55 protein-coding genes and 1 pseudogene (2 of these 56 only partly in view) are annotated in these 55848 nt (G+C 61.9%); 19 read left to right on the forward strand and 37 right to left on the reverse strand.

The features are described 5' to 3' along the window. The 4 genes from NLY33_RS21075 to dusB form a co-directional block, all read right to left on the reverse strand. Positions 1 to 269, reverse strand: partial view of a sensor histidine kinase NtrY-like gene (locus tag NLY33_RS21075; protein ID WP_023706551.1) — the start only. It extends 2020 nt beyond the left edge of the window; the window shows 269 of its 2289 coding nt (coding positions 1-269); its start codon is at positions 267 to 269; its stop codon lies off the left edge, out of view. Positions 270 to 413: 144 nt separating this feature from the next. Then, complete coding sequence (gene ntrC, locus NLY33_RS21080) at positions 414 to 1871, reverse strand: nitrogen regulation protein NR(I) (protein WP_023706550.1); 1458 nt, start codon at positions 1869 to 1871, stop codon at positions 414 to 416. Next, entirely contained in the window at positions 1868 to 3013 is a 1146-nt protein-coding gene (locus NLY33_RS21085) for a two-component system sensor histidine kinase NtrB (protein WP_023706549.1), read from the reverse strand. The genes ntrC and NLY33_RS21085 overlap by 4 nt, the downstream gene beginning before the upstream one ends. Further along, the gene (dusB, locus tag NLY33_RS21090; protein WP_023706548.1) at positions 3010 to 4032 is read right to left on the reverse strand and encodes a tRNA dihydrouridine synthase DusB; all 1023 of its coding nucleotides are present in this window, start codon (positions 4030 to 4032) and stop codon (positions 3010 to 3012) included. The genes NLY33_RS21085 and dusB overlap by 4 nt, the downstream gene beginning before the upstream one ends. Before the next feature lie 139 nt (positions 4033 to 4171). Here dusB and NLY33_RS21095 point away from each other — a divergent pair, with 139 nt between their 5' ends. Beyond that, positions 4172 to 5395 carry a bifunctional 2-C-methyl-D-erythritol 4-phosphate cytidylyltransferase/2-C-methyl-D-erythritol 2,4-cyclodiphosphate synthase gene (locus NLY33_RS21095; protein WP_023706547.1) on the forward strand — a complete coding sequence of 408 codons (1224 nt, stop codon included), beginning with the start codon at positions 4172 to 4174 and terminating at the stop codon, positions 5393 to 5395. Further along, positions 5392 to 5901 (forward strand): CinA family protein, encoded by a 510-nt coding sequence (locus NLY33_RS21100; protein WP_023706546.1) that lies wholly within the window; start codon positions 5392 to 5394, stop codon positions 5899 to 5901. The genes NLY33_RS21095 and NLY33_RS21100 overlap by 4 nt, the downstream gene beginning before the upstream one ends. Here the strand turns inward: NLY33_RS21100 and NLY33_RS21105 are convergent. The 12 genes from NLY33_RS21105 to eno all read right to left on the reverse strand — a co-directional run bounded on the left by NLY33_RS21105 (position 5877) and on the right by eno (position 16515). Then, on the reverse strand, positions 5877 to 6338 hold the full coding sequence (locus NLY33_RS21105; RefSeq protein WP_023682552.1) for a type II toxin-antitoxin system RatA family toxin: 462 nt from the start codon (positions 6336 to 6338) through the stop codon (positions 5877 to 5879). The genes NLY33_RS21100 and NLY33_RS21105 overlap by 25 nt on opposite strands. An 11-nt stretch (positions 6339 to 6349) precedes the next feature. Next, positions 6350 to 7315 (reverse strand): lipoyl synthase, encoded by a 966-nt coding sequence (gene lipA / locus NLY33_RS21110; protein ID WP_023688453.1) that lies wholly within the window; start codon positions 7313 to 7315, stop codon positions 6350 to 6352. Between the two features lie 127 nt (positions 7316 to 7442). Next, entirely contained in the window at positions 7443 to 7700 is a 258-nt protein-coding gene (locus NLY33_RS21115; RefSeq protein WP_023668920.1) for a GlsB/YeaQ/YmgE family stress response membrane protein, read from the reverse strand. 102 nt (positions 7701 to 7802) lie between these two features. Beyond that, a complete protein-coding gene (gene lpdA, locus NLY33_RS21120; protein ID WP_023668919.1) occupies positions 7803 to 9251 on the reverse strand; it encodes a dihydrolipoyl dehydrogenase in 1449 nt (482 codons plus the stop codon). 21 nt (positions 9252 to 9272) lie between these two features. After that, positions 9273 to 9914 (reverse strand): SGNH/GDSL hydrolase family protein, encoded by a 642-nt coding sequence (locus NLY33_RS21125; protein WP_023682555.1) that lies wholly within the window; start codon positions 9912 to 9914, stop codon positions 9273 to 9275. Next, positions 9911 to 10330, reverse strand: a complete 420-nt coding sequence (locus tag NLY33_RS21130) for a hypothetical protein (RefSeq protein ID WP_023706545.1) — start codon at positions 10328 to 10330, stop codon at positions 9911 to 9913. The genes NLY33_RS21125 and NLY33_RS21130 overlap by 4 nt, the downstream gene beginning before the upstream one ends. A 13-nt stretch (positions 10331 to 10343) precedes the next feature. After that, positions 10344 to 11765 (reverse strand): pyruvate dehydrogenase complex dihydrolipoamide acetyltransferase, encoded by a 1422-nt coding sequence (locus NLY33_RS21135; protein WP_023706544.1) that lies wholly within the window; start codon positions 11763 to 11765, stop codon positions 10344 to 10346. Between the two features lie 2 nt (positions 11766 to 11767). Next, positions 11768 to 12073 (reverse strand): hypothetical protein, encoded by a 306-nt coding sequence (locus NLY33_RS21140; protein ID WP_023714177.1) that lies wholly within the window; start codon positions 12071 to 12073, stop codon positions 11768 to 11770. Between the two features lie 26 nt (positions 12074 to 12099). Then, positions 12100 to 13521, reverse strand: a complete 1422-nt coding sequence (locus NLY33_RS21145) for a pyruvate dehydrogenase complex E1 component subunit beta (RefSeq protein ID WP_023682558.1) — start codon at positions 13519 to 13521, stop codon at positions 12100 to 12102. Between the two features lie 15 nt (positions 13522 to 13536). Further along, positions 13537 to 14583, reverse strand: a complete 1047-nt coding sequence (gene pdhA, locus NLY33_RS21150) for a pyruvate dehydrogenase (acetyl-transferring) E1 component subunit alpha (RefSeq protein ID WP_023682559.1) — start codon at positions 14581 to 14583, stop codon at positions 13537 to 13539. Between the two features lie 195 nt (positions 14584 to 14778). After that, complete coding sequence (locus NLY33_RS21155; protein WP_023706543.1) at positions 14779 to 15102, reverse strand: FtsB family cell division protein; 324 nt, start codon at positions 15100 to 15102, stop codon at positions 14779 to 14781. Positions 15103 to 15240: 138 nt separating this feature from the next. After that, positions 15241 to 16515 (reverse strand): phosphopyruvate hydratase, encoded by a 1275-nt coding sequence (eno, locus tag NLY33_RS21160; RefSeq protein ID WP_023706542.1) that lies wholly within the window; start codon positions 16513 to 16515, stop codon positions 15241 to 15243. Between the two features lie 309 nt (positions 16516 to 16824). Here eno and NLY33_RS21165 point away from each other — a divergent pair, with 309 nt between their 5' ends. Beyond that, entirely contained in the window at positions 16825 to 18192 is a 1368-nt protein-coding gene (locus tag NLY33_RS21165; RefSeq protein WP_198020369.1) for a glycoside hydrolase family 19 protein, read from the forward strand. Between the two features lie 109 nt (positions 18193 to 18301). After that, positions 18302 to 18424 carry a hypothetical protein gene (locus tag NLY33_RS21170; RefSeq protein ID WP_023668910.1) on the forward strand — a complete coding sequence of 41 codons (123 nt, stop codon included), beginning with the start codon at positions 18302 to 18304 and terminating at the stop codon, positions 18422 to 18424. A gap of 82 nt (positions 18425 to 18506) precedes the next feature. Here the strand turns inward: NLY33_RS21170 and NLY33_RS21175 are convergent, their stop codons facing one another. From NLY33_RS21175 to NLY33_RS21200, 6 genes are all read right to left on the reverse strand, one after another. After that, a complete protein-coding gene (locus tag NLY33_RS21175; protein WP_023668909.1) occupies positions 18507 to 18872 on the reverse strand; it encodes a PRC-barrel domain-containing protein in 366 nt (121 codons plus the stop codon). 84 nt (positions 18873 to 18956) lie between these two features. Beyond that, on the reverse strand, positions 18957 to 19160 hold the full coding sequence (locus NLY33_RS21180; RefSeq protein WP_023668908.1) for a dodecin family protein: 204 nt from the start codon (positions 19158 to 19160) through the stop codon (positions 18957 to 18959). A gap of 97 nt (positions 19161 to 19257) precedes the next feature. Then, positions 19258 to 20136: a 3-deoxy-8-phosphooctulonate synthase gene (kdsA, locus tag NLY33_RS21185; protein ID WP_023706540.1), complete on the reverse strand. Its 879-nt coding sequence runs from the start codon at positions 20134 to 20136 to the stop codon at positions 19258 to 19260. Then, positions 20133 to 21005, reverse strand: a complete 873-nt coding sequence (locus tag NLY33_RS21190) for a VOC family protein (protein ID WP_023706539.1) — start codon at positions 21003 to 21005, stop codon at positions 20133 to 20135. The genes kdsA and NLY33_RS21190 overlap by 4 nt, the downstream gene beginning before the upstream one ends. Positions 21006 to 21060: 55 nt before the next feature. Further along, positions 21061 to 21351, reverse strand: a complete 291-nt coding sequence (locus NLY33_RS21195) for a Dabb family protein (protein ID WP_023691273.1) — start codon at positions 21349 to 21351, stop codon at positions 21061 to 21063. A 114-nt stretch (positions 21352 to 21465) separates the two neighbouring features. Further along, positions 21466 to 21600, reverse strand: coding sequence for a hypothetical protein (locus tag NLY33_RS21200; protein WP_023688440.1), 135 nt, complete (start codon positions 21598 to 21600; stop codon positions 21466 to 21468). A 259-nt stretch (positions 21601 to 21859) separates the two neighbouring features. Here NLY33_RS21200 and NLY33_RS21205 point away from each other — a divergent pair, with 259 nt between their 5' ends. Further along, positions 21860 to 23110 carry an SAM-dependent methyltransferase gene (locus NLY33_RS21205; RefSeq protein WP_023668904.1) on the forward strand — a complete coding sequence of 417 codons (1251 nt, stop codon included), beginning with the start codon at positions 21860 to 21862 and terminating at the stop codon, positions 23108 to 23110. Positions 23111 to 23170: 60 nt separating this feature from the next. Here NLY33_RS21205 and NLY33_RS21210 read toward each other — a convergent pair whose 3' ends face one another. Next, complete coding sequence (locus NLY33_RS21210; RefSeq protein ID WP_023691272.1) at positions 23171 to 25150, reverse strand: bifunctional 2',3'-cyclic-nucleotide 2'-phosphodiesterase/3'-nucleotidase; 1980 nt, start codon at positions 25148 to 25150, stop codon at positions 23171 to 23173. 141 nt (positions 25151 to 25291) lie between these two features. Then, positions 25292 to 26557, reverse strand: coding sequence for an NAD(P)/FAD-dependent oxidoreductase (locus NLY33_RS21215; protein ID WP_023691271.1), 1266 nt, complete (start codon positions 26555 to 26557; stop codon positions 25292 to 25294). Between the two features lie 181 nt (positions 26558 to 26738). Here NLY33_RS21215 and NLY33_RS21220 point away from each other — a divergent pair, with 181 nt between their 5' ends. Continuing rightward, positions 26739 to 27404: a 5-formyltetrahydrofolate cyclo-ligase gene (locus NLY33_RS21220; RefSeq protein ID WP_023706536.1), complete on the forward strand. Its 666-nt coding sequence runs from the start codon at positions 26739 to 26741 to the stop codon at positions 27402 to 27404. Here the strand turns inward: NLY33_RS21220 and NLY33_RS21225 are convergent. Continuing rightward, positions 27401 to 27874, reverse strand: coding sequence for an Lrp/AsnC family transcriptional regulator (locus NLY33_RS21225; RefSeq protein WP_023668897.1), 474 nt, complete (start codon positions 27872 to 27874; stop codon positions 27401 to 27403). The two genes, NLY33_RS21220 and NLY33_RS21225, sit on opposite strands and share 4 nt — an antisense overlap. A gap of 155 nt (positions 27875 to 28029) precedes the next feature. Here NLY33_RS21225 and ald point away from each other — a divergent pair, with 155 nt between their 5' ends. After that, positions 28030 to 29145 carry an alanine dehydrogenase gene (gene ald, locus NLY33_RS21230; RefSeq protein WP_023709343.1) on the forward strand — a complete coding sequence of 372 codons (1116 nt, stop codon included), beginning with the start codon at positions 28030 to 28032 and terminating at the stop codon, positions 29143 to 29145. Between the two features lie 389 nt (positions 29146 to 29534). Here ald and NLY33_RS21235 read toward each other — a convergent pair whose 3' ends face one another. The 3 genes from NLY33_RS21235 to sseA all read right to left on the reverse strand — a co-directional run bounded on the left by NLY33_RS21235 (position 29535) and on the right by sseA (position 31595). Further along, positions 29535 to 30002 carry a DUF1203 domain-containing protein gene (locus NLY33_RS21235; RefSeq protein ID WP_023706533.1) on the reverse strand — a complete coding sequence of 156 codons (468 nt, stop codon included), beginning with the start codon at positions 30000 to 30002 and terminating at the stop codon, positions 29535 to 29537. 172 nt (positions 30003 to 30174) lie between these two features. Beyond that, entirely contained in the window at positions 30175 to 30738 is a 564-nt protein-coding gene (locus tag NLY33_RS21240) for a GNAT family N-acetyltransferase (RefSeq protein WP_023708492.1), read from the reverse strand. 5 nt (positions 30739 to 30743) lie between these two features. Next, entirely contained in the window at positions 30744 to 31595 is an 852-nt protein-coding gene (gene sseA, locus NLY33_RS21245; RefSeq protein ID WP_023706531.1) for a 3-mercaptopyruvate sulfurtransferase, read from the reverse strand. A 207-nt stretch (positions 31596 to 31802) separates the two neighbouring features. On the opposite strand from sseA, the gene NLY33_RS21250 reads away from it, so the two are divergent. Genes NLY33_RS21250 through NLY33_RS21260 form a run of 3 tightly spaced genes read left to right on the forward strand, consistent with a single transcriptional unit; the run spans position 31803 to position 33921 of the window. Further along, complete coding sequence (locus NLY33_RS21250) at positions 31803 to 32234, forward strand: hypothetical protein (protein WP_023672793.1); 432 nt, start codon at positions 31803 to 31805, stop codon at positions 32232 to 32234. Beyond that, entirely contained in the window at positions 32234 to 33100 is an 867-nt protein-coding gene (locus tag NLY33_RS21255) for an alpha/beta hydrolase (RefSeq protein ID WP_023706530.1), read from the forward strand. The genes NLY33_RS21250 and NLY33_RS21255 overlap by 1 nt, the downstream gene beginning before the upstream one ends. 32 nt (positions 33101 to 33132) lie before the next feature. Further along, positions 33133 to 33921 carry a Stf0 family sulfotransferase gene (locus NLY33_RS21260; RefSeq protein WP_023706529.1) on the forward strand — a complete coding sequence of 263 codons (789 nt, stop codon included), beginning with the start codon at positions 33133 to 33135 and terminating at the stop codon, positions 33919 to 33921. Between the two features lie 9 nt (positions 33922 to 33930). Here the strand turns inward: NLY33_RS21260 and NLY33_RS21265 are convergent, their stop codons facing one another. After that, complete coding sequence (locus NLY33_RS21265) at positions 33931 to 35133, reverse strand: cytochrome P450 (protein ID WP_023706528.1); 1203 nt, start codon at positions 35131 to 35133, stop codon at positions 33931 to 33933. Positions 35134 to 35352: 219 nt separating this feature from the next. Between NLY33_RS21265 and NLY33_RS21270 the strand changes: the two genes are divergently transcribed. Both NLY33_RS21270 and NLY33_RS21275 read left to right on the forward strand, forming a co-directional pair. After that, entirely contained in the window at positions 35353 to 36279 is a 927-nt protein-coding gene (locus tag NLY33_RS21270; protein WP_156932460.1) for an Lpg1974 family pore-forming outer membrane protein, read from the forward strand. Positions 36280 to 36330: 51 nt separating this feature from the next. Continuing rightward, positions 36331 to 37188 carry an alpha/beta fold hydrolase gene (locus NLY33_RS21275; RefSeq protein WP_023708490.1) on the forward strand — a complete coding sequence of 286 codons (858 nt, stop codon included), beginning with the start codon at positions 36331 to 36333 and terminating at the stop codon, positions 37186 to 37188. Positions 37189 to 37241: 53 nt separating this feature from the next. On the opposite strand, the gene NLY33_RS21280 is transcribed toward NLY33_RS21275, so the two are convergent. After that, positions 37242 to 37985: an alanyl-tRNA editing protein gene (locus NLY33_RS21280; RefSeq protein WP_023708489.1), complete on the reverse strand. Its 744-nt coding sequence runs from the start codon at positions 37983 to 37985 to the stop codon at positions 37242 to 37244. After that, positions 37985 to 39019, reverse strand: a complete 1035-nt coding sequence (locus NLY33_RS21285; protein WP_023706524.1) for a cysteine synthase A — start codon at positions 39017 to 39019, stop codon at positions 37985 to 37987. The genes NLY33_RS21280 and NLY33_RS21285 overlap by 1 nt, the downstream gene beginning before the upstream one ends. Before the next feature lie 324 nt (positions 39020 to 39343). Here NLY33_RS21285 and NLY33_RS21290 point away from each other — a divergent pair, with 324 nt between their 5' ends. Continuing rightward, positions 39344 to 40165, forward strand: a complete 822-nt coding sequence (locus tag NLY33_RS21290) for an SDR family oxidoreductase (RefSeq protein ID WP_023698793.1) — start codon at positions 39344 to 39346, stop codon at positions 40163 to 40165. Positions 40166 to 40235: 70 nt separating this feature from the next. Then, on the forward strand, positions 40236 to 41216 hold the full coding sequence (locus NLY33_RS21295; protein WP_023698794.1) for an alpha/beta hydrolase: 981 nt from the start codon (positions 40236 to 40238) through the stop codon (positions 41214 to 41216). Between the two features lie 93 nt (positions 41217 to 41309). Here the strand turns inward: NLY33_RS21295 and NLY33_RS21300 are convergent, their stop codons facing one another. Then, positions 41310 to 42746 (reverse strand): DEAD/DEAH box helicase, encoded by a 1437-nt coding sequence (locus NLY33_RS21300; protein WP_023698795.1) that lies wholly within the window; start codon positions 42744 to 42746, stop codon positions 41310 to 41312. Positions 42747 to 43153: 407 nt separating this feature from the next. Between NLY33_RS21300 and NLY33_RS21305 the strand changes: the two genes are divergently transcribed. Continuing rightward, the gene (locus NLY33_RS21305; RefSeq protein WP_023698796.1) at positions 43154 to 44686 is read left to right on the forward strand and encodes an acyl-CoA carboxylase subunit beta; all 1533 of its coding nucleotides are present in this window, start codon (positions 43154 to 43156) and stop codon (positions 44684 to 44686) included. Between the two features lie 6 nt (positions 44687 to 44692). Beyond that, positions 44693 to 45763, forward strand: coding sequence for a M48 family metallopeptidase (locus NLY33_RS21310; RefSeq protein WP_023708487.1), 1071 nt, complete (start codon positions 44693 to 44695; stop codon positions 45761 to 45763). 25 nt (positions 45764 to 45788) lie between these two features. Here the strand turns inward: NLY33_RS21310 and NLY33_RS21315 are convergent, their stop codons facing one another. Together NLY33_RS21315 and NLY33_RS21320 are read right to left on the reverse strand one after the other, a co-directional pair. Continuing rightward, positions 45789 to 47789 (reverse strand): hypothetical protein, encoded by a 2001-nt coding sequence (locus tag NLY33_RS21315; RefSeq protein WP_023706520.1) that lies wholly within the window; start codon positions 47787 to 47789, stop codon positions 45789 to 45791. Next, the gene (locus tag NLY33_RS21320) at positions 47786 to 49339 is read right to left on the reverse strand and encodes a bifunctional ADP-dependent NAD(P)H-hydrate dehydratase/NAD(P)H-hydrate epimerase (protein ID WP_023706519.1); all 1554 of its coding nucleotides are present in this window, start codon (positions 49337 to 49339) and stop codon (positions 47786 to 47788) included. Before NLY33_RS21320 ends, NLY33_RS21315 begins: the two co-directional genes overlap by 4 nt. A gap of 385 nt (positions 49340 to 49724) precedes the next feature. Between NLY33_RS21320 and NLY33_RS21325 the strand changes: the two genes are divergently transcribed. Together NLY33_RS21325 and glnA are read left to right on the forward strand one after the other, a co-directional pair. Further along, positions 49725 to 50063, forward strand: coding sequence for a P-II family nitrogen regulator (locus NLY33_RS21325; protein ID WP_006205430.1), 339 nt, complete (start codon positions 49725 to 49727; stop codon positions 50061 to 50063). A 58-nt stretch (positions 50064 to 50121) separates the two neighbouring features. Further along, positions 50122 to 51530, forward strand: a pseudogene (gene glnA / locus NLY33_RS21330) (type I glutamate--ammonia ligase). A gap of 136 nt (positions 51531 to 51666) precedes the next feature. Here the strand turns inward: glnA and NLY33_RS21335 are convergent. Beyond that, positions 51667 to 52707 carry a glutamine synthetase beta-grasp domain-containing protein gene (locus NLY33_RS21335; RefSeq protein WP_023691256.1) on the reverse strand — a complete coding sequence of 347 codons (1041 nt, stop codon included), beginning with the start codon at positions 52705 to 52707 and terminating at the stop codon, positions 51667 to 51669. Between the two features lie 316 nt (positions 52708 to 53023). Here NLY33_RS21335 and NLY33_RS21340 point away from each other — a divergent pair, with 316 nt between their 5' ends. Next, a complete protein-coding gene (locus NLY33_RS21340; protein WP_023706518.1) occupies positions 53024 to 53221 on the forward strand; it encodes a DUF2735 domain-containing protein in 198 nt (65 codons plus the stop codon). A 94-nt stretch (positions 53222 to 53315) separates the two neighbouring features. Here NLY33_RS21340 and NLY33_RS21345 read toward each other — a convergent pair whose 3' ends face one another. Next, complete coding sequence (locus NLY33_RS21345) at positions 53316 to 55202, reverse strand: MFS transporter (RefSeq protein ID WP_023682590.1); 1887 nt, start codon at positions 55200 to 55202, stop codon at positions 53316 to 53318. A gap of 181 nt (positions 55203 to 55383) precedes the next feature. Further along, on the reverse strand, positions 55384 to 55848 hold the 3' portion of the coding sequence (locus NLY33_RS21350) for an ATP12 family chaperone protein (protein WP_023688421.1). Its footprint extends 327 nt past the window's final position; the window shows 465 of its 792 coding nt (coding positions 328-792); the start codon falls outside the window, past its right edge; the stop codon is at positions 55384 to 55386.

A 55848-nucleotide genomic window follows, 5' to 3' on the forward strand; every position in this document is an offset into this window, starting at 1 on the left:
CGGCGCGCCATGGTGATGCGATGCACCTCGCGGCCGACGAGGGCAATCAGCGCCAGCACAAATAAGGCATTGGCCGCAATCAGCGTCAGCGTTGTGTTTGCGTCTGGCGTGATCGGCGTGGCGCCGACAAGAATCGCAAACGAGATTGCCGCCGTAACCAGCGCGCCGGCAATTGCCACAACGCCAGGCAACGCAAGCAGCCGCCGTCCATCCCTCTGGCCGGATCTGCTGAAAAGCGGTTCGTTTGATGTCAGAGCTTGCGAAGCCATGTCGCCGTCTAAGAGCCAGTGATTGCGTTGGATGTATGCAACGCATTGTGGCGATTATGCAACAAGTGTGGCCGTGACGGAAATCTTTCGGCCGCCGATCCCCTGAAAAGGGGATGACCTCGCGTCACTTCGGGCAGCAGGCGCTCATGGTCTCGACGATTTGTAGACGTTGACGCCCAGCTCGCGAATCTTCTTGCGCAACGTGTTGCGATTCAAGCCGAGCAATTCGGCCGCCTTGATCTGGTTGCCGCGCGTTGCCGTCATGGAAGCGAGCACCAGCGGATATTCGACCTCCGACAAGATGCGTTGATAGAGACCTGCCGGCGGCAAATCACCGGCGAAAGAGGCGAAATAGCGCTGCAGGAAGTGCTCCACCGCCTGGCCGATGGACAGATCGTCCGGGATCAAATTGCCGCCGCCGGGAACGACCGGCCTTTCGCCTGTCTTCAGTTCGGCTTCGATGATTTCGGCTGATATTTCGTCCTGCGAATAGAGCGCCGCAAGCCGGCGCACCAGGTTTTCCAGCTCGCGCACGTTTCCCGGCCACGGATAGCGCTTCATCAATTCGATACCGCCGGTCGAAATGCGCTTGGTCTGCAAGCCTTCGCTGGCGCCGATCTTGAAGAAATGCCGCACCAGATCGGGAATGTCTTCCGACCTCTCACGCAAACCCGGCAGCCGAAGCGGCACGACGTTCAGGCGATAGAACAGATCCTCGCGGAAAAGCCCCTGGTTGATCAGCGTGCGCAGATCCTTGTTGGTGGCGGCGACGATGCGCACATCGGTCTTGATCGGCGTGCGCCCGCCGACCGTGGTGTATTCGCCCTGCTGCAGCACGCGCAGCAGCCGCGTCTGCGCCTCCATCGGCATGTCGCCGATCTCGTCGAGGAACAGCGTGCCGCCCTCGGCCTGCTCGAAGCGGCCTGTCGAGCGGTTCTGTGCGCCGGTGAAGGCGCCCTTCTCGTGGCCGAACAGCTCCGATTCGATCAAATCGCGCGGGATCGCCGCCATGTTGATGGCAACGAACGGACCGCCGCGGCGACGGCCATATTCGTGCAACGCGCGCGCCACCAATTCCTTGCCGGTGCCGGACTCGCCCGAGATCATCACCGTCAAGTCGGTCTGCATCATGCGCGCCAGCATCCGGTAGATGTCCTGCATGGCGGCCGAGCGGCCAACCAGCGGCATCGAGTCAGGCTGCTCTTCCGGCCGCGTATCGATCTTCGGCCGCCGCGGCTCGGACAGCGCCCGGTTGACGATATTGAGCAGCTCGGTCAGGTCGAACGGCTTCGGCAGATACTCGTAAGCACCTGTTTCGGAAGCCCGAATCGCGGTCATGAAAGTGTTTTGCGCGCTCATCACGATGACCGGCAGCTCCGGCCGCGCCTTCTTGATGCGCGGCAGCATGTCGAAGGCATTTTCATCAGGCATCACCACGTCGGTGATGACGAGATCGCCCTCGCCCGCCGCCACCCAGCGCCACAGCGTCGAGGCGTTGGAGGTCACGCGCACCTCATGGCCGACGCGCGACAGCGCCTGATTGAGCACGGTGCGGATGGCCGCATCGTCGTCGGCGACGAGAATATTGCCGCGAACCGTCATTTGCGGTCTCCTTCGCCTTCATCATCGGCAGTGTCGATGGGTGTTTCTTTCCAGGCCGGCATCAGGATTCGGAAGGTGGTGCCGCGCGGCGTCGAATCGCATTCGATGATGCCGCCATGCTCGCCGACGATTTTCGCCACCAGCGCCAGGCCGAGCCCCGAGCCGTTCGGCTTGGTGGTGATGAACGGATCGAACAGGATCGGCAGAATGTCTTCCGAGACGCCCGACCCATTGTCGCGCACGCAGAATTCCAGCGGCAGCGAGACGCGGTCCTGGGTTCCGGGAACGGAAACGCGGATGCCCGGCCTGAACGCCGTCGACAGCACGATCTCGCCCTGCGGATCGCCGCCGATCGCCTCGGCGGCATTCTTGACCAGGTTGAGGAACACCTGGATCAGTTGGTCGCGGTTGGCGAAAACCGGAGGCAATGATGGATCATAGTCCTCCAATATCCTGATTCGCTTGGCAAAACCGTTCTTCGCGATTGCCTTCACATGGTCCAGAACGACATGGATGTTGACAGGATAGCGGTCAATCGGCCGCTCGTCGGAAAACACTTCCATGCGGTCGACCAGGGAGACGATACGATCGGTCTCGTCGGTGATGAGGCGGGTCAGCGCGCGATCCTCGTCGGACGCCGAGAGTTCGAGCAGCTGTGCGGCGCCACGTATGCCGGACAGCGGGTTCTTGATCTCATGTGCCAGCATGGCGGCAAGGCCGGTGACCGAACGCGCGGCACCCCTGTGTGTCATCTGGCGGTCGATCTTGTCGGCCATCGAGCGTTCCTGGAACATCACCACGATCGAGCCTGGGAATTCCGGCACCGGCGCGACATAGAGATCAACGACCTTCTCGATGCCGAGACGCGGCGACGACACGTCGACACGGTATTCGTTGACCGGCGCACGGCGCTCGCGCACCTGGTCGACCAGCTGCAACAGCGGGCTGCCGAACGGGATCAGCTTGGAGAGTGTGTTGCGGGCAAGCATGTTGGCACTTGAGCGGAAGAAGTCTTCCGCATCGGCATTGGCGTAGGTGATGAACCCGTCCGGATCGACCATGATGACGGGACGGCGGATGGTGTTCAGCACTATACTGGCGGCATCCGCCATGTCGGAGCTCGGTGTGACGGTGGCGTTCATGCGGCGCTCCGCAAGGGCGTGGCTTCGCCGGAAAACACCTCATGCAGCAAGGCAATGACGCGGGCGGGTTCGAAAGAGGTGAGGATGGCTTTCCGCCGCTCATCGGAAACGCCAGCAGCGTGGCGGTCGAGATACCAGCCGAGATGCTTGCGCGCCTGGCGCAAGCCGCTTTCGACGCCGTAAAGCGTCAGCATGTCCTCGTAGTGGGAAACGATGTAGTCGGCCATGGCTTGCGGGCTTTCCGGCACGCCGGAGAGCGCGTCGCCCGCAGCCTTCGCCGCAATGCGGCCCGCCGTCCATGGCGCGCCATAATGGGCACGACCGATCATCACCGCGTCGGCGCCCGACTGTTCAAGGATTTCGGCGGCCTCCGCGGGCGAGCCCACATCGCCGTTGGCGACCACCGGGATCGAGACGGCGTCCTTGATGCGGGCGATGGCGCCCCAATCGGCCTTGCCTTGATAAAACTGGCAGCGCGTGCGCCCATGCACGGTCACCATTTTAACACCGGCCTCTTCGGCGCGGCGCGCCAAAACGGGTGCATTGAGCGCATTGTCGTCCCAGCCGAGCCGCATCTTGACCGTGACCGGCACCTGGACCGCGCCGATCACCGCTTCGATCAGCGACAGCGCGTGGTCGAGATCGCGCATCAGCGCCGAGCCGGCATAGCCGCCGGTCACCTTCTTGGCCGGGCAGCCCATATTGATGTCGATGATGTCGGCGCCCTCGCCGGCAGCGATGCGCGCGCCCTCGGCCATGTGCTCGGCCTCGCGGCCGGCAAGCTGAACCATATGGACGGGCAGCCCGGAATGACGGATGCGCAGGTCGCATCCGACCCTGCCCTTGGCAAGCTCGCCGCTCGCCACCATTTCCGACACGACCAGGCCCGCGCCATGCGCGTAGGCGCGCTGCCGGAACGGCTCGTCCGTTATTCCCGACATGGGCGCGAGGAAGACGCGGTTGCGGATCGTCACGCCGCCAACGTCGAGCGGCGAAGCCAATTTTGTCACTTCAGGCATGCACAAAAACCAAGCATATCGGATTGCTGCACATTCTCTAGCCATAAGAAAGGCATTGTGCAACGCGCAATGACGTCACATTGCGGCGCATTTGGGAAAATGCTGGCCTTCGCCATAAGCCGCGACTAAGCCTCTCGGCATGACAGACGCAAGCGAAAAACCGGCCGAAGCGACGACCGACAAGGTCGGCTTGGTCATCGTTGCCGCCGGTCGCGGCGCGCGTGCCGGAAAGGCCGACGGGCCGAAGCAATATCAGCGCATCGGTGGCCGTGCCGTCATCGCGCGCACGCTGGAGACTTTCCTGGCGCATCCCGAAATTGGCCCCGTCGTCGTCGCCATCCATGCCGATGACCGCGCGCTTTTCGACAAGGCAGCCGGCGCGTATGCCGAGCGGGTTACCGCCGTGGTCGGTGGCGAGTCGCGCCAGGCCTCGGTCCGGCTCGGCCTGCTGGCGCTGAGGGAACGTACGCCCGGCCGTGTCCTTGTCCATGACGCGGTGCGGCCGTTTGTCGACACGGCCCTGATCGACCGTATCATCGCCGCCATTGGCGAGCGCCAGGGCGCGCTGCCCGCTTTGCCCGTCGCCGATACGCTGAAGCGCGAGTCGACGACCGGCATGATCGAAGAGACGGTGCCAAGGGCCGGCCTTCATGCCGCCCAGACGCCGCAAGGCTTTCCGTTCTGGCCGTTGCTCGCCGCGCATGAAAAGGCCCATCATCTCGGCAAGACGGATTTCACCGACGATGCCGCGATCGCCGAATGGGCGCATATTCCGGTGAAAATCGTTCAGGGTTCGCCGGACAATGTCAAATTGACCTGGGCAAGGGATATTGCGATGGCCGATCAACGCCTTACTGGCGAGCGTTTTCCAGACATTCGCACCGGCAATGGCTATGACGTGCACGCCTTCGAGGCAGGCGACCATGTCACTCTGTGCGGCGTCGCCATTCCGCACGGCAAGAAGCTTTCCGGCCATTCGGATGCCGATGTCGGCCTGCACGCGCTGACCGATGCGCTGCTCGCCACTTGCGGCGCCGGCGACATCGGCACGCATTTCCCGCCTTCCGATCCGCAATGGAAGGGCGCGGCGTCAAAGATCTTCGTCCAGCATGCGGCCAGGTTGGTGCGCGAACGCGGCGGCCGCATCGCCAATGCCGACATCACGCTGATCTGCGAGGCGCCGCGCGTCGGCCCGCATCGCGAGGCCATGACCAACGCGCTGTCGGCGATGCTGGGCATTTCCGGCGATCGCATCTCCATCAAGGCGACGACCAACGAAAAACTCGGCTTTGTCGGCCGCGAGGAAGGCATCGCCGCCATCGCCACCGCCAGTGTCGTCTTCCCCGGGGAGGTTCCCGCATGAACAACGGCGATCTCGCCAACGCCCTGCTCCAGATCTGCCAGCAGCGCGGCATCATGCTGGCAACGGCCGAGAGCTGCACCGGCGGCATGATCATCTCGGCACTGACCGACATTGCCGGCTCGTCCGCTGTCGTCGATCGCGGCCTCATCACCTATTCCGATGAAGCAAAGATGGAGATGCTCGGCGTCTCGCCCGCCACACTCGAGGCGCATGGCGCCGTCTCGCGCGAAACGGTTCTGGAGATGGCGGAGGGCGCTCTGGCCCGCTCGCGCGCCGGGCTTGCGCTTGCCGTCACCGGCATTGCCGGCCCAAGCGGCGGCTCGCCGGAAAAACCGGTCGGCCTCGTCTGGTTCGGAGTTGCCCTAAGAGGTGGGCCGGTGGCTGCCGAGCTCAATATGTTTGCCGACAATGGCCGCGACTTCATCCGCCGCGAGACGGTCAAGCATGCGCTGGAGATCGGGCTGCGCGCGCTCGGCGACACTCATGAGATGGGCGTCGTTCCGTAGATGACGTCCGCACGTTTTTCGAAGGCTTCGGAAAACATGCGGAAGGCACGATCGAACATGGTGCCCATCACCACGCCGAGGATGCGGCTCTTGAACTCGTAGTCGATGAAGAAGCGGACGTTGCAGCCGCCGCCGTCGGCCGGCTCGAAGCGCCAGATATTGCTGAGATATTTGAACGGTCCATCGATGTATTTGACATCGATTGTGTTTTCGTCCGGCTTCAGCAGCACTTGCGTCGTAAAGGTCTCGCGGATCGCCTTGTAGCCGATGCTCATATCGGCGAGGAGAATGGTGCGGCCATCACGCTCCTTGCGAGAGCGCACCGTCAGCGCCTCGCAAAGCGGCAGAAATTGCGGATAGGTCTCGATATCGGCGACCAGAGCAAACATCTGCTCCGGCGTGTGGGCAACGCGGCGTGTGGCTTCGAATTTCGGCATTGAAGCAGGATTTAACTGGCTTTTTTGAGCTGCGCCTCACGCGCCGCCCGCAGCCTGGCGAAATCGTCACCGGCATGATGCGAGGAGCGCGTCAGCGGGCTCGACGCCACCAGCAGGAAACCCTTGGTCTTGCCGATCGTCGCGAAGGAGTTGAACTCCTCCGGCGTGACGAAGCGGATCACCGGGTGGTGTTTCTTCGACGGCTGCAGATACTGGCCAATGGTCATGAAGTCGACATTGGCCGAGCGCAGGTCATCCATCAGTTGCAGGATCTCGTTCCGCTCTTCGCCGAGGCCGACCATGATGCCGGACTTCGTGAAGATCGACGGGTCGAGCTCCTTGACCCGCTGCAACAGCCGGATCGAGTGGAAATAGCGAGCACCCGGCCGCACCGTCAGGTAGTTCGACGGCACGGTTTCGAGATTGTGGTTGAAGACATCGGGCTTGGCCGCCACGACGATCTCCAGCGCGCCTTCCTTGCGCAGGAAATCGGGCGTCAGGATTTCGATTGTGGTCAGAGGTGTCGCTGCCCGGATCGCCCGGATGACTTCCGCAAAATGCTGCGCGCCGCCATCGGCGAGATCGTCGCGGTCGACCGAGGTGATGACGACATGGGTCAGCCCCATCTGCTTGACGGCATGCGCGACACGCGCCGGCTCATCGGCATCGAGCGCGGTCGGAATGCCGGTGGCGACATTGCAGAAGGCGCAAGCGCGCGTGCAGATCTCGCCCATGATCATGAAGGTGGCGTGCTTCTTTTCCCAGCACTCGCCGATATTGGGGCAGCCGGCCTCTTCGCACACCGTGACCAGCTTGTGCGACTTCACGATCTCGCGGGTTTCGGCATAGCCCTTCGACATCGGCGCCTTGACGCGGATCCAGTCGGGTTTGCGCAGCACGTCCTGATCAGGCTTGTGTGCCTTCTCGGGGTGCCGCAGGCGCGGCGCGTTGGCGATCGTGTCGAGGACGGTGACCATCTCAAACCTGACTTGTTGGCGTCTGCCCGTCGGCATTCGCCCTTCTGACGTCATCTAGGACTTTTCGGTGCAAAGAAAAAGGCCGCGGCGGCGCATGCCGCCACAGCCTTTTTCGCATAGCGGTAGTCTAGCGGCGTATCAGCCGCCCGGCAAAGATCAGCAGGCAGGCGCCGATGAAGCCGGTGATCAGGTAGGCGAGCCAGCCGACACCGAAGGGTTCGATGTTGAGCGCCCTGAGAATTGCGTTCAGCACCACCGCGCCGACAATGCCCATAATGATGTTCATCAAGACGCCGGTATTGCTCTTCATGACCATCTCGGCCAGCCACCCGGCCAAACCGCCGATGATGATGGCCGCAATCCAGCCCACGCCATTCACGTCCATATGCCAACTCCTCCAGTGTCAGGTGAAAATGCATCCGGAAACGAACTGTCTTGCCGTAAGGTTCCTCCGGCGCATGCGTCTGAGTCTCGCGGCAGCAATTTATCACGCGTTGAGCGCACGGCCATAGGCATCAAGGACGCTTTCCTTCATCATCTCCGACAGCGTCGGATGCGGGAAGATGGTGTGCATCAGTTCTTCCTCGGTGGTCTCCAGGTTCATCGCCACGACAAAGCCCTGGATCAGCTCCGTCACCTCGGCGCCAACCATATGCGCGCCGAGCAGCTGGCCGGTCTTCTTGTCGAAGATGGTCTTGATGAAGCCCTGGTCCTCGCCAAGCGCGATCGCCTTGCCGTTGGCGCCGAACTGGAAACGGCCGACGCGGATGTCCTTGCCTTCGGCCTTGGCCTTGGCTTCGGTGAGCCCGACCGAGGCGACCTGCGGGTTGCAATAGGTGCAGCCCGGGATCTTCAGCTTGTCTGTCGCATGCACGCCGGGGAAATTGGCGATCTTCTCGATGCAGACCACGCCTTCATGCTCGGCCTTGTGGGCGAGCATCGGCGGTCCGGCGACATCGCCGATAGCGTAGATGCCGGGAACGTTGGTCTTGCCATAGCCGTCAATGACGACGCAGCCGCGATCGGTCTTCACGCCGAGCGTCTCGAGGCCGAGATTATCGATGTTGCCCTGCACGCCGACGGCCGAGATCATGCGGTCGGCGGTGATCTTCTCGACCTTGCCGTCCTTCATCTCGACATGGGCGGTGATCGAGTTGGCACCCTTCTCGACCTTGGTCACCTTGGCCTCGAGGATGATTTTCATGCCCTGCTTCTCGAACTGCTTCTGCGCGAATTTCGAGACCTCGGCATCCTCGACCGGCATCACCGCCGGCAAAAGCTCGACCACCGTCACCTCGGCGCCCATGGTGCGGTAGAAGGAGGCGAACTCGATGCCGATGGCGCCCGAACCCATGACCAGCAGCGACTTCGGCATCTCCTTCGGCACCATCGCCTCGAAATAGGTCCAGATCAGCTTGCCGTCCGGCTCGATGCCGGGCAGCGCGCGCGGCCGGGCGCCGGTGGCGAGAATGATGTGCTTGGCGGTATAGGTGCCCTCGCCCTTGACGCCCTTGGGCACCGGCGGCTGCGGCTCCATCGGCTTCTTCGCCGTCTTGGAGACGACGATTTCACCCGGCTTGGAGAGCTTGGCCTCGCCCCAGATAACGTCGACCTTGTTCTTCTTCATCAGGAAGGCGACGCCGCCATTGAGCCTCAACGACACTTTGCGCGAGCGGTCGACGACAGCGGCCGTGTCGGCGCTGACCTTGCCGCCTTCGAGCTTCAGGCCGTAGTCCTTCAGATGATCGGAATAGTGCATGATCTCGGCCGAGCGCAGCAGCGCCTTGGTCGGGATGCAGCCCCAGTTGAGGCAGATGCCGCCGAGATGCTCGCGCTCGACGATCGCCGTCTTGAAGCCGAGCTGGGCGGAGCGCACCGCCGTGACATAGCCGCCGGGGCCTGAGCCGATGATTATGACGTCGTAGGATTCAGCCACGGGGTTTCTCCCTGATTTTCTCTAGAGTTCCAGCATCACACGCACCAATGGCGCCAATGCGTCACCTATATTGCGCGTGTTTTCGGCATCGAGATGGACCCCGTCGATCGGTGTGGTCTCGGCCACCGTGCCGGCATCGAAAAAGCCGCAGCCGGCCTCGTCGGCGAGCGCGGAATATTGCGGCGCCAGCCGCTTCGAGGCCTCGTCGCCGCCGGCAAACATTTCCTTGAATTCGGCATTGTCGGTGCGGCTGACCGCTGGTGGCGCGACGATCAGGATTTGCGGCGCGGCCCAGTCGAACGGATAATCGTGGCCGCGCACGATGTCGATCAGCCGCTGCACCCCCTGCTTGGCCGCGACCGGATTGCCGTGGATCCAGGGCTTCATGTCGTTGGCGCCGAGCATGATGATGATCAGGTCGAGCGGCGCATGGCTGGTCAGGATCGTCGGCAGCACCTTGGCGCCATTGCGGTCGGCACCAGCCAGGTGATCGTCGAAAGCCGTGGTGCGGCCGTTCAGACCTTCGGCAATGACTTCGATATCATCGTCGCCCAACGCCGCCTTGAGCACGCTCGGCCAGCGATCTTCCAGCGCATGACGCCCGAGGCTCGCCGCGTCATAGCCCCAGGTCAGGGAATCGCCGTAGCAGAGGATCGTCTTCATGCACCCGCACCCGCCTCCGCCCTAAGCCCGCGCCGCACGCGCCATCCCACGAGCAGCCACTGCACGATAACCGTGGCGATGCTTGGCAAAAACAGACCGGCGACAACGGGGAGATCGCCCGACCACTGGGCTTTGCCAGGCGGCTGCGAGAAGGTCCAGGCAATCAGCCCGATTCCGGCCAGCACGAACAACGAAACCCCAACAAGCCCCGTCAGGTTTATCGCCCTTTGCGGGTTTGGCACGAACTGCGCGATGAAAAACGCCACGGTCGCAACGATGGTGACCAGCGCCGAAACCATGAAGACCAGGATGTATTCGGAATTCGCATTGGTGACGATTGCCAGCCACAGCGCCACCAGCCCGCCGGCCAGGCCGGAAAGGATCAGGGCGAAAAGGCTGGTGACGAATTTCCGCACAGCCTTTTCCTTCCTAGACCAGCATGCCCATCGGATTTTCGATCATGCGCTTGAAGGCGACCAGAAGTTCGGCGCCGAGCGCACCGTCGACGGCGCGGTGATCGGTCGACAGCGTCACCGACATGATATTGGCGATTCTGATCTCGCCATTCTTGACCACCGGCCGCTGCTCGCCGGCACCCACCGCCAGGATCGTCGCATGCGGCGGGTTGATGACGGCGGCAAAGTCCTTGATGCCGAACATGCCGAGATTGGAGACAGCCGTCGTGCCGCCCTGATATTCCTCAGGCTTCAGCTTGCGGCTGCGGGCACGGCTCGCCAGATCCTTCATCTCGTTGGAGATAGTGGACAGTGTCTTTTCGTCGGCGTGGCGGATGATCGGCGTGATCAGGCCGCCGGGGATCGACACGGCAACGCCGACATCGGCGTGCTTGTGCTTGACCATGGCGCTTTCGGTCCACGACGCATTGGCATCCGGCACCGCCATCAGCGCCATCGCCATCGCCTTGATCACCATGTCGTTGACCGACAGCTTGTAGACGGGCACTTCGCCCTTGTCGGTCTTCTTCATCGGAGCCGCCGCATTGATCTGTGTGCGCAGCGCCAGCAGCGCATCGAGCTCGCAGTCGAGCGTCAGGTAGAAATGCGGGATGGTTGTCTTGGCCTCGACCAGGCGGCGCGCAATGGTCTTGCGCATATTGTCGTGCGGGACGAGCTCATAGGACCCTTCGGCAAACAGCTTCAGCACCTGTTCGTCCGACATCGCCTTGGGTGCCGCAGCCGGAGCCGCAGGTGCCGGAGCGCCGGCAGGTGCGGCTTTCGCGGCCGGTGCAGCCTTGGCGCCACCGCCGGCAATCGCCGCCTCGACATCGGCCTTGACGACACGGCCATGCGGGCCGGTGCCACTCACAGCGGACACATCGACGCCGGCGTCCTTGGCTATGCGCCGCGCCAGCGGCGAGGCGAAAGTGCGCTCGCCTGACGATTGGCTGATCTCCCCCCTTGTGGGGGAGATGGCCGGCAGGCCAGAGGGGGGCGCGACAGACTGAGAGGTCGGCGGGACAGCGCCCCCCTCTGTCGACTTCGTCGACATCTCCCCCACGGGTGGGGAGATTGACGCCTTATCCTGCTTGGCATCGGCTTTCGCGGGCGCGGCATCGCCACCACCCTTTGCCGCCGCCCCTGCATCCTCGCCTTCGCCGGCGAGAATGGCGATCAGCGCATTGACCTTGACGCCTTCGGTGCCGGCCGGAACGACCAGCTTGGCGACCGTGCCCTCATCGACGGCCTCGACTTCCATCGTCGCCTTGTCGGTCTCGATCTCGGCGATCACGTCGCCCGGCGAAACCTTGTCGCCCTCCTTGACCAGCCACTTGGAAAGATTGCCCTCTTCCATCGTGGGCGAGAGTGCCGGCATGGTGATGTTGATTGGCATAGTTACTCTCCCTGCAAGCCAGCCGGGCTAACCACGGCAAGTTCTAGACGTTTGCCTTTGAATTCCTTGCCAATCGATCGGGCCAAGAAGAAATTCAAACAAAGGAATGATGCTACAAGCCCAAGGCATGCTCCCCCAACAGAGCTCAGTACCTGAATTGCCTCATGGCGAAGTCCAAAAAAACCGCCAATGAACCCAATGACGAACCCAACAATCGCGCCAGCAACAAATCCACAAGCGATACTAGACAGGAAGCTCCGCCAAAATAGAGACCAAGCTATTCTCCTCACATCTGCCATCGTCGCCATTTCTGCCTCCCCCGCAAGAAAGACCGTCAGCGATACGTGACGGCTTTGACCGCCTCTATGACCTCGCCGACATTGGGCAAAGCCAGCTTTTCGAGGTTCGCCGCATAAGGCATCGGCACGTCCTTGCCGGCGATGGTGATGACCGGCGCGTCGAGGAAATCGAAGGCGCGCTGCGAAACCTGGTTGGCGATGTGGTCGCCGACCGAGTTCTGCGGGAAACCTTCTTCCACCACGATCAGGCGGTTGGTCTTTTTCACGGAGGCAATGACGGTGTCGAGGTCGAGCGGGCGGATGGTCCGGAGATCGATGATCTCGGCATCGATGCCCATGCCGCGCAGTTCGGCTTCCGCCTTGATGGCATAGGTCATGCCGATGCCGAACGAGACGATGGTGACGTCCTTGCCCTGCTTGTGAATGCGCGCCTTGCCGATCGGCAGCACGAAATCATCGAGCTTCGGCACGTCGAAGGACTGGCCGTAGAGGATTTCGTTTTCAAGGAAGATGACCGGGTTCGGATCGCGGATCGCCGCCTTGAGCAGGCCCTTGGCGTCGGCAGCCGTGTACGGCATCACCACCTTCAGGCCGGGAATATGGCTGTACCAGGCGGCATAGCACTGCGAATGCTGGGCGCCGACGCGGGCGGCCGCACCGTTCGGTCCGCGGAACACGATCGGTGCGCCCATCTGGCCGCCCGACATATAGAGCGTCTTGGCCGCGGAGTTGATGATCTGGTCGATCGCCTGCATGGCGAAGTTGAAGGTCATGAACTCGACGATCGGCTTCAGGCCGGCCATCGCCGCACCGACGCCGACGCCGGCAAAGCCGTGCTCGGTGATCGGCGTGTCGACGACGCGGCGCGGCCCGAATTCCTGCAGCAGCCCTTGCGTGATCTTGTAGGCGCCCTGGTATTCCGCGACCTCCTCGCCCATGACGAAGACATCGCCGTCGCGGCGCATTTCTTCAGCCATGGCATCTCGGAGCGCTTCGCGCACCGTGGTCGAGACCATCTCGGTGCCGGCGGGAATATCCGGATCGGCGGCAGGTTTGGCCGCCGGAGCGGCGGGAACTGCCTTCGGAGCCTCGCCGGCATCCTGGGGAGCCGCTTTTGTACCTTCCTCGGCTGCATCGGTCCGCTGACCGCCAGCGGAAACGGCATCCTGGGTGGAGGCAGGCTTGCCGCTCTTTTCGACATCGCCTGCACTTTCACCGTCCTGCAGCAACACGGCGATCACCGCGTTGACCTTGACGCCTTCGGTGCCGGCGGGAACCACGATCTTGCCGATCGTGCCTTCATCGACGGCTTCGACTTCCATCGTCGCCTTGTCGGTTTCGATCTCGGCGATGACATCGCCGGCGACGACCTTGTCGCCCTCGTTCTTCAACCATTTGGAAAGATTGCCCTCTTCCATGGTCGGCGAGAGAGCGGGCATGAGAATTTCGATCGGCATGTCCTTGCCCTCCCGTTACAATACGATGTCGGTCCAGAGCTCGGACGGATCCGGCTCTGCGTCGTGCTGGGCAAATTCGGCGGCGTCGGCGACGATGTCGCGGACTTCCTTGTCGATGTTCTTGAGTTCGTCCTCGGTCGCCCACTTCTTGGCCGTCAGCCGCGCCTTGACCTGCTCGATCGGATCATGATCCGAGCGCATCTTCTGCACTTCTTCCTTGGAGCGGTATTTCGCGGGATCCGACATCGAGTGACCGCGATAGCGATAGGTCTGCATCTCGAGGATGATCGGACCGTTGCCGGCACGGCACCATTCGGTCGCCTGATCGCCGGCGGATTTGACCGCACGCACATCCATGCCGTCGACCTGAATGCCGGGAATCTTGAACGAGGCGCCGCGATGCGAAAAATTGGTTTCGGCCGACGAGCGCGACACCGAAGTGCCCATGGCGTAGCGGTTGTTCTCGATGATGTAGATCACCGGCAGCTTCCACAGCGAGGCCATGTTGAAGCTTTCATAGACCTGGCCCTGGTTGGCAGCGCCATCGCCGAAATAGGTCAGCGACACATTGTTGTTGTCGCGGTAGCGGTTGGCGAAGGCGAGACCGGTGCCGAGCGAGACCTGCGCGCCGACAATGCCGTGGCCGCCGTAAAAATGCTTCTCCTTGGAGAACATGTGCATGGAGCCGCCCTTGCCCCTCGACAGGCCACCACGGCGTCCGGTCAGCTCTGCCATGACGCCGCGCGGGGAAAGTTCCATCGCCAGCATGTGGCCATGGTCGCGATAGGCGGTGATCATCTGGTCGCCGTTGATCAGCGACATCTTCATGCCGGTGACGACCGCTTCCTGGCCGATATAGAGGTGGCAGAAGCCGCCGATAAAGCCCATGCCGTAGAGCTGGCCGGCCTTTTCCTCGAAGCGGCGGATAAGCAGCATGTGCCGGTAGGCGGCAAGCTCCTCGTCCTTGGTGAAGTCAGCCGGCTTGGGGGCGGAAAGCCCCGTTGATTTGGCGGACGTCGATTTAACGGATTTGGCAGGCGCTTTTTTGGCGGCGGTGGCCATGCATCACTCCCTGTTGGCGTCTCTTTGCGGACACTAAAGCAGACCATGTCTGCTCCGGGGAGGATCAGCTCCTCCCCACCGATTGGAGGGAAGCTAACATGCGAGACCGCGTTTCGCCATGCAGAAAAATGCATGGCTGGCATGCGCCTAAACGCCCAGAATCATTAGAGATAACAGCGATTAACTGAAACTTGGTTATTTCGAATTGGCCGGCAGCATGACGGTGATTTCATCGGGCTGGGACAGATTGAGCGCCCGGCGTGCCTGCTCGTCGAGCATATCCTTTTCAAGCGTACCCTCATGCATCAGCTGGACACGCCGCTCCAGATCGACCCGGCGCGCCTTGATGGCATCGTACTTGGCCTGCAATTCGATGGTCTGCGCTTCGAGCTGATATTTGGAATTGATGCCGAACTCGCCATGATAGGCATGGAAGCCGAAATAGGCCAGGAACGCCACGCAAAGGGACGGGATGATCAGCCGGCCGGTGTTTCTCTGCTTGTGCTGGCGTGTCCACATGGTCGCAATCCTTTGACCGCCATTTGTCGCTCGATTGTGCTTAATGGACGGTTACGGACAGGTGCATTAGCCAGCGGCCGCAACGAAAAAGGGCGGGAAAATCCCGCCCTTCCATCGTTTTCGCCAGTTCGGCAGAATTTAGGCTTTGACCACCGACTTGCCAGCGTAGCGCGCCTGCTTGCCGAGCTCTTCCTCGATGCGGATCAGCTGGTTGTACTTGGCCATGCGATCCGAGCGCGACAGCGAACCGGTCTTGATCTGCCCGCAATTGGTGGCGACGGCGAGGTCGGCGATGGTCGAATCCTCGGTTTCGCCCGAACGGTGCGACATGACTGCGGTGTAGCCTGCCTTATGCGCGGTCTCGACAGCGTCGAGCGTTTCGGTAAGCGAGCCGATCTGGTTGACCTTGACCAGGATCGAATTGGCGACACCCATGCGGATGCCGTCGCGCAGCCGCGCCGTGTTGGTGACGAAGAGGTCGTCGCCAACCAGCTGCGTCTTGTTGCCGATCAGGTCGGTCAGGTACTTCCAGCCCTCCCAGTCGTCCTCGGCCAGGCCGTCCTCGATCGAGATGATCGGATAGTCGGCGGCAAGCTTGGCCAGGTACTTGGCCTGCGCCTTGGGATCGCGGGTCCTCTTCTCGCCCTCATAGACGTAATTGCCGTCCTTGAAGAATTCGGTCGCCGCACAGTCGAGACCAAGCGCGATCTCCTCGCCCGGCTTGAAGCCGGCCTTCTCGATCGATTCCATGATGAAATCGAGCGCCACCGGCGCACTCTTCAGATTGGGCGCGAAGCCGCCTTCGTCGCCGACATTGGTGTTGTGGCCGGCATCCTTCAGCTTCTTGCGCAGCGTGTGGAAGATTTCGGAGCCCCAGCGCACGCCTTCGCGCAGCGTCGGCGCGCCGACCGGCAGGATCATGAATTCCTGGAAATCGATCGGATTGTCGGCATGCGCGCCGCCGTTGATGATGTTCATCATGGGCACCGGCAGCAAATGCGCCTTGGTGCCGCCGACATAGCGGTAGAGTGGCAGGCCGGCGGCTTCCGCTGCTGCCTTGGCGACCGCCAGCGAAACGCCGAGAATGGCGTTGGCTCCGAGCCGGCTCTTGTTGGGCGTGCCGTCGAGCTCGATCATGGTCTGGTCGATGTGGATCTGGTTTTCGGCTTCCATGCCGCCGATCGCCTCGAACAGCTCGCCATTGACGGCCTCGACCGCCTTGAGCACGCCCTTGCCGAGATAGCGGGCGCCACCGTCGCGCAGTTCGACGGCCTCATGCGCGCCGGTCGACGCGCCCGACGGCACGGCGGCGCGGCCCATCGAGCCGTCTTCGAGAACGACGTCGACCTCGACGGTCGGATTTCCACGGCTGTCCAGGATTTCACGCCCGACAATGTCGATGATGGCGGTCATTGCGATGTCCCCGATTGATCGATTGAAAGCGTCGCGCCCCTCTTAGCCAAAGTGCCGCAAAAGGCAATCAGGAATGGCATGAAATAATAGTGACGATCGCCCCATGCGCTCAGGCCGTGGGGCATGGGCGACGCCATCTGAACGCAAACAGCCCGCCCAGACGTCATATGTCTGGCGCGGCATGGGGTGGGTGCCCCGCCCCTGCGGCAATGCCTTTGTCACGAAACCAGGCGGCACACAAACTCCACCCGATGCTTCAAAAGAGGCTACCGCCAACGTGACAAACTTCACAATGCAGAGAATTCGAAGATGTTAGGGTCACATCTACAACGCGAACTATTTGGCGACCACAGTGAAATCAACAAACTTGAACTCTTTGGGGAGGCGGCAATGGCAGCGATTTCAGGTACTGGCTGGGAACTTCTTATTAGTCGCCAAGTCGAGCATACGAGGGGCACCAGACGCAGGACAGTTGGTACCTATAAAGTCTTTCACAACGGCACGGCAGTAACGGGTCTATCGGGGTTCGTGTGTGAATCTCGCGGCCCAGGCGACAATTCCAAAGAAGACAATGGCAGGCGCATCGAGCCCGGCACCTATCCACTGGCGACGCAGGCCGGAGGCAAATATGTGACCATCGGCTACACTGGCGGCAAGACGCCACCCAAACCTGGACTCGAACTGCTGAAGACCAACAAGCGCACCGAAATCCTGATCCATCCGGGCGTCAATTTCCTGTCCAGCGTCGGATGCATCAACCCGACGAAGAAGGTGAGCGGTCCTCTTTCCGACATGGATTTCACGGAGAGCCGGACACGCGTAATCGCCCTCATCGACGATCTGAAAACCTTTGCCGGCGGTGGCTTCCCGAAAAGCAACGGCAAGCGAATTCCCAATGCTTCGGTGGTCGTCGAAGGCGAACCGGTGCTGTCGACCGAGAGTGTCGAGAGCGTGCTCGAAGCCGTTGCGGGCGATCCGAGCAAGGGTTTGCCAGCAGCGGTCTTCCAGAAATTCTCGCCCAGACCGGCAAGCGGTTCCAAGCGAACAATCTATGACGGTTACATCGGCGCCTTTACCTCCGAAAAAGGCCTCAAGACACTTGGCGATCATGGGGTGTGCAACAACTATGATCGGCTGATGCATTTCTTCGCTCAAGCGGCGATGGAAACCGGTGGCTTCACCCTCATTCGCGAATCCCTGACCTACACGACCGTGGCGGCAATCCGGAACGCATGGAGGTCGCGAGCCGCGGGCAAGACCGATCAGTGGATCGGGGACAACCTGCTGCGCAAGCCGCAAGCCCTGGGCGACTGGGCCTATGGCGGCCGCATGGGCAATGTGAAAGGAACGTTGGACGGCTTCAATTTCCGCGGCGGCGGCACGTTCCAGACCACCGGGCGCGACGCGTACACGGCCAAGGGCAAGCTCGCCAAGGTTGACCTCGCCAATCATCCTGAACTGATCGAGGATCCGCAGACTTCGCTGCTCGCAGCTTGCGCCGAATGGAAAGGGTCAGGCTGCAATGCCTTTGCCGATGCCGGCCTGATCAAAAAGATCTCGCGCGCGATCAACGTCGGCAACGCCAATTCCGCCACGCAGGCCAATGGCGAAGCGGATCGGATCGCCTGGCACGAAAAGGTTTTCAAGGCGGTGAAGAATGCCGGACTCCTCGGCTGAGCATGCCTCGGATCACGTTCGACAACACCACGTCATCATAATTCAGAGATAACAATCTCTGTGTCGACTAGGATGGTGATGCGCGGGGCGAAACAGGAGGAGTTTCGCCATGTCCGAGTTGAGCGGTATCGTGAGTTTGTTCCTGATCGCGGCGGCGTTCCTGACGTCCTGCGATACGCAGCAGCCGCCAAGGGCGGCGACGCAGCTGTCCACGTTTCATGCGGCAGAATAATTTAGAAACTGTCGGGTTGCACTGAAAAGGCCCCCGTTTCGGAATTCGGGGGCCTTTTCACGTCAGGCGTCAGCGCAGCTGATCAATGCCAATACGGCGTGACCTTGTAGTAATCATAGGAAGCATCACGCGCGGCCTCGCCATCGGCGCCGGCCAGTTCATTGATCGAATAGGCGGGTGCTGCCTTCAGCTGCTCCTTCGAGAACGGCACGACATAGCCGCCCTTGTCCTCGTCATAGTCGAGGCTCGCCCACGGAATGGCGTGATACTTCTCGCCAATGCCGAGAAATCCACCGAACCCGATAACCGCGAACATGATGCCGTTCGACGTCTTGTCGAGCATGATGTCCTCGATGCTGCCGATGCTCGTGCCTTCGGTGTTGTAGACCGACGTGCCGATGACGCGCGAAGCGGCGATGGCTTCGGTGTGGCCTGTCTGGGTGGTCATGGCTGCTGCTCCTCATGTCGTTGATCGATACTTTGACAATGAGGGGCGCGGGCGAAAGTTCCCGTTTTTTCGAGCGGCGGGCGGTTACTCCGCGAGGATGAACGTCACCTTCATGTTGACGCGATAGGCCGCGATCCTGCCGTCCTCGACGACGATCTTCTGGTCCTGGATCCAGGCGCCTTCCACGTTCTTCAGGGTCTTTGAGGCGCGCTCAATCCCCTTCTCGATGGCGTCCTGAAAGCTCTTTTTCGACGACGACGTGATTTCGGTGACGCGGGCGACGGACATGGCTTCCTCCTGCCAAGACGCTCATTTGCAGCAGCGAGCCTACAGCCGGCTTATGCCTTCCACAAGCAGGGCAGCGCGCGCGCCATCGCCGAATCCATCAGCCTCGGTTCAGGTCAGCAGCATTCTTGGCGATGCGGTCGAATGCCATCAGTCTTTCGAGCAGCGCCGGCATGTCCTTCAGCGGCAGCATGTTGGGCCCGTCGGAGGAGGTCGAATTGTCGGGATCCTGGTGGGTCTCTATGAACACGCCGGCGACGCCGACGGCAACGGCAGCCCGCGCCAGCGTCTCGACAAAGCGGCGCTCGCCACCGGAGGAACCGCCCTGCCCGCCCGGCTGCTGCACCGAATGGGTGGCGTCGAAAATCACCGGCGCGCCGATCTCGGCCATCACGGGCAAAGCCCGCATGTCCGACACCAGCGTGTTGTAGCCGAAGGAAGCGCCGCGCTCGGTGGTCAGCACATTGGGGTTGCCGGAGCCGGTGATCTTGGCCACCACGTTCTTCATGTCCCAGGGCGCCAGGAACTGCCCCTTCTTGACGTTGATCACCTTGCCGGTCTTGGCCGCGGCGACCAGCATGTCGGTCTGGCGCGACAGGAAGGCCGGAATCTGCAGCACATCGACATGGTGCGCTACGATCGCGCACTGCTCCTCGGTGTGGACATCGGTCAGAATGGGAAGCGAAAACGCCTTGCGCAACTCGTCGAACACCGGAAGCGCCGCGTCCATGCCGGCGCCGCGCGTTGCCGACAGCGAGGTGCGGTTGGCCTTGTCGTAGCTGGTCTTGTAGACGAGGCCGATGCCGAGCTTGCCGGTCAGTTCCTTCAGCGCGCCGGCCATGTCGAAAGCGTGCTGGCGCGATTCGAACTGGCACGGGCCGGCGATCAACGCCAAGGGCCCGCTGTTGTCGAAGACGACGTTGCCGACGGTTACCGACGAATTCGGCGCCATCGAATTAGGCCCTTGCGGCTTGCTCATGGGGTCTCCCGGAAGGTGAAAGCCGCGCCCTGTCCGGATGCCGGCTGCACGACGATTTCGTTGCCCGCTATATCGTGCCCGACGGCGTTGTCTGCAAGCAGCCTCGCGACAGCGCCGACACTGCGGGCCGAAAAGACGATCGCGGCGAAGCGAAGGTCCGTCGGCGCGCCAGCCGACATGCCGAAGCGCTCAGCGAAAGCCGCGGGCTTGAGAACGCTCAAACGCGCGTTCGCCAGGTCGAACGCCGTGCTGCTCCTCTGCCTCGAACCCGTCGCTGTCTCGATCAGGTGGCGCTTTTCGGATGGCACGCCGCTGACCGCAACGATTTCGGCAATGCCGGTCACGCCATTGGCATGAGCCTGCAGCGCCGTACGGTCGATTTGAGGGGCGTTGATCCGCTCGCAAGCGAACAGAAAGGCGTCCATCGTCTCGGCGCCGGCGGCGAAAGCCAGTTTGAACGAGGCCATGTCGCTCTTTCCGGCCGTGTCGGTGAAGGCGCGGGAAAAGCTCAGTACGTCTCCCGCCGACAGGCCGGCTTTGATAAAGCGCGCATGGTCCGCATCGGCATCGTCGGTGGCCAGCACCACGGCGGAAAAGCCCTCATCGCCCAGCCTGGCGCGATAGAGCCGGTCGCGCGCGACAAAGACATTGCCGCCGGCGATCGCACTCGCTGCCAGCTGTTCGTTCCCAACCGCCAGCGGTTCGAGATAGGTGCCGTCGGCAAGGAAGACGCAGCAATTTTCGGTGCCGAAGGGATGAATGCCGGTTGGCGCGACGATGAAGCCAAGCGATGTCAGCCGCGCCCGCGCCACGGCGAGGCTCGCCGTCGGCAGCACCAGATGGTCAAGCGGATGGGTCGTGCTGGTCATGCCGGCGCGGTGTGCATCATTCCCGAAATTGGTTCAAGGCCTCTTGCCGGCCCGATCAGGCCGTCGCCACGATATCGGCCGAATAGCGCAATTCGCGCAAGGGTTTGACCCGGCTGGTCGTCTCGGCATAGAGCGGGTGCGCCTTGTATGCGGCAAGCGCGGCATCATCCTCGAACTCGGCATAGACGACCACGTCGATCGCATCCGACAGCGGATCGACCTTGCTGTTGAGCGTCACCTCGAAGAGGCTTGAATGCGGGATCTTGCCCAGTGTGAGCAAGCCTGTGCGCACGGCCTCGACATCGTCCTTGCGCCGCGCGCTGAAGAAAACGATATGCCGGATCACGCCTGCCTCCACGTTCGATTTCCAGCATGTTTTGTGTGAGCGGGACCGTCGCGTCAACCGCCACGATGTCGCGCCCGGCAATGCCGGCAGGCGACTTTGCAGAGGCGCAAAAAGCTAGGCTTTGCCGGTGACGTAGCGCACGACGCGCGACATCTCCCTGACCGTCGTGTCGAGATAGCGGCCCTGATTGTAGAGGCCGTCCCAGATCAGGAAAAAGGCGATGGCGACGATGACGATGACATAACGCATGGCTGAAACTAACGTATGTGGCTGTTCCTAACCATAGCGATTTCGCCGGCGGTCGCTCGCCCTCACCGATTCTGGCCCCAGGCACGCCACCTGGGCCAGTGCCGGGCACGGCTTGCCTCTTGAAGTTCCGGTCGATGCGGTGGAAGATTGTGGCGAAAATTTAAGCAGGCTACGGCGTTCGCGCCTGGCGAATGAAAGTGGAGGATGTGGAGGCCGGCAGATCTTGCGCCGCCCCCGCGGAAGTCCAGGGGGGTGTGAGATGGCTGTCAGGGAATACAAAGGCATCGGCGACGCCATCAGGCTGGACGAACTCAATTTCGCCGAGATCGTCAAGGGCCTGCCGGCCAAGGCGCGCATGGTGCTGTCGGCGGCGATGAAATTGCCGCGCGGTTCGCTGAAGGTGAGGATGCCGGATGGCCGGGCGGTGCTTGTCGGCGGCAACGGACCCGGGCCGGATGCCGAGCTGGTGTTGAAGAACTGGCGCCTGCCCGGCCGTGCCTTTTCCGGCGGCACCATCGGCGTTGCCGAATCCTACATGGACGGCGACTGGGAAAGCCCTGATGTAACCAGCTTCCTCGAACTGTTCGTCGTCAACTCGGCCGTTGGGGAACGCATTGCCGGCGGCGCCAACTGGCTCATCAACACGGTCCAGCGCATCCGCCACTGGTTCAACGAAAACACCCGCACCGGCTCGAAGCGCAACATCTCGGCGCATTACGATCTCGGCAACGCCTTCTACAAGCAATGGCTCGATCCCAGCATGACCTATTCGTCGGCGCTCTATGCGACCGGCGCCAACGACCTGGAAAGCGCTCAGGCCGCCAAATACCGCGCGCTGGCCAAGGATACCGGCATCGGCAAGAAGGACCATGTGCTCGAGATCGGCTGCGGCTGGGGCGGTTTTGCCGAATTTGCCGCGCGCGAGATCGGCTGCCGCGTCACCGGCCTGACCATCAGCCGCGAACAGCACGATTTCGCCAAGGCGCGCATCCAGAAGGCGGGACTGTCTGACAAGGTCGACATCAAGCTGCAGGATTACCGAGACGAAACGGGCACTTACGACCGCATCGCCTCGATCGAGATGTTCGAGGCGGTCGGCGAAAAATATTGGCCGGTATTTTTCGGCAAGATGAAGGCGTGCTTGAGGCCCGGCGGCACCGCCGGCCTGCAGATCATCACCATCAACGAGGCCGCCTACGACACCTATCGGGCGAGGCCGGATTTCATCCAGCGCTATGTCTTCCCAGGCGGCATGCTGCCGACGCCGTCGATCCTGAAGACGCTGGGCAGCGACCATGGCCTTGCCCATCTGCGCGAGCGCGTCTTTCCGGACGACTATGCCCGCACGCTTGCCGAATGGCGCAACCGCTTCTGGGCGTCGTGGGAAAAGATCGTCCCGCTCGGCTTCGACGACCGCTTCAAGAAGCTTTGGGAATTTTATCTCCACTATTGCGAAGCCGGCTTTAGAGCCAGCTACATCGACGTGCGCCAAGTGGTCTACAAAGCCTGATCCGAAGCGTGATTGAGCGGGCGTATGCCCGCTCGTTTTCCCTGTTAGCTGCACGTTGCCTCAAAGCAGGATGCGATACTTCGCAAACCCGGATTCGCCCTCGCCGGCCGGCTCGATCTTGAGCGATTTCACTCCCGATATAAAATCCTTCGCTTTGGGGCCGGTCTCGAACACGACGCTGGTGCCGGGCAGCGGCGTGAACGACCAATTGTCGTCGGCCGAGGGATTGATCGTGCGTTCGCTGACGACGTAGCGCACGATCACGTCGCGGTTGGTGTCCGGCGCCTCGTAGATGATCTTCGAGGCATTGATGTCGGGGAAATTGCCGCCACCGCCGGCGCGGTAATTGTTGGTGGCGACGACGAATTTCGCTGCCGGATCAATAGGCTTGCCGTCGAAGCTGAGGCCGACGATGCGGTTCGAGCCGGCATTGGCGACGCCACCCTTGGCATCGTATTTCGGCAGCTGCGACAGGTCTATTCCGTAGCTGACGCCATCGATCACATCGAAATTGTAGGACGGGAATTCGGTGTCGATGAGCGCCTGGTCGGCCTTGCCCGGCTCGATCTTCCTGAAAATGCCGGCCGACATTTCCAGCCATTCCTTCACTTGCGCGCCGGTGATTTCGACGGCGCGCACCGTGTTCGGATAGAGATAGAGGTCGGCGACGTTCTTGATGGCGATGTCGCCCACCGGCACGTCGGTATAGTAGTCGGCGCCGTTGCGCCCGCCGGCCTTGAAGGGTGCTGCCGCCGACAGCAGCGGCACATCCTTCCACTGCGTGCTCTTCAATATGTCCTTGAGGTACCAGCTCTGCGCCTGGTTGACGATCTGCACCGACGGATCGTCGGCGACCAGCGCGAAATAGGAATAGAGCGGCGCCGAGGTCTTGCCGACCGGTCGGCGGACATAGGCAAGTGTCGCCTCATGGTCCGCCTTCAGCGCATCGACGACGCGCTGGTCGTCCGCCACCGTCGGCTTGTTTGCCTTGTCGACGCGCTGGTAGATCGGCCTTGCCTCCGATGTGGCCGAGGCTACGCGCCATTTCGATCCGTCCCGTTCCAGAAGCAGATCGATCAGTCCCATATGCGAGCCCCAGAAACCGCCCATCACGGCGGGCTTGCCCTGCAGCGTGCCTTTCTCGGTGTCGACGCCTTCGAGCGCCTGAAAATCCTTCTTGCCGGGGAAGACGAGATGCTGATGGCCGGTGAACACCGCATCGATGCCTTCGACGCCGGCGACGAAGAAGGAGGCGTTCTCCATGCCGTCGCCCTGCTTGATATCGATGCCGGAATGCGAGAGCGCGATGACGATGTCGGCGCCCTCCTCCTTGATCTGCGGCACCCATGCCCTGGCCGCCTCGACGATGTCGCGCGTCCTGACATTGCCTTCCAGGTTCTTCAGGTCCCAGACCATGATCTGCGGCGGCACAAAGCCGATGATGCCGATCTTGATCGGCTGCTCGGCGCCCGACCCGTCCTTGATCTTCTTGTCGAGGATGACATAGGGCTTGAGGTAGAGCTTGTCGTCGCGCGGTTTGGCGGCAAGCTCGGTGCCGCGGATCAGATTGGCGCAGACGAAGGGGAAATTGGCTCCGGCCAGCACCTTGTCGAGGAACGACAGGCCGTAATTGAACTCGTGATTGCCGAGCGTCGAGCATTCATAGCCCAGCAGGTTCATGCCCTTCATGATCGGATGCAGATCGCCTTCCTTGAGGCCCTTCTCATAGGCGATGTAATCGCCCATCGGATTGCCCTGCAAAAGATCGCCATTGTCGATCAGCATCGCATTGGTGGCTTCCTTGCGCACCGCCGCGATCAGTGAGGCCGTCCGTGACAGGCCCATCGTGTCGTTGGCTTTGTCGGCGTAGTAGTCGTAAGGCAGCACATTCACATGGATGTCGGTGGTCTCCATGATCCTCAGATGCGCCTGATTGGCCTGCGCGCGGGCGGAAAACGGATGGAGCATGATCAGCGCCCCGCTGGCGGCCGTACCGGCAAGAAAACTACGGCGGGAGACGGGGTAATTGAGATGCGGCATTGGTTTTCCTTCCCAGCGACGTGACAAGATCCCAGCCCCGGGCGGAAGCTTCGCGCCGAAAACCGGCCATGTCCATCGGGAAGTCAGTCGATCAGCAAAAGGTGACGGCTGGATGAATATCCTTGGCCGCGGTTGAGAACCTCAGCCCTTGTCATCGTCGCCCTGGGTGATCAGCCGCGCGCTGCGCTGGCCGGTGAAATAGATCCATAGCCAGCTAAGCGACACCGAGAGCCGGTTGCGGAAACCGATCAGGAAGTAGATATGCGCCACGCCCCACAGCCACCAGGCAAGCCATCCCGTGAGCTTGATCGAGCCGAAATCGATCGCGGCTGCCCACTTGCCGATCGTCGCCAGGTCGCCGGCATGTTTGTAGCGGAAAGGCCGCGGCGCGCCATCGCCGGCCAGCCGCGCCCTGATCGTCGCGGCGACATGCTTGCCCTCCTGCTTGGCCGAGGGCGCCACGCCGGGCACCGGTTTGCCGTCCGGCCGCAAGACATGCGCGGTGTCGCCGATGACGAAGATTTCAGGACTGTTCGGCACGGTCAGATCGGGCTCGACCATTACCCTGCCCGCCCGGTCCACCGGCGCGCCCAGCCACTCTCCCGCGGGTGAAGCCGCCACGCCGGCGGCCCACAGGATGGTTCGCGCCGGCAGATGCGTATCGCCAAAGACGACGCCTTCGGCATCGAGGCGCGTGACGGCGCGGCCAAGCTCGACCGTGACGCCCCGCCGCTCCAGCGCCTTGCGCGCATAGTCGGACAGCTTTGGCGCGAAATTGGCTAGGATCCTGTCTCCGGCCTCGACCAGCACCACACGCGCCTCACGCGTGTCGATGTTGCGGAATTCGCCGCGCAGCGTTTCATGCGCGAGTTCGACAATGGTGCCGGCAAGCTCCACGCCGGTCGGGCCGCCGCCGACGATGACCAGTGTCAGCAGTGCCTGGCGCTTGGCCGGATCGGTCTCGCGCTCGGCCTGCTCGAAGGCGAGCAGGATGCGCCGCCGAATGGTGGTTGCGTCTTCAAGCGTCTTCAGCCCGGGCGCGAAAGGCTCCCATTCGTCGTGGCCGAAATAAGCATGACGCGCGCCGGTGGCGAGCACCAGCGTGTCGTAGGGAACAGAACTGCCGTCCTCAAGCACCACGCGTTTGCCTGGACGGTCGACGCCGGTGACGTTGCCGAGCAGGGTCGTCACGTCCTCGCGCTTGCGCAGCAGATGACGGATCGGCCAGGCAACTTCCGAGGTCGCCAGCGAGGTGGTCGCCACCTGGTAGAGCAGCGGCTGGAAAAGGTGATGGTTGCGCTTGTCGATCATGGTGATGCGCACGGGTGCGCCGGCCAGCGCCCGCGTGAGTTCGAGACCGCCGAACCCTGCGCCGACGACAACGACATGATGGCTGGTTTCACTCATCGCATTCACCCCTGTTTGTCTCTCTTTATCTAGTGATTTTTGTGCACCGCAACAATGTCGCGGCGCGCTAGACTGCCGCGCGTAAGGCTGCCCAGGACTCGTCGCCGGATGTCGCGAATGCCTATGTCGGCAAGCCTGGACGGGTATAGCCTTGCAGGGGCTGGAACCACGGGAGTGAAGCATGGCCAACGACGATGACAAAGATCGCAAAGGGCGGGCGCAATATTCTTCGCCGCCTTGCTTCATGCACGAACTCGATCCGGAATTTCGCGCGCCATTGACCGACTGGACCGATGTGCGCCGTTGGCGCAAGGCCGAGCGCGAGCGTCTGATCGCGGCACGGTTGGCGGTTTCCGCCGATGCGCGGGTGGCGATGTCGCGGGCTATCGCCGAAGGGCTCGACGCGACCATCGGCGACATTGCCGGCCGCATGGTCAGCCTCTATTGGCCGTTTCGCGGCGAGCCGGACCTGCGGCCGTGGATGGCGTCGATCAACGAACGCGGCGGCCGCACGGCGCTGCCCATCGTGATCGAGAAGGGCCAGCCGCTGATCTTCCGCGCTTATGTGCCTGGCGACCGGCTGGAAAAAGGCGTCTGGAACATCCCTATCCCCGCCGAAGGCGACCCGGTGCTGCCCGACATCGTCATCTCGCCGATCGTCGGCATCGACCCGCGAAACTACCGCCTGGGCTATGGCGGTGGCTTCTTCGACCGCACGCTGGCTGCCATGCCGTTCAAGCCATTGGTCATCGGAGTCGGCTACGAACTGCAGCGCATAGCCACCATCTACCCGCAGCCGCACGACATCCCAATGGATAGGCTGGTGACCGAGACTGCTCAGGGCTAGGCCAGTTCCGGCTTCATGCCCATCGCCGTGCGATCGACGATCTCGCGCAGGGCAAACGACGAATTGATCTTGGTCACGTGCGGCATCGCCGACAGCCATTCCTTGTGGATGCGCTCATAGTCGACCAGGTCCTTGGCGGCGATGCGCAGGATATAGTCATATTCGCCCGACATCAGGTGGCAGGACAGCACATTGGGGCAGCGCTTGATCGCCGCCTCGAAATCCGACAGCGTCTTTTCGAATTGTCCCGACAGCGATATGTGCACGATCGCCGTCATCTGGTGGCCGAGCGCTGCATTCGAAAGCCGGGCGTGATAGCCGCGGATGGTGCCGGATTTCTCCAGATTGTCGAGCCGGCGCGAACAGGCCGACTGCGACAGGCCGACCCTTTCGGCGAGCGCCGCATTGGGTATGCGGCCATCCTTCTGCAGTGCCTCGAGAATGGCGATATCGATCCTGTCGAGCGGCATTTCTCGTGATTCCTGCGAAATTTCCTTGATTTCGCGCAACGATTATCGAAACGCGTGACCCCGCGCAAGCGCATTCGCAAACACCTGCGCAACGATTCGTGGTTCACTCGGTTGATACAGGGAACGAGCCCGAAGGGCCGGATCAGGAGAAGACTATGCGCGTCGGTTGCCCCAAGGAAATCAAGAACCACGAATACCGCGTCGGCCTGACGCCGGGCTCCGTCCGCGAATATGTCGCGCATGGCCATGAAGTGCTGGTCGAAAGCGGCGCTGGCGCCGGCATCGGCGCCGATGACAATGCCTACCGCGCCGCCGGCGCCACCATCGCCAGGACCGCCGCCGACGTGTTCGCCAAGTCGGACATGATCGTCAAGGTCAAGGAGCCGCAGCCCAACGAATGGGCGCAGCTGCGCGACGGCCAGATCCTCTACACCTATCTGCACCTGGCCCCGGATCCGGAGCAGACCAAGGGCCTGCTCGCGTCCGGCGTCACCGCAATCGCCTATGAGACCGTAACCGACGACCGCGGCGGCCTGCCGCTCTTGGCGCCGATGTCGGAAGTTGCCGGCCGCCTGTCGATCCAAGCCGGCGCGACCGCGCTGCAGAAGGCCAATGGTGGCCGCGGCGTGCTGCTCGGCGGCGTGCCCGGCGTACTGCCCGGCAAGGTCACCGTGCTCGGCGGCGGCGTCGTCGGCCTGCATGCAGCCCGCATGGCGGTCGGCCTCGGCGCCGACGTCACCATCATCGACCGCTCGATCCCGCGCCTGCGCCAGCTGGACGACCTCTTTACCGGCCGCGTCCACACCCGCTACTCCACAGTCGAGGCGCTTGAGGAAGAATGCTTCTCGGCCGACATCGTCGTCGGCGCCGTGCTCATCCCGGGTGCTGCTGCACCCAAGCTGGTGACTCGCGAAATGCTGTCGGGCATGAAGAAGGGCTCGGTGCTGGTCGACGTCGCCATCGACCAGGGCGGCTGTTTCGAGACCTCGCACGCCACCACCCACGCCGAGCCGACCTATGAGGTCGATGGCGTGATCCACTACTGCGTCGCCAACATGCCGGGCGCCGTGCCGGTGACCTCGGCCCACGCGCTCAACAACGCGACGCTGCATTATGGTCTGCAGCTGGCCGATAAGGGCCTGAAGGCGCTGGTCGACGACCACCATTTGCGCAACGGCGTCAATGTCCACAGGGGCAAGATCACCAATCGCGCCGTCGCCGAAGCACTCGGCTATGAGCTGGTCGAACCGAAAGTGGTTCTGGCTGCCTGACCCCACCTAAATCCTGATCTCACCTAAATTGGGAAGACTTGCTCCCGTCAGCCCGCCGGCTCATCCCGGTGGGTTTTTTCTTGCGGGCAAAACGCCGGCAACAAAAAAGCGGAGCCAAAGCCCCGCTTCCTCGATATCGAGATCCCCGCCGGTTCATCCGCGGTCGGCAATCCATCGACACTCACCTTTTAACGTATGAATGCGACGGCAGTACGACAGTTCGCCGCCAGTCGGCGCGCCACCGTGTGCCGGCGATAGTCGCGGGCGCTGTGTGAAGCGTTTCACATCAGCCATCCGAAAAACCTGCACAGACAGGGGTGCCAACTTGACGGATCGAGCCGTCACACGGTTCCCAACTGCCCGCCAGACCAACGGCGGGCATTTTTTTGTCAGGCACGTTCGATTCGGCACTGATAGCAATTGTTGCGTGCCGAGCGGACATGGACGTAGGCGATATCGTCGCGTTCGAGCAGGGTTTCGGCCCGCGCCGTGATTGCTGAGGTCAGGATGACGCCGCCACTGCCGTAGACGATGCGATTATCCCCGTCATAGCCACGCACGATGTAGTCGGGGCTTTCGAGCACCTCTGGCAGCTGCTCGGTCTCGGGGGCGCGTTCGCATTCTTCCGCATGCAGGAAGATCGGACCAGTTTCAGCGTAAGGCTGCAGATCCGGGAATGGGCGATAGGCCAGAACGAGATAGACGTCGCCCGCGGCGATGTTCTTCAGACAGTGCCGGCAAGGGATGCCGTCGCCGTCGGAAATCTTTCGCTCGGGCGTGTGGCCGTAGGCATCCGGGCCTCCAAACTGCAAGGCTCTGACCTCCTGGGTTGGCAGGGCTTTGAACTGAATGGTCATGGCAGAAATCTCCGGTGTCGTTGACCAGAAATCATGCATCCAAGCCGATGCTTCCCACCCGATTCCTGCCAAGTATCGAAGCGTCAATTGGGTATCATCAGCCGGTGCTATCGAAATCTCGATGAATCTGCGATGGCGGTCGGTCTCGCAAACAAGCCGGCTAATTAGGATGTCATGGCCTCATGACGCTGGCCGAGCGCTCGGAGAACGACAGCGGATGCACGATCTCCTTCTTTTGCGCCACCGGCGCAAAACCGAGCTTCTGGTAGAGCGGCAAGGCCGCCGGATGGTCGAGCGTGCAGGTCTGCACCGTCACCCGCTTCGGCTGATACGACCAGGCGGCGGCGATCGCCGCGCCCAGGAACCAGCGGCCGATGCCTAGCCCGGTCGCATGCTCCATCATGCCGAAATAAGCGAGCTCGACCTCTTCCGGCAGATGCGGCTTGAGGTCGAAGAACCCGGCCGGCGCGCCGTCAAGATAAAGCACCCGGATGTCGCGGTCCTCGCGGTGAATGCCGGCCGCAAGCTCTTCATCGTGCAACCGCAGCACATTGACCCAATGCCATTTGCGCCCCACCCGATCCATCAGATAGCGGTAGAAATGCAGCGGAATGTCCTTGGTCTTCAACAGCGCGATCTGCCTGTTGTAGGGCAGCGGCGGTGAATAGGCCGGCGGCACATGCATTTCCAGAAACGTCACCGTGACTTCGATGTCTTCCAGCACACCGTTTTCCATCGCCGTCATTCCTTGCCCGTTGCAACGGGCGTATCTGATAGCCCGCCCCATTCCGTCCATGAGCCGTCATAGAGCCGGTTGTCGGTGTGACCGAGCGTCTCCAGCGCCAGCGTGATGACCGCCGCCGTCACGCCGGAACCGCACGAGGTCACGATCGGTTTCGACAGATCGATGCCGGCATCTTCAATGGCCTTGCGCAACTGGTCCTTCGACAGCAGCGCGCCGTCCTGCGACAGCGCCGAATAAGGCAGGTTGCGCGCACCAGGCATGTGACCGGAGCGAACGCCGGCGCGAGGCTCAGGCTCGGTGCCGGCGAAACGGCCGGCGCCACGGGCATCGGCAATCTGGCTTTCTTTCGTTTCGACGATGCGACGCATGTCGGCTAGGCTGGCGAGGCGGGCGGCGTCGAAATCTGCGTGGAACACGTTTGGCGCGATCTTGGTCGGCTCCGCCGTCACCGGCCGGCCGGCCGCCTTCCAGCGGTCGAAGCCGCCATCCAGCACATAGGCCTGGAACACGCCCATGACACGGAACATCCACCAGGCGCGCGGCGCCGAGAAGAAGCCCGGACCGTCATAGACGACGATGGTGTCGTCGGCCGAAATACCCATGGCGCCGACATATTGCGCGAAATGCTGCGGCGAAGGCAGCGTGTGCGGCAGCTTGGCATCTGGGTCCGAGGCCGCATCCTGGTCGAAGAAGCGCGCACCCGGAATATGCGCTGCCTCATATTCGGCGCGTGCATCGCGCTTCTGCGCCGGCAGGTACCAGGACGCATCGACGATCGTCAGGCCGGGCTCGCCAAGACGGCTCTGCAACCAGTCCGCATCGACTGTGAAAGGGCTGTCATCGGCCATCGTTGTTCTCCTGCCTTGTTGGCCGACTACTATATTTTGGCGGCCATTCGGTTCCGGATCCTGTTTGGCCCGACAATCTGAATGCGCAGCGAGCGCACGACGTAGTCAGCCGCAGCAGGTGTGTTGATTCTGATTGTTTTCGTGTTTCGTGGCGAGTACGGAGTGATGGTTATGATCTGGGATGGGCGGGGTCAATAAAATCTCGACATGAGCAATCTCTTGTTTTCCCGAACTCCGAGCAATCCGGCTTCGCTCGGGCTTGTTTGCAATTTTCTTGCACACTATCCGCCTTTCGATGGTTACGAGTTCGGCTTGATGGTGAAGACGCTACGCTATCAAATGGATCAGCAGACACATATGATCGGCTCGATCGACGACGTTATCGTGGCCTACGTTGGATGGATCCAGACCAGTCGCGAGATAGCGGAGGCATGGGCGAAGAATGGCGGTCCGCTCAATCCTTTTCCCGGCGGCGACGCTACCGCCGTCACGGTGCTGGCGACGCGGTCTTCGTCCCATATCCTGCCACTTATCAAGAACGCCAAGCTCATAAACCTTGACAAGTCGGTGTTCTGGAAACGCGACTTCATTGACAACCGCGGCTCGGTCAAGCGTGCCGTCCGCAAGCGCGACATCTGATGAGTTCGGCCAAGCCTGCCGAGGCACTGACGCAAGAAATACTTATCCGGCTGGATGACCGGTATGCCGCAATGTTCGTGCGCATCTGGCGGCCAGCCGGCACGCCTCACGCCACAGTTTTCTGCCTTCACGGCTTCACCGGCAATGGTGCCGATTTTAACTACCTCGCCACATTCTTGTGCCGCAATGGTTTCCTGGTTGTCTGCCCAGACCTGTTGGGGCGCGGGCGTAGCGCCTATCTGGGCTCCGGCTACGACATCAACGTCTATTCCAAGTGCCTGCGCGCGCTTGGCGAGTTCGCCGGCACGGAGAACCACTTCATCGGCACTTCGTGGGGCGGCACGATCTTGCTGTTGTTTCTGCACATGACTCGCTCCAAGGCCACGAAAATCGTTCTCAACGACGTTCCAATGCTCGGCGGGCCTAAGGTCGACGCTATGAGAGACGCCGTCATGAAGGAAAGTGCGCTTAAATTTGAGAGCCGTGCGGCTGCCAAGGACTATCTGGCCACCACCAGATCCCTCATGGGGCCGGTCGAGGACGCAGTGTTCAATCGCTATGTGGAGAACCGGATCGCAGCCGGTCCCGAGGGCTTCCGGCTTGCCTATGACCCCGCAACGACGGGAAATTTTGGCGCACTGACCGGCCGCCAATACGATCTTTTCCCAATCGCTGCCAAGATCGACGCCCGCGTTCTGTTGATGTACGGCCGCGACAGCCAATTCGTCGACCGGCAGGCCATCGAGCGCACACGGCTCGCACGGCCTGATCTGTGGCTTGTCGACAACATCGATGCTGGCGATCCGCCATCGCTGATGACGCTGGACCAGGCTCTGCTCATCCTGGGGTTCCTGTCTGCGGCCTAAATCTGGCGTGTGATTGTGGGTTGGTTCCGGATATGCATTTCGACGATTTGTACAGTGAATACATCTCGGCGACCTATGATCGCCAAAGCTCAACCGAAAATCCCGCCAAGATCCTGATTTGCACCACTCCGCGAACGGCCGGGCATTCCTATTGCCAAACCTTGCAACAGTTCGGCTTGGGAATCCCAACCGAGTATTTTCAGTGGCAGTATGCCTTGCCGCTGATGATACGCTGGTCGGCCGACAACACAATTGATCTTGAAAAACTCAACGAGCGGGCAATGGCCTATGGTCGCCAGCTCCTGGCGAAAAGGACTGAGAACGGTGTGTTCGCCGCCAAGATTTTTTTTGAAAACCTGCCATTCGCACGCAATTCAATCGGCAACGACGACGGCAACTCGTTCTATGTCTTCCTCTCAAGAAGAAACAAGGTGGATCAAACCATAAGCCTGCTTTCGATGCTCCATACTGGCCAGCCGTTCGACAGTCGGGAGACGCTGCCTGGAATCCCCAAGGTGACAATTTTGACCGAGAGGGTTGCCAGGGATACCGCCCAACATATTTTCGACAGCGAAATCAGGTGGAAAAATTACCTGAACACCCTTGATCAGAGCAGAGTGGCTGAGGTCTGCTACGAGGACTTCATCGCCAACCAGCAGGAAAACGTTTCCGCCACGATGAGCAACTGGTTCCCAGGTTTCGAGTTGAAATCAAAAGCCGTATCGACGGGTGCGCGCTATGCGCATGATGCCGAACTCAAGGCGATGATCAAAAGGCAATTTGGGGACTATGTCGCTCGGTTTTGGCAGGACCATGCCTGACCCTGCGTTTCATCGACGCGAAACACTGACGGAGGCACCCTGCGCCGGGCGCAGTGCCAGCGCATAGTCGAACCGGATGACATCGTCGGCCCGGCTAAAAGCAAACTGGCGCACAATGGCAAGGACTGCCTCCCGAACTTCCAGCCGGCCGAGACGTGCGCCACCGCACATGCGCGGTCCGGTGAGGAAAGGAATGAAGGCCCTCCGATCAAAGCTGTTGTCGAGGAACTCCTTCCGGCTGGCATTGAAGACACGCGGGTTTGACCAGAAAGCCGGGTTCTGGTGCACGCCGACGATCGACACCATGATCAATTGTCCGGCGTAGAGACGCCGACCTTCGAGAACCGTATCGGCACCGACTTCCCGGGTCAGGAACGGAATCGGAGGGAAAAAGCGCATCGTCTCGTTGATCATGCAATCGGTATACGGCGTCTGCGCATCGCCCGAGAGAACCTCGGCATGGATACGGTCTTGCACCTGCTGGTTTGCCCCCAGTCGATCGATCACCCAAAGTGCGGTCGTCACCGATGTCTCGACGCCTGCGAAGAAGTTCATGACAAACTCCTCCACCGGCGAGAAGCCTTCGATATCTGTGGCTTCGCTTCTAAAGCGGTCCATCTCCGCAGCGGCGCGGGGATCCGCCATCAGCAGCGATGCGAAATCGGCGACCACCGCGCGAGCGTCCTGGATAGCGTTCCCACGTTCGGCGGTCGTCGGCGTCACCCAGGAATAATATTGGAGACGCCTCAGAACGTCGCGGACCCTGTCGAGCAGCAACAGCGTCGCCGCCATATCGGGAACAAGGCCGAAAGCCCTGTAAAATATGGTCATCGACGCGGCGAACAACGATTGCTGGATGGCTGGTAGCGTGGCGTCGCTACTGGACAGACAGGTGGCGAAGATTTCCGCAACGGGGTGCTGCTGCGCCGGCTTGGCGGCCGCCAAATAGACGTCCTGGGTGATGGTACGCCGGACCGACCAATCCTGATCGTTCGTGTTGAAACGGCTGAAACCGAGCGCCGAGATCAGGGAGAAGTTCTTCCGAAAGAGCTCCGGCGCCTTGACGATTGTGTCGACGGCTTCCGGATTGTCAAAGACAACCATGTTGCCGAAGTCGCTGGGCCGACCACTCGTTTCCGCCTGCCCGCCATGAGCAAAAAGCGCATAGACGAGGTTGTTGAGAACGCTTTCGATTTGTATCCGGTCGTCCATCGATGCCCCCCGCGCAGCCGTAGACACCAGGCGGCCAGCGCCGACATCTCGACCAGAAACTCCTACGCTATCACATTCGATTCGCAGAGATAAAACGGGTTCTGTGGCAAACGCGTAACACTGCCCGATAAATGATTATGGCAGCTATGACGAAAGGTGCCGCTGCGGTAGTGTGCGAGTGGGCTAATATCAATTCAGATCGATTCCAGGCGGGGAAAAATGCGAAATCAGGTTTCAAGTAAGCTTCTTGCTACGGTTGCAGCGTCTGCCGCTTCGGTGACATCAGTTGGTGTGGTCGCGGCTCATGCCGCCGATGCACAGGTAACCGATCCTGCAGTGGTCGATTCCCGCATCAAGATTGCCTTCGAAGGCGCGGTCTATCAATCCAACGTCGACAAGCTTGGCGATACCAGCGACAAGCTCGGCAGTGGCAATGATTTCGGCGATCTCTACGGATCAGTGGCGCTCACCAAAGCGATTTCTTCGGATGTGGACTGGAGGCTCGCTGGTACTTTTCACGCCGGCCAGGACAACGACTTTAGTCTGAATGTCCCGCAAAGTGGCGGCGTCATCGGCCTGTCGTTCGGCAACAGCTACAATTTCCAGACGCTCGACTTCGATATCGGCAAGCATGTCGAGGCGCAGGGCGCCGACATCCGGTTCTTCGGCGGTCTGCGCTTGCTGCACTCCAAGGAGAAGCTGAATTTCAATGTGAGCGCCACTCCCAATGATCCGGCCGACAAGGGCGGCAACGCTGACAAGCTTGGCTCATCCGAGTTCTACGGCATCGGTCCGCGCCTCGGCGCCGAAGTCTACTATCCGCTGGGTGAGACGTGGGGTCTTACCGGTGCGGTTTCGGGCTCGGCTATGTGGGGCCGACGGACGGACAAGTTTAGCCTCCACGAACATGAGAGCGATCCAAGCGATCCTACTCCTGATCCAGATATCAACGTCAGCGAAAGCCAGCATTCCAACAAGGTTGTTACCAGCATAGACCTTTCCGGTGGCGTGACTTTCAAACCGTGGGAAGATACCACGTTCACCGCAGGCTATCGGGTCGAACAGTGGCACAATCTGCTTGAGATGGCGGACAAGAGCACCCAGACATTCAACGGCCCGTTCCTGCGCCTCGAAGTCAAGATGTAGGCCGGCGGTTCGAGCCTCCCAACTCGGTCTACTGCTTCGAATGGATTGCAATTGACGGAACAGGAAGTGGCGTTTGAATCTAGGGTTGCCGTCAATGGCAACGTCAAACTGCACTACACAGCGGCGGGCTCAGGCCCGCCGATTGTGTTTCTGCATGGCATTCCGGATCACGGAATGGGCTGGCGCCGGCAGATGCAAGCGCTCTGCGACCGATATCGGGTGATCGCGCCGGACCTGAGGGGCTTCGGACAAAGCGATGGACCACAAGGCCATGGCAACTATGCGCTGACCCACCTGGTCAACGACGTGCTGGCTGTTCTTGCAGCGGAAAAGCTGACCCAGGCCGCTATTGTCGGCCATGACTGGGGTGGCATCATCGCATGGTGGCTGGCCGTACGCGTGCCGCAGGTCGTGCGCCATCTCATCCTGCTGTCGGCACCGCACCCCCGCAACTATCTGCGTGCGGTCGCCGATCCGGCCAATGCCGAGATCATCGGATATGTACGTGGCTTCCAGGTCCCGGGCGCCACCCAGATGCTGGACATCGACAAACTCGCCACCTGGGTCGCCGATCCGCAGGACAGGCAGGCCCTGACAGATTCGCTCAGGCGATCCGATCCGGAAGCGATGCTGGGCTACTACAGGGCCAACATACCGCTTGGCAGGGTGCCGGATCTGGGCCAGCTGCCTTTGGTCAAGGCGCCGACCCTTGTGCTGTTTGGCTCCGACGATCCCTATGTGCCGTCAAGCGCTTTTGACGGGACCTTCCGAGAAGTCGACAACGTTACCGCCGTGATTGCTTTGCCCGGGGCTGGCCACTTCATCCACCATCAAGCAGCCAAGTTTGTCACCGAGCAGATCGAAGCATGGGTTGAGCGATCACCGTCCAGTTTCCGACACCTTGGTTAAGCCAAGGTGTCTCAGACCGGCTGAGCAACATAGAGGCCACGTGCTATTTGACCCTAATTCGCCGGCATTGGTCCGAAGCGAATGCGAAAACGCCGGTTTTCGCGGCCCTTCTTCTCGATCTTGCCGATATGGATTTCACCGACTTCGCCGGTGCTTTTGACATGGGTGCCGCCGCAGGGCTGGCTGTCGATCGAAGCGTTGTCGCCGATGCAGACCAGGCGGATCTTGCCGGTGCCGGCGGGCGGCCGGACATTCTTGGATTTCACCAGGCCAGGATTGGCTGCCAGATCCTCGTCGGTGATCAGCCTGATGAAGATCGGATGATCGGCTCGCACCAGCTCCATCAGCCCGGCGGTGACGTCTTCCCTCGTGAAGCCGGCATCGGGAGCGTCGAAGTCGACGCGGCTGTCATCTTCGGAAACCGCAGCACCGGTAATCGGAAACGGACAGACTACGGTGAGCAAATGGCAAGCTGCGTGCATGCGCATCAGGAGATGCCGCCGCTCCCAGTCGATGGCGAGTTTCACCCGCTCGCCGACCTCGGGTGCCGGCTGCTCCGGCGCCGGTACATGGATGATCTCGTCCTTGGTCTCGCCGGTGATGGTGGCGGCAATGGCGATGCGGGTGCCGTCGGCGCGCTCTAATGTGCCGGTATCGCCAGGCTGGCCGCCCGATGTGGCATAGAAGATGGTCCGGTCGAGAATGATGCCGCCGCGCTCGTTGATGGCGACAACGGTGGCGTCGGCCGCTCTGAGATAGGCGTCGTCGCGAAACAGCGCTTCTGTTCTGTGCGCCATCAGGCGACCTTCTCATACGGCACCGGAATTGTGCTGCGCTCATCCATCCAGCCCGGCACCGGCAGGTTCTTCTCGCGCAGGAATTCCGGGTTGAACAGCTTCGACTGGTAGCGCGTGCCATAGTCGGCAAGTATGGTCACGATGGTGTGGCCGGGGCCAAGCTCGCGCGCCATCCGTATAGCGCCGGCAATGTTGATGCCGGTCGAACCGCCGACGCACAGGCCTTCTTCCTGGATCAGGTCGAAGACGATCGGCAGCGCCTCTTCGTCCGGCACCTGGAACGAGAAGTCCGGCGTGAACCCATCGAGATTTGCCGTGATGCGCCCCTGCCCTATCCCTTCGGTGATCGAGCTGCCGTCGGACTTCAATTCGCCACTGGTGTAGAAGGAATAGAGCGCCGCACCCAGCGGATCGGCGAGCGCGATCTTGACGTTGCTGCTCCTGGCCTTCAGCCCGAAGGCGACGCCGGCCAGCGTTCCGCCCGAACCCACCGCCGAGACGAAACCGTCGACCTTGCCGCCGGTCTGCATCCAGATTTCTTCCGCCGTGGTGCGGATATGGCCGTCGCGATTGGCAACGTTGTCGAACTGGTTGGCCCAGATCGCGCCGTTCGGCTCCGACCTCGCCATCTGCTCGGCCAACCGCCCCGACAGTTTCACGTAATTGTTGGGGTTCTTGTAAGGCACCGCCGGCACTTCGATCAGCTCGGCACCAAGCAGCTTGATCGTGTCCTTCTTTTCCTGGCTCTGGGTGTCGGGAATAACGATCACTGTGCGATAGCCCAGCGCCTTGGCAACCAGCGTCAGGCCAATGCCGGTATTGCCTGCCGTGCCTTCGACGATGACCCCGCCCGGCTTCAACAGCCCGCGCTGTTCGGCGTCGCGGATGATGAACAGGCCGGCGCGATCCTTGACCGACTGGCCGGGGTTCATGAACTCGGCCTTGCCCAGGATCTCGCAGCCGGTCTGCTCCGAGGCCTTGTTGAGGCGGATCAGGGGCGTGTTGCCGATCGCTTCGATCACAGAACGGGGCATCCGGGATTCCTTATGTAGCTGCGGCGAGACCCTAGAAACCCGAAGCTTGCGTTTCAAGGCAAGAATTCGCCTGGTCCAGAGCATGATGCCGAAAAGTGTGAGCGGTTTTCGGCCGACATCATGCTCTATTCCCTTGATTCAGAGTCGGATGATGGCAGGTCTGTTCGATCTGCCATCATCCGACTCTGGGCGCATTTCGGGCACTGCAATCTCCCGCGGCCGGACAACGCGCGATGACGATCATTTCAACCAGTACGGAAAAGCGCTCTTTTCATTCGATTTTTTCACCGCTAGAGCACTAATGACAGATCGGCAGGGCGCAGAATGACACTTTACCGGGCCAACCCGAAGCACGGCGTCGCCTGGATAACCGGCGGCAGCAGCGGCATCGGCCGTGCGCTGGCCAAGGACCTCGCGGCAAAGGGCTTTGTCGTCGCGGTCACCGCACTCGACGGCGACCCACTCGACGCGCTCATCGTCGAGACGGCGCAGATGCCGGGACGTGTCGTCGCCTACCCTTGCGACGTCACCGATGAGCCGCGCATGGCAAGCACGGTGGCGGCGATTGAAAAGGAGCTCGGGCCGATCGTGCTCGCCGTCTTCAACGCCGGCAACTACATCGCCACGCCCGGCGAAGACCTCAGGGTCCGCGACTTTCGCCAGACCTTCGAGGTCAACTATTTCGGTATCATCAATGGCCTCGTCCCGCTCATGGAGCGCATGCGCATCCGTGCGCGCGGCCATATTGTGCTTGTCGGATCGGTTACCGCCTATTTCGGCTGGCCGACCACGGCGGCCTATGGCGGCTCGAAGGCGGCGATCAACATCTTGGCCGAGTCGCTGAAATACGATTTCGACAAGATGAATGTCCGGATCCAGGTGATGAATCCGGGCTTCATCGACACGCCGCTGACCGAAAAGAACATGCTGCCGATGCCGGGACTGATGCCGGTCAACCGCGCCTCGCGCCGCATGCTGCGCGGCATCGAGCATGGCGGCTTCGAGGTTACCTTCCCTCACCGGCTGAGCTGGGGGCTGAAGGTGCTGGCACTGCTGCCAAGGCCAGTCTGCCGGTGGTTCATCAGCACGGCGACCCGCTGGACAGGGCGGCCGCTGAATTTCGACCGCAAGCCGCCGAACCAATAGCTGTCCACAGTCCGGCTGTTGCCTGACTGCACCGGCCGCCATAGGCTTTAGAATTGTTGTGGAGTCTGAGATGGGGCGACGGATCGTGCTTGCGGTGCTGGGCGTCGTCATCATCCTTGTCTTGGCCCTCCTGCTTGGTCCGCGCGTTCCCGTCGACACAACAATCAGCTTCGACCCCAAAGTGATCGGCGACGATCCGCAAGCGTATATTGCGCGCGAAGAGGCTGCCGTGCCCAACGTTCGCGACGGGCTCGAGAAAGAAATCATCTGGGCCGATCCGATGGTTCACGCCAGGACGCCATTGGCGATCGTCTATATCCATGGCTTTTCGGCATCGAAGGGCGAGGTTCGCCCGCTGGCCGACGAGGTCGCCGACCAACTCGACGCCAACCTTTTCTACACCCGCCTCACCGGTCATGGGCAGGACGGCGCTGCTATGGCGCAAGGCAGCGTCAATGCCTGGATCAACGACTATGAGGAGGCGCTCGCCATCGGCCGAGCCATCGGCGACAAGGTGATCGTCATCGGCACCTCGACCGGTGGATCGCTGGCGGCATGGGCGGCGACTGAGCCTGGCGCATCGGACGGCGTCGCTGCAATCGCATTCATCTCGCCGAATTTTGGCATCAGGGCTTCAGGCGCCGAGCTGCTGACCATGCCCTGGGGCAGGCAGATCGCCGATTTCGTCGGCGGCAAGGAGCGCAGCTTTCCGACCCGCAACGCGCTGCACGAGAAACTCTGGACGCACACATATCCAATGGCAGCTGTGCTACCGATGGCGGCGCTGACCAACCTTGCCTACGCAGCGCCTGTGGAGAAGGCAACCATACCGGCGCTGTTCATCTTCTCGGATTCCGACAAGGTGGTGCGCCAGGATCGCACCCGCGAAATCGCCGGCCGCTGGGGCGCACCGCATGAACTGGTGCCCGTCGACGACAATGGCGATCCCGACGACCACGTCATTGCCGGCGACGCGCTGTCGCCCTCGACCACGGCTTTCCTGGCGCAGCGGATCGTCGTGTGGGTGAAGGCAATTACCGGGCAGCCCTAAACGAAAAGGACGGCCGAAGCATTGCCCCGGCCGTCCTCATATTCAATCGTCAGCAATCAAGCCAGGCTCGACGAGCCTGACCGGTTCGTCTGATCAGGCAGCCCGCGCAGCGGGCCGCTTGCCGCCGAAGCGGCGCTTGTTGTTGCCCTTGAAGGCCTTGGCGCCTTCCGGCTTGCGCTCGCTTGCGCCCGCAAAGGCCGGCTTGTCACCAAAACGCTTCTTGGCGAAGCCGTTGTTCTGGCCACCGGGCCGCCTGCCGTCGCGACGGCCATTGCGGTCGTTGCGATCATTGGCGGGCTCGAAGCGCTCGTTCTTTTCGGCCGGATTGCGCACCGGATCCGGGCTGCCGAGATGGTCGGCAACGATCGGCAGCTTGCTGCGGATGATGCGCTCGACCTGACGCAGCTTGCTGTTTTCGGAAGGATCGCAAAGCGTGATGGCGATGCCGTCCATGCCGTTACGGCCGGTACGTCCGATGCGGTGGACATAGCTTTCGGCCTCATCCGGCAGGTCGAAATTCACCACATGGCTGATGCCGGGAACGTCGATGCCGCGCGCCGCGATGTCGGTCGCGACGAGAATGCGCACCGAACCCTCGCGGAAATCGTTGAGCGCCTTCTGGCGGGCGTTCTGCGACTTGTTGCCGTGGATGACGGCGGCCTTGAAGCCGTCGCGCTCGAGGTCCTTGGTCACCCGGTCGGCGCCATGCTTGGTGCGCGAGAAGATGATGACGGACTTCATTGCCTCGTCGGCGAGCATCGTCGACAGCACCTGGCGCTTCTGCTTGGTGCGGGCAAAGACGACGCCCTGCACGATCTCGGCGGCCGCGGTGCTCTGCGGCGCGACTTCGACGCGGATCGGGTTCTTCAACAGGCCCTTCGCCAGCTCGGCGATTTCGTTGGGCATGGTGGCCGAGAACAGCACCGTCTGACGGTCGGGCGCGGTCGCCTTGGCGATCCGCTTGACGTCGTTGATGAAGCCCATGTCGAGCATGCGGTCACCCTCGTCCAGCACCAGCCATTTGGTGTCGGAGAGAATGAGGTCGCCCTCGCGCACCAGGTCGGTCAGGCGGCCGGGCGTGGCGATCAGGATGTCGACGCCGGGCGCAACCTTCTTCACCTGGCTGAAGCGCGAGACGCCGCCAAGCACGAGAGCGGTCGAGACATGCGCGCCCTTGGCGAGGATCTTGATGGTGTCCTCGATCTGGACGGCGAGTTCGCGCGTCGGCGCCAGGATCAGCGCACGAGTGGTCTTGGCTCGGCGCTTGGTGCCGAGCGCGATGATCTTCGACAGGATCGGCAGCGCGAAGGCAGCGGTCTTGCCCGAGCCGGTCTGGGCGATGCCGAAGATATCACGGCCTTCCATCTGCGGCGGGATCGCCTGCGTCTGGATCGGCTTCGGCTCGGTGAAGCCGGCGCCATGCGTCGCCTTGAGCAGCGCGCCGGTAATTCCAAGAGCTGCGAAACCGGTGAGTTCCGTAGTGTTGCCGGCCGAGATTGCGTTACCGGCTGAGGTGTTTTCGTTGGTCAAAATAGTCTTCTTTCACGCGGTCTTGGCCGCAAACATCGATGGCGGCAGGGCGCAACCTGCCGTCGAAAAATTTGATATGAAACGACAAGGCGGGCGGACGGTAACGTCCACTCGGCTGCGCTGTCGTGCCCGCAGGCGTCATGCCACGGGGCTCTTTCGCCACTTCGTGATGTATCGGAAAGAGAGGCCGATATACCGGAAAGAGGGAAAACAGACGCAACCAGTCTCATTTGTCGAGAAGGCCGGAATCTCCGGCCCAAGCGCCTATGGGCTGCATATGGCTGAGTTCGCTCCGGAATGCAAGGGGCCACATGTTGCAGCGCAATAATCGAGGCCGAAAGCGGCGCTTGCACACGCCTGCAGCCATCATTACCACAAAGGCAGCTGCCATTTCTGGGGACCGAGCGATGAAGGACGTGCTGAAGGAACTTGAGCGCCGCCGCGAGATCGCCCGCATGGGCGGCGGCCAGGCCCGCATCGACGCCCAGCACAAGAAGGGCAAGCTCACCGCGCGCGAGCGCATCGATGTCTTTCTCGACGAAGGCTCGTTCGAGGAGTTCGACATGTATGTCGAGCATCGCTCGACCGACTTCGGCATGGAGAAAACCAAGATCGCCGGCGATGGTGTCGTCACCGGCTGGGGCACCGTCAATGGCCGTCCGGTCTATCTCTTCGCCAAGGATTTTACCGTCTTCGGCGGCTCGCTGTCGGAGGCTCACGCCGAAAAGGTCATCAAGGTGCAGGAGATGGCGCTGCGCAACCGCGCGCCGATCATCGGCATCTACGACGCCGGCGGCGCCCGCATCCAGGAAGGCGTGGCGGCGCTAGGCGGCTATGCCGAGATCTTTCAGCGCAACGTGCTCGCATCCGGCGTCATTCCTCAGATTTCCGTGATCATGGGCCCGTGCGCCGGCGGCGACGTCTATTCGCCTGCGATGACCGACTTCATCTTCATGGTGCGCGACACCTCTTACATGTTCGTCACCGGGCCGGATGTGGTCAAAACGGTCACCAACGAGACGGTGACGGCCGAGAGCCTTGGCGGCGCGTCCGTCCACACGACCAAATCGTCGATTGCCGACGGCGCCTACGACAATGACGTCGAGGCGCTGTTGCAGATGCGCCGGCTGGTAGACCTTTTGCCCGCGTCAAATACGTCGGAGCTTCCTGAGATCGAGTGCTACCAGTCGGTCACCGACCATGATCTGTCGCTCGACCGGCTGATCCCAGACAACGCCAACAAGCCTTACGACATCAAGGAGCTGATCCTCAAAGTTGCCGATGAAGGCGATTTCTTCGAGATCCAGCAGAACTTTGCCAAGAACATCGTCACCGGTTTCGGCCGCGTCGAAGGCCGCACCGTCGGCTTCGTCGCCAACCAGCCGATGGTGCTGGCCGGCGTGCTCGATTCCGACGCAAGCCGCAAGGCGGCGCGCTTCGTGCGCTTCTGCGACTGTTTTTCCATTCCCATCGTCACCTTCGTCGACGTCCCCGGCTTCCTGCCCGGCACCGCGCAGGAATATGGCGGCCTGATCAAGCATGGCGCGAAACTCCTGTTTGCCTACGCCGAGGCGACCGTGCCGAAAATCACGGTCATCACCCGCAAAGCCTATGGCGGCGCCTATGACGTGATGGCCTCAAAACATCTGCGCGGCGATATGAACTATGCCTGGCCGACGGCGCAGATCGCGGTGATGGGGGCGAGAGGCGCGGTCGAGGTCATCTACCGCAAGGATATCGGCGACGCCGAAAAGATCGCAGCTCACACAAAGGCTTACGAGGACCGTTTCCTGTCGCCCTTCGTCGCCGCTGAACGCGGCTATGTCGACGAGGTGATCATGCCGCATTCGACCCGCCGCCGCATTGCCCGGGCACTGCGCATGCTGCGCAACAAGGACATGCAGAACCCTTGGAAGAAGCACGACAACATCCCGTTGTAACATCCAATGTCGCGACTGATCATCAGCGCCGGTCGGCGGTTTGGCAGGTTCACGGTCCTGTTTTTCGTTGTTCCCGCTCTCATCATCTTCTGCGTCTGGATGTCCCTGCTCGACAACCATCCAATCTGGTTTATCGCCAGCGGCTTCGTCGTCATGCCGATCGCCACCACGGCCTTGGCATTTCTGTTCGGCACATTGTTTGCGGGCTTCCGACGCAGCAAGATCAAAGGCGTCAGTGAAGCAGAAGCGCCCGGCCTGTGGGCGCTGTGGCGGAGCGTCGCCGGACCGCACCGTGCTGCGCGCACGGTTGTCATACTAGAGGGCAACCTGAACGCCAGCGTGCGCGAAGAGCGCACGCTTCTCGGCCTTCTCGGCAATCGGCTGTTTCTAACCATTGGCATCCCTCTCCTCGCAGTGACCGATGAAAGAGCGCTTGCCGCGATCCTTGCCCATGAGGACGCGCATGTGCGCAACAAGGATACCAATGGCAGCCTCAATCTCGCTGAGTTCGAAAACGGTTTCGGATTTGTCTTCGAGTATGCCCCGCCCGGAACCACGATCACAGGCAGCCTGCTCCACGCCGCTATCGGCTGGCTGTCGCAATCGTTCGAGCGGGAAGAAATCCGGCTTTCGCGCGAAGCGGAGATCAAGGCAGATCGACACGCGGCATCCTCCGGCGACGCCGAGCACGCCGCACGCGCGCTGTTGCTTCTTGCCACGGCAGACGTGCATTTCGCGGAGACGGTCTATGACCCTTTGCAGCATGAATTGCGAGGTGCTTTGCGTCCGCCGCGACCGCCGCTCGAGCGCATGCTGGAAGCTGCCGGCCAGCTGCGAGAACCCATTTGCCTCAATGTTTGCGCCCGCAAGGCGTGGGCAAGCCCGGATGACGCAAAGTCCACCCATCCATCATGGGCTCAACGGCTGGCGGCGCTTGGCTACACGGAGCCGCCCGACCTGGACCCGATCGCCGTGACCGCGCTCTCGACGCTGCTGAACTCGAGCGTAGCACAGCGCCACATTTCGGAATTCGACACCAAATGGACTGCGCGGATGGAAGACTATCTCCAGCGCTGAACTGGTGGTCGCCCAACTCGCAGGCTCACTCCTCTTCCGCCGCCCCGAACCCCGCATCCCTGGGGGCGCTGGTCGCGCTCGCCCAGGGCGTCGCGTGATTATCGATGCGCATCTGGAAGATGAAATAGGTCGGCGAGCAGTAGCCGATGCCTTTCACCTTGGCAGCACCCGGCGTGTCCGGCGGCAGCGACTGGCACATATAGTCCTCGCGGCAGAAATGATCAGCCGAGCAGGCTGGACGGTTGCCGCGGTTGACCGCGCCGCCGAGGCACTGGTCGAAATTGTTGGTGGCGACGCAGGTGTCGAATTTCTTGCCGCCGACCATGCCGCAAATTTCCGATGGCATCGGCTTGCCCGTCTTGAATGCGGCGAAGCTGCGGTCCTTGTCGTCGCAGGCGCGATAAGCGATGCCTGCCGGTACGCCGATTTTCGGTGGCCGGCAGGTGTAGGCGGTCCGCGAAAAGGTCGGCGCAAAAGCCGCGAACTGGCCGGTGATCTTGTAGCGGTCGTTGAACGGCTGAGACGGGTTGCTGGCGATCGACCCGGTCAGGCAGGGATGGCCCGAAAACATCTTTGGACTGTCCGTGGGCAACAGACATTGCGCCAACGCGGTATGCACGCCTGAAGCCGTCGCGAGCGGCGTGCAGACGGTGCCGCCACCGCATTGCCAGGTCGCGCCGAAGCGTTTTGCATCATCCGGCATCAGGCACGGCATCGCCATCTCGGCCGGGGCGTAGTCGACATCGCCGGCATCGGTCCATGTCGCTGGCGGCGCGAAGGACAGCGGCCGGTAGCGGTTCGGCTCCTTGCCTTCTTCCGTCGCGCGCAGCCAGGCCTCACGTCGCGGAATCTCGGCATGGAGATGCGGCGAGATGCCGACCTCGATCCGGTTGAGAGGCGACGTCGTTTTGTCGTCGAGGCCGATGAAGTGAAAGCCGGCCGTCGAGCCCGCCTGGTGGCAGCCCTGGCAGGCGCCATTGTCCAGCCGCTCGACCAGCGCCTCCGGTGTCCGCACCAGCTTTAGCGCCGCATAGTCCAAGCCGGCGAAATCCGCTGGCTGGAACAGCGGCGTGAACGGATGGTTGGCCCGTCTCGCGCTGCCGAAGGTCGACCACGAGATGATTTTCTTCGCCAGGAATTCGTCGGGGATTTCGTAGACGCCGAGATCGACGGCCGCGACATTGGCGCTGACGTAGTCGGCGAGCCCTTTCTTGAGTGCAGCATCGTCGGAGAGCCGCGCGACGTCTGGCGTATTCTCCAGCGGACTCTCGCTGACGGTAGCGCCATCGATGCCGAAGATCCGCATCAGATAGGCCGCCTGCCCGCCGAACTCGGTCTCCTGGCCCGAGGGAAAGCGCACCACTTGCGCGTTGAGTTCGAGCTGTTTGAAAGTCAGTTCCTCCGGTGCCAGCGGCCCGCCGACCAGCCAGCCGGCATCGACGTTTTCGTCGATCTGCGGTGTCCAGCGCCCGGCAACGCCGACGCAGCCGCCATCGGCATCCGGCGCCACGCTGTAGACGGCGTTGAAATTGAATGGCAGCCGCGATGCCAGAACCTTGCCGTTCTTGCGGAAACTGTAGGCCAGGCGATAGACAAAGCGCACCTCGCCACAGCTCTTGTCACCTTGCAGCGCGGTGAAGTCACGCCGGTCCAGCCGGTTGACGACGCCGACCAGGCGGAAGCGCGCGGCCTCGGTCTTCAGCCAGCGCATATCCATGATGCGGCCGACATTGCCGTCGGTCACCTCGTAGAGCGTGCGCCCGCCGGCCTTTATCTCGGCCCGCAGCGTGGCAATATCGGCCGCCACCATGTCGACAACAGCACGATAGGCCGGCACCTCACTGTAGAGCGTCTTCAGATCGTCCGCGCCGTCGACGGCGAAAATGCCGGCGAAGCCAAACCCCTTGGCATCGAGGGCGGCGAGCACCGCCGGATCGTCGACGATGGTCACCGGCTGCTCAGCGCGCACGCCATGCGAGGCGAACAGCGCGATGATGGCTGCAATGGCGAGCGCGAAACGCTTCATCCGATCGGCACCTTCTGCCGCGCCTCGACAAGTTCACGCAGCACCGGCACCAGCGCCAGCGGCAGATCCTCGGCGATCAGACCCGGTCCGAAGCGGCTGCCGGCCTCGGCATGGATCCAGACCGCTGCGCAGGCGGCCTCGAATGCCTGCATGCCCTGCGCCAGCAGCGCGGCGACAATGCCCGCCAGCACGTCGCCGGAACCGGCGGTGGCGAGCCATGGTGCACCATTGGCGTTGATCACCGCGCGGCCGTCCGGCGCCGCGATGACGGTGTCGGCGCCCTTGTAGACCATGATGGCGTTGGCTCGTTCAGCGGCTGCGCGCGCCTTGGCGAGTTTCGACTGCTTCTTGTCCTTCGCGATGTCGGGAAAAAGTCTGGCGAATTCGCCTTCATGCGGCGTCAGCACCAAAACCGGCGCCAACGGGAGCAGCGCGGCGTCGAACAGGGCCTGAGGCTGATGCGCCAATGACGTGATGGCGTCAGCATCCAAGACAATGGCAGGGCGCTGAATTCCGAATGAACTCGTCGACGTGCGGTTTAGGTCAGCGACCGTCGCGATCAATTGCAACGCGAAATCCCCCACCTTGGGTTTCGGCCCGAGCCCTGGTCCGAACACAAATACTTCGGGGTGCCTCGCCGACAAAAATTCCTGCACTTCCTCCATCGAACCGGCCTCGCGCAGCATGATCGATGTCAGATGCGCGGCGTTTACCTGCATGGCATTTTCAGGCGAGAGCACGGTCACCGCCCCTGCCCCGGCTCTGGCTGCAGCCATCGCCGACAGCCGCGCCGCACCTGTCGCGCTCGGCCCGCCGGAAAAGACGCTGACGTGGCCGCGCTTATACTTATGTGTATCGACCGCCGTTTTCGGAAAACTGTATAGCCAGAAGTCAGGCGTGTTCTCGAACGTCTTGATCTTGAACTCATCGACGATCGCATCCGGAATGCCGATATCGGCGACGATGATCTCGCCGCAGAGGCTGCGCCCCGGCATCAGCAGATGGCCGGGCTTTTTCCGCACGAACGTCACCGTCACGTCGGCCTTGAAATAAGCGTTGCTCAAGCCGGTCTCGCCCGACACGCCAGAAGGCAGGTCGATTGACACCACAGGCACGCGCTCCGCCGCGGCCAATCCTGAGACGGCAGAGGCATGCAGGGATATCTTCTTCGACAATCCCGCACCATAGAGCGCGTCCACGACGACTTCACCCGGTTCCGGGTAGCAGTGTCCGATGTGCTCGACCGGCAGATTGCAGGCCTCGGAAGCTCGCGCCGCATCACTCCCGGGCTTCTGCTTGCCTTCGGCCCAGAGCGCCACATTCACACCAGCCTCGGCCAGCAACCGCGCTACAACATAGCCGTCGCCACCATTGTTGCCGGGGCCGCACAGCACGTGCACGCGGCTTGCTGCGGGATAGCGTGCCAGGACCACAGCAGCGACCGCTTCGCCGGCGCGCTGCATCAGGCCATAGCCGTCGAGCGGACCGGCCGCGATCGCCAGCCGGTCGGCCTCGCCCATCTCGGCCGGCGACAGGACTTCATTGCTCATGGATTGCCGATCCCGCATTTCGTTCAAGGCCGACCCCTTTGTCCCTATCGAGCATTGTCCAGTTTCGGATTCGAAGCAAACGGCCAGGTGCTGCGTTGGCGTGCGGCCAATCCTTTCGCAGACTGGTGCCACGGATCCGCGCGGGCCTGCAAAATGCGCCATCTGCCTAATTATCGTGCAGACGCCCGAAGCGGCAATGTGTAGGCTTCGGGCAGCTTTGCCGCAGCCGAAGCAGAGGATGACGCGAATGTGCATCCCGGCGCGGCGCGGCATTGGAATTGCGCGAAACCGCTTCGCGTGGGCTGAAATTGGCACGGTTCGTGCTTGATGGAGGCGCAAGCGGGGCGCACAACCCGTTTTTTTGGCAGTGGAGGCCACTTTTTACATGAAAAAGATCGAAGCGATCATCAAGCCGTTCAAGCTAGACGAAGTGAAGGAAGCGCTTCAGGAGGCCGGTCTGCAAGGCATTACCGTCACCGAGGCCAAGGGCTTTGGCCGCCAGAAAGGCCATACCGAACTCTATCGCGGCGCCGAATATGTCGTCGACTTCCTGCCCAAGGTGAAGATCGAAGTCGTGCTGGGCGACGACGCCGTCGAAGGCGCCATCGAAGCCATCCGCAAGGCGGCGCAGACCGGCCGCATCGGCGACGGCAAGATCTTCGTCTCCAATATCGAGGAGGTCGTTCGCATCCGTACCGGCGAAACGGGGATGGACGCCGTCTGAGCTTTCTGATTTCAGATTAACGTCTCCTCGAAACGTCATCACACAGGGAAGAAACGACATGACGACAGCCAAAGACATCATGAAGCAGATCAAGGACAACGACGTGAAATTCGTCGACCTGCGCTTCACCGATCCGAAGGGCAAGCTGCAGCACGTCACGATGGATGTCATCGAGGTCGAGGAAGACATGTTCGCGGACGGCGTCATGTTCGACGGCTCCTCGATCGCCGGCTGGAAGGCGATCAACGAGTCCGACATGGTGCTGATGCCCGATGCGGACACCGTCCATATGGATCCGTTCTTCGCCCAGTCGACCATGGTCATCCTGTGCGACATTCTCGATCCGGTCTCCGGCGAATCCTACAACCGCGACCCGCGCGGCACCGCCAAGAAGGCCGAGGCCTACATGAAGGCCGAAGGCATCGGCGACACCATCTATGTCGGCCCCGAAGCCGAGTTCTTCGTCTTCGACGACGTCAAGTACAAGGCCGATCCCTACAACACCGGGTTCAAGCTGGACTCGACCGAACTGCCGTCCAACGACGACACCGACTACGAGACCGGCAATCTCGGCCACCGCCCGCGCGTCAAGGGCGGCTACTTCCCTGTGCCGCCGATCGACAGCGCGCAGGACATGCGCTCCGAAATGCTGACCGTGCTCGCCGAAATGGGCGTGCGCGTCGAAAAGCACCATCACGAGGTTGCCGCTGCCCAGCACGAGCTCGGCATCAAGTTCGACACGCTGGTCCGCAACGCCGACAAGATGCTGATCTACAAATATGTCGTGCACCAGGTCGCCAACGCCTATGGCAAGACGGCCACCTTCATGCCGAAGCCGATTTTCGGCGACAACGGCTCGGGCATGCACGTCCACCAGTCGATCTGGAAGAACGGCAAGCCGACCTTCGCCGGCAATGAATATGCCGGCCTGTCGGAGTCGTGCCTGTTCTACATCGGCGGCATCATCAAGCACGCCAAGGCGATCAACGCCTTCACCAACCCGCTGACCAACTCCTACAAGCGCCTTGTGCCTGGCTATGAAGCCCCGGTGCTGCTCGCCTACTCCGCGCGCAACCGTTCGGCCTCCTGCCGCATTCCGTTCGGCTCGTCCCGAAAGCCAAGCGCGTCGAGGTCCGCTTCCCCGATCCAGGCGCGAACCCCTACCTCGCTTTCGCCGCCATGCTGATGGCCGGCCTCGACGGCATCAAGAACAAGATCCACCCGGGACAGCCGATGGACAAGGATCTTTACGATCTGCCGCCGAAGGAACTGAAGAAGATTCCGACCGTCTGCGGTTCGCTGCGCGAAGCGCTGCAAAGCTTGGACAAGGACCGCGGCTTCCTGAAAGCCGGCGGCGTCTTCGACGACGACCAGATCGACAGCTACATCGAGCTCAAGATGGCCGAAGTGATGCGCTTCGAAATGACACCGCATCCGGTCGAATACGACATGTACTATTCGGTCTGAGCGATAAGCCTCAGCGACAAGGAAAAACCCCGGCGTCAGTTCAGACGCCGGGGTTTTTGTTTGACCAATAGCAGACCGTAGACGTGGTAGCAGCAGGCTACGGCGCAGCTTACGAAGCCTGCGCCGCTATAGATGCTTAGGCGGCCGCCGAGACCTGCGCGCTGGTCGAAACCTCCGCGATGGTCTTCAGGATCTGCGAAGCGATCTGGTAGGGGTCACCTTGCGAATTCGGGCGGCGGTCTTCCAGGTAGCCCTTGTAGTCATTGTTGACGAAGGAATGCGGCACGCGGATCGAGGCGCCTCGGTCGGCGATGCCGTAGCTGAAGCGGTTCCACGGAGCGGTCTCATGCTTGCCGGTCAGGCGCTTGTCGTTGTCCGGGCCGTAGACGGCGATGTGGTCCATCAGGTTCTTGTCGAATTGAGCCATCAGCGCTTCAAAATAGGCCTTGCCGCCGACTTCGCGCATATAGGCGGTCGAGAAGTTGGCGTGCATGCCCGAGCCGTTCCAGTCGGTGTCGCCGAGCGGCTTGCAGTGATACTCGATGTCGATCTCGTACTTTTCGGTCAGGCGCTGCAAGAGATAGCGGGCCATCCACATCTGGTCGGCGGCCTTCTTGGAGCCTTTGCCGAAAATCTGGAATTCCCACTGGCCCTTGGCCACTTCGGCGTTGATGCCTTCATGGTTGATGCCTGCTGCGAGGCAAAGGTCGAGATGCTCCTCGACGATCTGGCGCGCGATCGGGCCGACATTCGAATAGCCGACGCCGGTGTAGTACGGGCCCTGCGGCGCCGGATAGCCGCTCTCGGGGAAGCCGAGCGGACGGCCGTCCTTGTAGAAGAAATACTCCTGCTCGAAGCCGAACCAGGCGCCCTCGTCGTCGAGGATGGTGGCGCGCTTGTTGGACACATGCGGCGTCACGCCATCTGGCATCATCACTTCGCACATCACCAGCACGCCATTGCTGCGGGCCGGGTCCGGGAATACGGCGACCGGCTTCAGCACGCAGTCGGAGCTGTGGCCTTCGGCCTGCTGCGTCGAAGAACCGTCGAAGCCCCACAGCGGCAGCTGCTCGAGCGTCGGGAACTCGGCGAACTCCTTGATCTGGGTCTTGCCGCGAAGATTGGGGACCGGCGTGTAACCATCGAGCCAGATATACTCGAGCTTGTATTTCGTCATTCTAGAGCCTCTCGTTGCTTGATCACCGAACCTGGATGACGCCGGCGCGCCGAGCCATCCAGCAGCCCAGCTGCCGGTCGATAAAATGCAAATCGTGTGCCACTTCAGTTGGTCAGGGTGCGGCAAAAATGCCCTTTCATCCCGCCGGTGATGGCAAGCCGCCTAAGCAATGCGCCCGGATCAATCAAAGGCAGAATTTGCTTAAATAACAGGCAAATGCCGATCTTTCTTTAGGCATCTTGCCTAAAAGGATTGCAGGACCTACCTTGGTGGAAAGATGAATCGAAGAGCCTCTCCAGAAGAAAGGAGACCGACCATGGAAATCACCTCAGCCCGTCCGTCGGCCAAAATCCTGATGTTCCCGGTGGCAGCGCGTGCGGGTGCCTCAAATTTAGGCGTAAAGGCCAAGTTTGCGGCAGAGCTTGCTTCGCTGCGCGATCACCCGCTTGCCCATGGCGGGGCCTGGTATCATGAGGCCGCCATTGCGGAGGCCGAACAGCCTCGCAAGAGCTAGGCGTCTTCCGCGCTGATAGATCGAACAGGCCCACAAATCAAAAACCCGGCGCGATCGCTCGCGCCGGGTTTTTTGTTTGATACAGAGCCGTCGGCTACTGCTTGGTATGCAGGTCGGTGCCGAGCGTATCCCTGACGAAGATCATGCCGATGATCAGCGTCACCGCCGCGATCACCACCGGATACCAAAGGCCGTAATAGATATCGCCCTTGTAGGCGCTGAACGCGAACACGATCGCGGGCAGCAGGCCGCCGAACCAGCCATTGCCGATGTGATAGGGCAGTGACATGCCGCTGTAGCGGATGCGTGTCGGGAACATCTCGACCAGGATCGCCGCGATCGGCCCGTAGACCATGGTCACGTAGAGGACCAGGATGAACAGGATGCCGATGACCTTTGCCCAGTTGACCTGTGCGGGGTCGGCAAACATCGCGAACGCGCCCGCTGCCGGAACGCTGTACACGGTCACCTCGGTGGCGCCCGCGGCCTCATCCTTGGTCAGCACCTTGTCCTTGATGGCCTGTTCGGTCGGGACCGCGGTCTTTTCGCCGGCGCGGATGGCTGCCGCATCGAGCTTCAGTTCAGGATTGGCCGCGACAAAGGCGTCGAGCTTCTGGTCGGCAACCTTGGCGGCAGCGCGCTTCAACGGGTAACCGCCACCCTGAAGCGCGAGGTTGATACCCTTCTTGAAGGCAGCGTCGCTTGCAGCCTTCTTGTCGCCCGCGGCCTTGGCATCATAAGACGCCACAGTTTCGCTGCCGATCATGACACTCGCCGGGGTCCCCGCCGCCGCGGTAGAGACGATGTCGTAAGGCACCGAGTTCTTGGCAAGGAAGTCGGTCGCGATATCGCACGAACTGACCGGTACGCGCGTGCCGGTCGGGTTGAACTGGAAGTTGCAGTCTCCCGGAGCCGCCGTCACCGTGGCGCGCGTGTTCTGCTGTGCGGTGGCGAGCGCCGGATTGGCGGCCCAGGTCAACGCCTTGAACAGCGGGAAGGTGGTGACGACCGCCAGCGCAAGGCCGGCCATGATGATCGGCTTGCGGCCGATCTTGTCGGACAGCCAGCCGAAGAAGACGAAGAAGCCCGTACCGAGTGCCAGCGCAATGGCAATCATGATGTTCACCGACTGCGCGTCGACCTTGAGCACATTGGCCAGGAAGAACAGTGCGTAGAACTGACCATTGTACCAGACCACGGCCTGACCGGCGGTGAGGCCGAACAGCGCCAGGATGGCGATCTTGGCGTTTTTCCACTGGCCGAAGGCTTCCGACAGCGGCGCCTTGGAACTCTTGCCCTCTTCCTTCATGCGCAGGAAGGTCGGCGATTCCGAAAGCGACAGCCGGATCCAGACCGAAATGCCGAGCAGGATGGCCGAGACCAGAAAAGGAATGCGCCATCCCCAGGCGTTGAAGGCGTCCTTGCTTACAGAATTCTGCACCAGCAGGATGACAATCAGCGACAGGAACAGGCCGAGCGTCGCCGTCGTCTGGATCCATGACGTGTAGAAGCCGCGACGGTCATCCGGCGCATGTTCCGCGACATAGGTCGCGGCGCCGCCGTACTCACCGCCAAGCGCCAGGCCCTGCAGCATGCGCAGCGCGATCAACAGGATCGGCGCCAGAATGCCCAGTGTCTCTGAGCCCGGAAGCAGGCCGACAAGGAAAGTCGACAGACCCATGATCATGATGGTGACAAGGAATGTGTATTTGCGGCCGACGAGATCGCCGATGCGGCCGAACACCAGCGCGCCGAACGGGCGCACGATGAAGCCGGCGGCGAAGACCAGCAGCGTGAAGATGTAGCGGGTGCTTTCGGGAAACGAGTTGAAGAAGGTCAAGCCGATCGCGCCGGCCAACGCTCCGTAGAGATAGAAATCATACCATTCGAAAACCGCGCCCAGCGAGGAGGCGAAGATGACCTTCTTCTCCTCTCGTGTCATGCCGCGGCTGGCTCCGCCGGCGGTCGATGCCAATGCCATTGAACTGTCCTCCCGTGAAATCCCGTCTGTCCTCGAGGCTGGGCGTCATCGTCGGCGTTCCCTCTGAACGCGACTCGAACCAGCCATCGGCGTAAAAAATGACAGAAAGCGACCGCCGGAGGCAGACAGACCTTGGATTTATGACTTTGGTATTAGGTGCAGTGCGGCAAAAGGCCGAGGATCAGGTCTTCAGCGCGTCGAGCAGGCCGACGGCCGCCATCATGTCGCGTTTGCGGGCCGAGCGGCGTGCGACAGCCTCGGCGTCCTGGCCCCAGTGCTCGACCTGCCAGTCCTCGTCGACATGGCCGGCGGCCCAGGCCGCGTCGCCGTCGAGCGCGCCGTAATCGACCGCCAGCGCCAGCAGCGCCGACCCGGTCAGCGAAGTCATGACATGGATTGCAGCCAGCCGCAGCGGCTCGGCACGCTGGGCAAGATGGGCGCCGAGGACGGCGAGGCTTTCGCGCGGCTGCTCGACATGGATGATGCCCTCGGCGAGGTTGAACCGAGCCCCTAATGTCGCCCTCGCCCAGTCGATCACCGGATCCCAATGCTGGTTCTGCCGCTCGACCAGCCCCTGCGGCGCGTCGGCGCGGTAGCAGGTCAGATCGGACGAGGCGAAGCGCAAGACGTCCTCCAGCACCGCCTG

This window comes from Mesorhizobium sp. C432A, assembly GCF_030323145.1.
Classification (GTDB): Bacteria; Pseudomonadota; Alphaproteobacteria; order Rhizobiales; family Rhizobiaceae; genus Mesorhizobium.

Excerpts from the sequence above, each read along its gene's own strand:
- ntrC (WP_023706550.1), bottom strand. The coding sequence starts at position 1,871 with ATGACGGTTCGCGGCAATATTCTCGTCGCCGACGACGATGCGGCCATC.
- NLY33_RS21085 (WP_023706549.1), bottom strand. The coding sequence starts at position 3,013 with ATGAACGCCACCGTCACACCGAGCTCCGACATGGCGGATGCCGCCAGT.
- dusB (WP_023706548.1), bottom strand. The coding sequence starts at position 4,032 with ATGCCTGAAGTGACAAAATTGGCTTCGCCGCTCGACGTTGGCGGCGTG.
- NLY33_RS21095 (WP_023706547.1), top strand. The coding sequence starts at position 4,172 with ATGACAGACGCAAGCGAAAAACCGGCCGAAGCGACGACCGACAAGGTC.
- NLY33_RS21100 (WP_023706546.1), top strand. The coding sequence starts at position 5,392 with ATGAACAACGGCGATCTCGCCAACGCCCTGCTCCAGATCTGCCAGCAG.
- NLY33_RS21105 (WP_023682552.1), bottom strand. The coding sequence starts at position 6,338 with ATGCCGAAATTCGAAGCCACACGCCGCGTTGCCCACACGCCGGAGCAG.
- lipA (WP_023688453.1), bottom strand. The coding sequence starts at position 7,315 with ATGGTCACCGTCCTCGACACGATCGCCAACGCGCCGCGCCTGCGGCAC.
- NLY33_RS21115 (WP_023668920.1), bottom strand. The coding sequence starts at position 7,700 with ATGGACGTGAATGGCGTGGGCTGGATTGCGGCCATCATCATCGGCGGT.
- NLY33_RS21125 (WP_023682555.1), bottom strand. The coding sequence starts at position 9,914 with ATGAAGACGATCCTCTGCTACGGCGATTCCCTGACCTGGGGCTATGAC.
- NLY33_RS21135 (WP_023706544.1), bottom strand. The coding sequence starts at position 11,765 with ATGCCAATCAACATCACCATGCCGGCACTCTCGCCCACGATGGAAGAG.
- NLY33_RS21140 (WP_023714177.1), bottom strand. The coding sequence starts at position 12,073 with ATGGCGACGATGGCAGATGTGAGGAGAATAGCTTGGTCTCTATTTTGG.
- NLY33_RS21145 (WP_023682558.1), bottom strand. The coding sequence starts at position 13,521 with ATGCCGATCGAAATTCTCATGCCCGCTCTCTCGCCGACCATGGAAGAG.
- pdhA (WP_023682559.1), bottom strand. The coding sequence starts at position 14,583 with ATGGCCACCGCCGCCAAAAAAGCGCCTGCCAAATCCGTTAAATCGACG.
- NLY33_RS21155 (WP_023706543.1), bottom strand. The coding sequence starts at position 15,102 with ATGTGGACACGCCAGCACAAGCAGAGAAACACCGGCCGGCTGATCATC.
- eno (WP_023706542.1), bottom strand. The coding sequence starts at position 16,515 with ATGACCGCCATCATCGACATTGTCGGGCGTGAAATCCTGGACAGCCGT.
- NLY33_RS21165 (WP_198020369.1), top strand. The coding sequence starts at position 16,825 with ATGTTAGGGTCACATCTACAACGCGAACTATTTGGCGACCACAGTGAA.
- NLY33_RS21170 (WP_023668910.1), top strand. The coding sequence starts at position 18,302 with ATGTCCGAGTTGAGCGGTATCGTGAGTTTGTTCCTGATCGCGGCGGCG.
- NLY33_RS21175 (WP_023668909.1), bottom strand. The coding sequence starts at position 18,872 with ATGACCACCCAGACAGGCCACACCGAAGCCATCGCCGCTTCGCGCGTC.
- NLY33_RS21180 (WP_023668908.1), bottom strand. The coding sequence starts at position 19,160 with ATGTCCGTCGCCCGCGTCACCGAAATCACGTCGTCGTCGAAAAAGAGC.
- kdsA (WP_023706540.1), bottom strand. The coding sequence starts at position 20,136 with ATGAGCAAGCCGCAAGGGCCTAATTCGATGGCGCCGAATTCGTCGGTA.
- NLY33_RS21190 (WP_023706539.1), bottom strand. The coding sequence starts at position 21,005 with ATGACCAGCACGACCCATCCGCTTGACCATCTGGTGCTGCCGACGGCG.
- NLY33_RS21200 (WP_023688440.1), bottom strand. The coding sequence starts at position 21,600 with ATGCGTTATGTCATCGTCATCGTCGCCATCGCCTTTTTCCTGATCTGG.
- NLY33_RS21205 (WP_023668904.1), top strand. The coding sequence starts at position 21,860 with ATGGCTGTCAGGGAATACAAAGGCATCGGCGACGCCATCAGGCTGGAC.
- NLY33_RS21210 (WP_023691272.1), bottom strand. The coding sequence starts at position 25,150 with ATGCCGCATCTCAATTACCCCGTCTCCCGCCGTAGTTTTCTTGCCGGT.
- NLY33_RS21215 (WP_023691271.1), bottom strand. The coding sequence starts at position 26,557 with ATGAGTGAAACCAGCCATCATGTCGTTGTCGTCGGCGCAGGGTTCGGC.
- NLY33_RS21220 (WP_023706536.1), top strand. The coding sequence starts at position 26,739 with ATGGCCAACGACGATGACAAAGATCGCAAAGGGCGGGCGCAATATTCT.
- NLY33_RS21225 (WP_023668897.1), bottom strand. The coding sequence starts at position 27,874 with ATGCCGCTCGACAGGATCGATATCGCCATTCTCGAGGCACTGCAGAAG.
- ald (WP_023709343.1), top strand. The coding sequence starts at position 28,030 with ATGCGCGTCGGTTGCCCCAAGGAAATCAAGAACCACGAATACCGCGTC.
- NLY33_RS21235 (WP_023706533.1), bottom strand. The coding sequence starts at position 30,002 with ATGACCATTCAGTTCAAAGCCCTGCCAACCCAGGAGGTCAGAGCCTTG.
- NLY33_RS21240 (WP_023708492.1), bottom strand. The coding sequence starts at position 30,738 with ATGGAAAACGGTGTGCTGGAAGACATCGAAGTCACGGTGACGTTTCTG.
- sseA (WP_023706531.1), bottom strand. The coding sequence starts at position 31,595 with ATGGCCGATGACAGCCCTTTCACAGTCGATGCGGACTGGTTGCAGAGC.
- NLY33_RS21250 (WP_023672793.1), top strand. The coding sequence starts at position 31,803 with ATGAGCAATCTCTTGTTTTCCCGAACTCCGAGCAATCCGGCTTCGCTC.
- NLY33_RS21255 (WP_023706530.1), top strand. The coding sequence starts at position 32,234 with ATGAGTTCGGCCAAGCCTGCCGAGGCACTGACGCAAGAAATACTTATC.
- NLY33_RS21260 (WP_023706529.1), top strand. The coding sequence starts at position 33,133 with ATGCATTTCGACGATTTGTACAGTGAATACATCTCGGCGACCTATGAT.
- NLY33_RS21265 (WP_023706528.1), bottom strand. The coding sequence starts at position 35,133 with ATGGACGACCGGATACAAATCGAAAGCGTTCTCAACAACCTCGTCTAT.
- NLY33_RS21270 (WP_156932460.1), top strand. The coding sequence starts at position 35,353 with ATGCGAAATCAGGTTTCAAGTAAGCTTCTTGCTACGGTTGCAGCGTCT.
- NLY33_RS21280 (WP_023708489.1), bottom strand. The coding sequence starts at position 37,985 with ATGGCGCACAGAACAGAAGCGCTGTTTCGCGACGACGCCTATCTCAGA.
- NLY33_RS21285 (WP_023706524.1), bottom strand. The coding sequence starts at position 39,019 with ATGCCCCGTTCTGTGATCGAAGCGATCGGCAACACGCCCCTGATCCGC.
- NLY33_RS21290 (WP_023698793.1), top strand. The coding sequence starts at position 39,344 with ATGACACTTTACCGGGCCAACCCGAAGCACGGCGTCGCCTGGATAACC.
- NLY33_RS21295 (WP_023698794.1), top strand. The coding sequence starts at position 40,236 with ATGGGGCGACGGATCGTGCTTGCGGTGCTGGGCGTCGTCATCATCCTT.
- NLY33_RS21305 (WP_023698796.1), top strand. The coding sequence starts at position 43,154 with ATGAAGGACGTGCTGAAGGAACTTGAGCGCCGCCGCGAGATCGCCCGC.
- NLY33_RS21310 (WP_023708487.1), top strand. The coding sequence starts at position 44,693 with ATGTCGCGACTGATCATCAGCGCCGGTCGGCGGTTTGGCAGGTTCACG.
- NLY33_RS21315 (WP_023706520.1), bottom strand. The coding sequence starts at position 47,789 with ATGAAGCGTTTCGCGCTCGCCATTGCAGCCATCATCGCGCTGTTCGCC.
- NLY33_RS21320 (WP_023706519.1), bottom strand. The coding sequence starts at position 49,339 with ATGAGCAATGAAGTCCTGTCGCCGGCCGAGATGGGCGAGGCCGACCGG.
- NLY33_RS21325 (WP_006205430.1), top strand. The coding sequence starts at position 49,725 with ATGAAAAAGATCGAAGCGATCATCAAGCCGTTCAAGCTAGACGAAGTG.
- NLY33_RS21335 (WP_023691256.1), bottom strand. The coding sequence starts at position 52,707 with ATGACGAAATACAAGCTCGAGTATATCTGGCTCGATGGTTACACGCCG.
- NLY33_RS21340 (WP_023706518.1), top strand. The coding sequence starts at position 53,024 with ATGGAAATCACCTCAGCCCGTCCGTCGGCCAAAATCCTGATGTTCCCG.
- NLY33_RS21345 (WP_023682590.1), bottom strand. The coding sequence starts at position 55,202 with ATGGCATTGGCATCGACCGCCGGCGGAGCCAGCCGCGGCATGACACGA.